Origin of the sequence: Bacillus sp. FSL K6-2865 (assembly GCF_040311405.1) — a bacterium.
Taxonomy (GTDB): Bacteria; Bacillota; Bacilli; order Bacillales; family Bacillaceae; genus Bacillus; species Bacillus velezensis.
The window spans coordinates 1,063,244-1,120,322 of sequence record NZ_CP152036.1; the positions used below are offsets into that span (position 1 = coordinate 1,063,244).

General features: G+C 48.9%; 59 protein-coding genes, 2 pseudogenes and 1 riboswitch (2 of these 62 cut by a window edge). Of the genes and pseudogenes, 31 read left to right on the forward strand and 30 right to left on the reverse strand.

Features of this window, described 5'->3' with window-relative positions; genetic code table 11:
- From NYE42_RS05310 to NYE42_RS05320, 3 genes are all read right to left on the reverse strand, one after another.
- On the reverse strand, window positions 1-387 hold the start of the coding sequence (locus NYE42_RS05310; protein WP_039252077.1) for a sodium:solute symporter. Its footprint begins 1,083 nt before the window's first position; the window shows 387 of its 1,470 coding nt (coding positions 1-387); its start codon is at window positions 385-387; its stop codon lies beyond the left edge, outside the window.
- Window positions 384-584, reverse strand: coding sequence for a DUF3311 domain-containing protein (locus NYE42_RS05315; protein WP_007409181.1), 201 nt, complete (start codon window positions 582-584; stop codon window positions 384-386). The genes NYE42_RS05310 and NYE42_RS05315 overlap by 4 nt, the downstream gene beginning before the upstream one ends.
- 120 nt (window positions 585-704) lie before the next feature.
- Window positions 705-1,064, reverse strand: a complete 360-nt coding sequence (locus NYE42_RS05320; protein WP_012117241.1) for a hypothetical protein — start codon at window positions 1,062-1,064, stop codon at window positions 705-707.
- Between the two features lie 152 nt (window positions 1,065-1,216).
- Between NYE42_RS05320 and NYE42_RS05325 the strand changes: the two genes are divergently transcribed.
- From NYE42_RS05325 to NYE42_RS05340, 4 genes are all read left to right on the forward strand, one after another.
- On the forward strand, window positions 1,217-1,843 hold the full coding sequence (locus NYE42_RS05325) for a TVP38/TMEM64 family protein (protein WP_039252073.1): 627 nt from the start codon (window positions 1,217-1,219) through the stop codon (window positions 1,841-1,843).
- Complete coding sequence (gene lepB / locus NYE42_RS05330; RefSeq protein WP_003155158.1) at window positions 1,840-2,355, forward strand: signal peptidase I; 516 nt, start codon at window positions 1,840-1,842, stop codon at window positions 2,353-2,355. The genes NYE42_RS05325 and lepB overlap by 4 nt, the downstream gene beginning before the upstream one ends.
- A gap of 147 nt (window positions 2,356-2,502) precedes the next feature.
- On the forward strand, window positions 2,503-3,981 hold the full coding sequence (locus NYE42_RS05335) for a monooxygenase (protein ID WP_352426811.1): 1,479 nt from the start codon (window positions 2,503-2,505) through the stop codon (window positions 3,979-3,981).
- Window positions 3,982-4,069: 88 nt separating this feature from the next.
- On the forward strand, window positions 4,070-4,591 hold the full coding sequence (locus tag NYE42_RS05340) for a MarR family transcriptional regulator (RefSeq protein WP_012117244.1): 522 nt from the start codon (window positions 4,070-4,072) through the stop codon (window positions 4,589-4,591).
- Between the two features lie 36 nt (window positions 4,592-4,627).
- On the opposite strand, the gene NYE42_RS05345 is transcribed toward NYE42_RS05340, so the two are convergent.
- The 5 genes from NYE42_RS05345 to NYE42_RS05365 form a co-directional block, all read right to left on the reverse strand.
- Window positions 4,628-5,785: an AbrB family transcriptional regulator gene (locus NYE42_RS05345; RefSeq protein ID WP_033574498.1), complete on the reverse strand. Its 1,158-nt coding sequence runs from the start codon at window positions 5,783-5,785 to the stop codon at window positions 4,628-4,630.
- Window positions 5,786-5,952: 167 nt separating this feature from the next.
- Window positions 5,953-7,149: an MFS transporter gene (locus NYE42_RS05350; protein WP_007409175.1), complete on the reverse strand. Its 1,197-nt coding sequence runs from the start codon at window positions 7,147-7,149 to the stop codon at window positions 5,953-5,955.
- Between the two features lie 15 nt (window positions 7,150-7,164).
- Complete coding sequence (locus NYE42_RS05355) at window positions 7,165-7,785, reverse strand: TetR/AcrR family transcriptional regulator (RefSeq protein WP_031378468.1); 621 nt, start codon at window positions 7,783-7,785, stop codon at window positions 7,165-7,167.
- Window positions 7,786-8,034: 249 nt separating this feature from the next.
- Window positions 8,035-8,544: a ferritin-like domain-containing protein gene (locus tag NYE42_RS05360; RefSeq protein WP_015417176.1), complete on the reverse strand. Its 510-nt coding sequence runs from the start codon at window positions 8,542-8,544 to the stop codon at window positions 8,035-8,037.
- Between the two features lie 68 nt (window positions 8,545-8,612).
- Complete coding sequence (locus NYE42_RS05365) at window positions 8,613-9,326, reverse strand: DUF421 domain-containing protein (RefSeq protein ID WP_199022641.1); 714 nt, start codon at window positions 9,324-9,326, stop codon at window positions 8,613-8,615.
- 139 nt (window positions 9,327-9,465) lie between these two features.
- Here NYE42_RS05365 and addB point away from each other — a divergent pair, with 139 nt between their 5' ends.
- From addB to NYE42_RS05390, 5 genes are all read left to right on the forward strand, one after another.
- Window positions 9,466-12,966, forward strand: coding sequence for a helicase-exonuclease AddAB subunit AddB (gene addB, locus NYE42_RS05370; RefSeq protein ID WP_352426812.1), 3,501 nt, complete (start codon window positions 9,466-9,468; stop codon window positions 12,964-12,966).
- Window positions 12,953-16,657, forward strand: coding sequence for a helicase-exonuclease AddAB subunit AddA (addA, locus tag NYE42_RS05375; protein WP_251257174.1), 3,705 nt, complete (start codon window positions 12,953-12,955; stop codon window positions 16,655-16,657). Before addB ends, addA begins: the two co-directional genes overlap by 14 nt.
- 64 nt (window positions 16,658-16,721) lie before the next feature.
- Window positions 16,722-17,894: an exonuclease subunit SbcD gene (gene sbcD, locus NYE42_RS05380; protein WP_007409169.1), complete on the forward strand. Its 1,173-nt coding sequence runs from the start codon at window positions 16,722-16,724 to the stop codon at window positions 17,892-17,894.
- On the forward strand, window positions 17,891-21,283 hold the full coding sequence (gene sbcC, locus NYE42_RS05385) for an exonuclease subunit SbcC (RefSeq protein WP_352426813.1): 3,393 nt from the start codon (window positions 17,891-17,893) through the stop codon (window positions 21,281-21,283). The genes sbcD and sbcC overlap by 4 nt, the downstream gene beginning before the upstream one ends.
- Before the next feature lie 15 nt (window positions 21,284-21,298).
- Window positions 21,299-21,592 carry a hypothetical protein gene (locus NYE42_RS05390; protein ID WP_007409167.1) on the forward strand — a complete coding sequence of 98 codons (294 nt, stop codon included), beginning with the start codon at window positions 21,299-21,301 and terminating at the stop codon, window positions 21,590-21,592.
- Between the two features lie 43 nt (window positions 21,593-21,635).
- Here NYE42_RS05390 and NYE42_RS05395 read toward each other — a convergent pair whose 3' ends face one another.
- The 7 genes from NYE42_RS05395 to NYE42_RS05425 form a co-directional block, all read right to left on the reverse strand.
- Entirely contained in the window at window positions 21,636-21,854 is a 219-nt protein-coding gene (locus NYE42_RS05395) for a spore germination protein (protein WP_003155143.1), read from the reverse strand.
- Between the two features lie 39 nt (window positions 21,855-21,893).
- Window positions 21,894-22,289, reverse strand: coding sequence for a spore germination protein GerPE (locus NYE42_RS05400; RefSeq protein ID WP_007409166.1), 396 nt, complete (start codon window positions 22,287-22,289; stop codon window positions 21,894-21,896).
- Entirely contained in the window at window positions 22,289-22,465 is a 177-nt protein-coding gene (locus NYE42_RS05405; RefSeq protein WP_003155141.1) for a hypothetical protein, read from the reverse strand. Before NYE42_RS05405 ends, NYE42_RS05400 begins: the two co-directional genes overlap by 1 nt.
- Window positions 22,462-23,079 carry a spore germination protein GerPC gene (locus tag NYE42_RS05410; protein ID WP_003155139.1) on the reverse strand — a complete coding sequence of 206 codons (618 nt, stop codon included), beginning with the start codon at window positions 23,077-23,079 and terminating at the stop codon, window positions 22,462-22,464. Before NYE42_RS05410 ends, NYE42_RS05405 begins: the two co-directional genes overlap by 4 nt.
- A gap of 35 nt (window positions 23,080-23,114) precedes the next feature.
- Window positions 23,115-23,351, reverse strand: a complete 237-nt coding sequence (locus NYE42_RS05415) for a spore germination protein GerPB (protein WP_007409164.1) — start codon at window positions 23,349-23,351, stop codon at window positions 23,115-23,117.
- 12 nt (window positions 23,352-23,363) lie between these two features.
- Window positions 23,364-23,585, reverse strand: a complete 222-nt coding sequence (locus NYE42_RS05420) for a spore germination protein (protein WP_003155135.1) — start codon at window positions 23,583-23,585, stop codon at window positions 23,364-23,366.
- A gap of 189 nt (window positions 23,586-23,774) precedes the next feature.
- Window positions 23,775-23,990, reverse strand: coding sequence for an aspartyl-phosphate phosphatase Spo0E family protein (locus tag NYE42_RS05425; RefSeq protein ID WP_007409163.1), 216 nt, complete (start codon window positions 23,988-23,990; stop codon window positions 23,775-23,777).
- Window positions 23,991-24,207: 217 nt separating this feature from the next.
- On the opposite strand from NYE42_RS05425, the gene NYE42_RS05430 reads away from it, so the two are divergent.
- Window positions 24,208-25,113: a fumarylacetoacetate hydrolase family protein gene (locus tag NYE42_RS05430; RefSeq protein ID WP_031378473.1), complete on the forward strand. Its 906-nt coding sequence runs from the start codon at window positions 24,208-24,210 to the stop codon at window positions 25,111-25,113.
- Window positions 25,114-25,206: 93 nt separating this feature from the next.
- Entirely contained in the window at window positions 25,207-25,563 is a 357-nt protein-coding gene (locus NYE42_RS05435; protein ID WP_007409161.1) for a YisL family protein, read from the forward strand.
- Between the two features lie 37 nt (window positions 25,564-25,600).
- On the opposite strand, the gene NYE42_RS05440 is transcribed toward NYE42_RS05435, so the two are convergent.
- Entirely contained in the window at window positions 25,601-25,780 is a 180-nt protein-coding gene (locus tag NYE42_RS05440) for a hypothetical protein (protein WP_233162021.1), read from the reverse strand.
- A 35-nt stretch (window positions 25,781-25,815) separates the two neighbouring features.
- Window positions 25,816-26,358, reverse strand: coding sequence for a DUF2777 family protein (locus tag NYE42_RS05445; protein WP_038456447.1), 543 nt, complete (start codon window positions 26,356-26,358; stop codon window positions 25,816-25,818).
- Between the two features lie 175 nt (window positions 26,359-26,533).
- On the opposite strand from NYE42_RS05445, the gene asnB reads away from it, so the two are divergent.
- Complete coding sequence (gene asnB / locus NYE42_RS05450) at window positions 26,534-28,375, forward strand: asparagine synthase (glutamine-hydrolyzing) (RefSeq protein ID WP_025284535.1); 1,842 nt, start codon at window positions 26,534-26,536, stop codon at window positions 28,373-28,375.
- Between the two features lie 85 nt (window positions 28,376-28,460).
- The gene (locus tag NYE42_RS05455; protein WP_352426814.1) at window positions 28,461-29,201 is read left to right on the forward strand and encodes a squalene/phytoene synthase family protein; all 741 of its coding nucleotides are present in this window, start codon (window positions 28,461-28,463) and stop codon (window positions 29,199-29,201) included.
- A 35-nt stretch (window positions 29,202-29,236) separates the two neighbouring features.
- Here NYE42_RS05455 and NYE42_RS05460 read toward each other — a convergent pair whose 3' ends face one another.
- A complete protein-coding gene (locus NYE42_RS05460) occupies window positions 29,237-30,604 on the reverse strand; it encodes an MATE family efflux transporter (RefSeq protein WP_031378475.1) in 1,368 nt (455 codons plus the stop codon).
- A 122-nt stretch (window positions 30,605-30,726) separates the two neighbouring features.
- Here NYE42_RS05460 and NYE42_RS05465 point away from each other — a divergent pair, with 122 nt between their 5' ends.
- On the forward strand, window positions 30,727-31,590 hold the full coding sequence (locus tag NYE42_RS05465; RefSeq protein ID WP_007409155.1) for an AraC family transcriptional regulator: 864 nt from the start codon (window positions 30,727-30,729) through the stop codon (window positions 31,588-31,590).
- Window positions 31,591-31,733: 143 nt separating this feature from the next.
- Here the strand turns inward: NYE42_RS05465 and NYE42_RS05470 are convergent, their stop codons facing one another.
- Both NYE42_RS05470 and NYE42_RS05475 read right to left on the reverse strand, forming a co-directional pair.
- Window positions 31,734-32,228 (reverse strand): DinB family protein, encoded by a 495-nt coding sequence (locus tag NYE42_RS05470; protein ID WP_015239546.1) that lies wholly within the window; start codon window positions 32,226-32,228, stop codon window positions 31,734-31,736.
- A 54-nt stretch (window positions 32,229-32,282) separates the two neighbouring features.
- Window positions 32,283-32,890 (reverse strand): annotated as a pseudogene (locus NYE42_RS05475) (LysE family transporter).
- 125 nt (window positions 32,891-33,015) lie between these two features.
- Here NYE42_RS05475 and NYE42_RS05480 point away from each other — a divergent pair.
- The gene (locus NYE42_RS05480) at window positions 33,016-34,458 is read left to right on the forward strand and encodes an aminotransferase class I/II-fold pyridoxal phosphate-dependent enzyme (protein ID WP_020955614.1); all 1,443 of its coding nucleotides are present in this window, start codon (window positions 33,016-33,018) and stop codon (window positions 34,456-34,458) included.
- A gap of 7 nt (window positions 34,459-34,465) precedes the next feature.
- Here NYE42_RS05480 and NYE42_RS05485 read toward each other — a convergent pair whose 3' ends face one another.
- The 4 genes from NYE42_RS05485 to NYE42_RS05500 all read right to left on the reverse strand — a co-directional run bounded on the left by NYE42_RS05485 (window position 34,466) and on the right by NYE42_RS05500 (window position 38,455).
- Window positions 34,466-35,092 carry a pentapeptide repeat-containing protein gene (locus NYE42_RS05485; RefSeq protein WP_042635043.1) on the reverse strand — a complete coding sequence of 209 codons (627 nt, stop codon included), beginning with the start codon at window positions 35,090-35,092 and terminating at the stop codon, window positions 34,466-34,468.
- 195 nt (window positions 35,093-35,287) lie between these two features.
- Complete coding sequence (locus tag NYE42_RS05490) at window positions 35,288-35,728, reverse strand: GNAT family N-acetyltransferase (protein WP_007409151.1); 441 nt, start codon at window positions 35,726-35,728, stop codon at window positions 35,288-35,290.
- Window positions 35,729-35,810: 82 nt separating this feature from the next.
- Complete coding sequence (locus NYE42_RS05495) at window positions 35,811-37,652, reverse strand: bifunctional homocysteine S-methyltransferase/methylenetetrahydrofolate reductase (protein WP_352426815.1); 1,842 nt, start codon at window positions 37,650-37,652, stop codon at window positions 35,811-35,813.
- 89 nt (window positions 37,653-37,741) lie between these two features.
- Window positions 37,742-37,863, reverse strand: a riboswitch (SAM riboswitch).
- A gap of 100 nt (window positions 37,864-37,963) precedes the next feature.
- Entirely contained in the window at window positions 37,964-38,455 is a 492-nt protein-coding gene (locus NYE42_RS05500) for a YajQ family cyclic di-GMP-binding protein (RefSeq protein WP_352426816.1), read from the reverse strand.
- 99 nt (window positions 38,456-38,554) lie between these two features.
- On the opposite strand from NYE42_RS05500, the gene NYE42_RS05505 reads away from it, so the two are divergent.
- The 4 genes from NYE42_RS05505 to NYE42_RS05520 all read left to right on the forward strand — a co-directional run bounded on the left by NYE42_RS05505 (window position 38,555) and on the right by NYE42_RS05520 (window position 43,629).
- On the forward strand, window positions 38,555-39,451 hold the full coding sequence (locus NYE42_RS05505) for a S1 RNA-binding domain-containing protein (protein ID WP_170936341.1): 897 nt from the start codon (window positions 38,555-38,557) through the stop codon (window positions 39,449-39,451).
- Between the two features lie 171 nt (window positions 39,452-39,622).
- Window positions 39,623-40,600, forward strand: coding sequence for a BMP family ABC transporter substrate-binding protein (locus NYE42_RS05510; RefSeq protein WP_265451286.1), 978 nt, complete (start codon window positions 39,623-39,625; stop codon window positions 40,598-40,600).
- Window positions 40,597-42,246, forward strand: coding sequence for a methyl-accepting chemotaxis protein (locus NYE42_RS05515; protein ID WP_265451285.1), 1,650 nt, complete (start codon window positions 40,597-40,599; stop codon window positions 42,244-42,246). The genes NYE42_RS05510 and NYE42_RS05515 overlap by 4 nt, the downstream gene beginning before the upstream one ends.
- Before the next feature lie 132 nt (window positions 42,247-42,378).
- Entirely contained in the window at window positions 42,379-43,629 is a 1,251-nt protein-coding gene (locus tag NYE42_RS05520; protein WP_040238286.1) for a cytochrome P450, read from the forward strand.
- Between the two features lie 48 nt (window positions 43,630-43,677).
- On the opposite strand, the gene NYE42_RS05525 is transcribed toward NYE42_RS05520, so the two are convergent.
- A complete protein-coding gene (locus NYE42_RS05525) occupies window positions 43,678-43,800 on the reverse strand; it encodes a hypothetical protein (protein ID WP_003155105.1) in 123 nt (40 codons plus the stop codon).
- Window positions 43,801-43,848: 48 nt separating this feature from the next.
- Complete coding sequence (locus tag NYE42_RS05530; protein WP_015417195.1) at window positions 43,849-44,700, reverse strand: DegV family protein; 852 nt, start codon at window positions 44,698-44,700, stop codon at window positions 43,849-43,851.
- Window positions 44,701-44,825: 125 nt separating this feature from the next.
- On the opposite strand from NYE42_RS05530, the gene NYE42_RS05535 reads away from it, so the two are divergent.
- Window positions 44,826-45,668, forward strand: coding sequence for a YitT family protein (locus NYE42_RS05535; protein ID WP_007610547.1), 843 nt, complete (start codon window positions 44,826-44,828; stop codon window positions 45,666-45,668).
- Between the two features lie 14 nt (window positions 45,669-45,682).
- A complete protein-coding gene (locus tag NYE42_RS05540; RefSeq protein WP_352426817.1) occupies window positions 45,683-46,144 on the forward strand; it encodes a BsuPI-related putative proteinase inhibitor in 462 nt (153 codons plus the stop codon).
- A gap of 36 nt (window positions 46,145-46,180) precedes the next feature.
- Here the strand turns inward: NYE42_RS05540 and NYE42_RS05545 are convergent, their stop codons facing one another.
- From NYE42_RS05545 to NYE42_RS05555, 3 genes are all read right to left on the reverse strand, one after another.
- Entirely contained in the window at window positions 46,181-46,378 is a 198-nt protein-coding gene (locus NYE42_RS05545) for a DUF3813 domain-containing protein (RefSeq protein ID WP_003155097.1), read from the reverse strand.
- Entirely contained in the window at window positions 46,378-46,527 is a 150-nt protein-coding gene (locus NYE42_RS05550; RefSeq protein WP_003155094.1) for a hypothetical protein, read from the reverse strand. The genes NYE42_RS05545 and NYE42_RS05550 overlap by 1 nt, the downstream gene beginning before the upstream one ends.
- Window positions 46,528-46,612: 85 nt before the next feature.
- Window positions 46,613-47,425, reverse strand: a complete 813-nt coding sequence (locus NYE42_RS05555; protein ID WP_007409141.1) for a Cof-type HAD-IIB family hydrolase — start codon at window positions 47,423-47,425, stop codon at window positions 46,613-46,615.
- Between the two features lie 120 nt (window positions 47,426-47,545).
- Here NYE42_RS05555 and NYE42_RS05560 point away from each other — a divergent pair, with 120 nt between their 5' ends.
- Both NYE42_RS05560 and NYE42_RS05565 read left to right on the forward strand, forming a co-directional pair.
- Window positions 47,546-48,313, forward strand: a complete 768-nt coding sequence (locus NYE42_RS05560) for a prolyl oligopeptidase family serine peptidase (RefSeq protein ID WP_007409140.1) — start codon at window positions 47,546-47,548, stop codon at window positions 48,311-48,313.
- Window positions 48,314-48,375: 62 nt separating this feature from the next.
- Window positions 48,376-48,684 (forward strand): metal-sulfur cluster assembly factor, encoded by a 309-nt coding sequence (locus tag NYE42_RS05565; RefSeq protein WP_003155088.1) that lies wholly within the window; start codon window positions 48,376-48,378, stop codon window positions 48,682-48,684.
- Window positions 48,685-48,815: 131 nt separating this feature from the next.
- Here the strand turns inward: NYE42_RS05565 and fosB are convergent.
- Window positions 48,816-49,258, reverse strand: a pseudogene (gene fosB, locus NYE42_RS05570) (metallothiol transferase FosB).
- Between the two features lie 320 nt (window positions 49,259-49,578).
- On the opposite strand from fosB, the gene NYE42_RS05575 reads away from it, so the two are divergent.
- From NYE42_RS05575 to NYE42_RS05610, 8 genes are all read left to right on the forward strand, one after another.
- Complete coding sequence (locus NYE42_RS05575) at window positions 49,579-51,015, forward strand: FAD-binding oxidoreductase (protein WP_064107906.1); 1,437 nt, start codon at window positions 49,579-49,581, stop codon at window positions 51,013-51,015.
- Complete coding sequence (locus NYE42_RS05580; RefSeq protein ID WP_144464046.1) at window positions 51,012-51,554, forward strand: MFS transporter; 543 nt, start codon at window positions 51,012-51,014, stop codon at window positions 51,552-51,554. Before NYE42_RS05575 ends, NYE42_RS05580 begins: the two co-directional genes overlap by 4 nt.
- 164 nt (window positions 51,555-51,718) lie before the next feature.
- On the forward strand, window positions 51,719-52,756 hold the full coding sequence (argC, locus tag NYE42_RS05585) for an N-acetyl-gamma-glutamyl-phosphate reductase (protein ID WP_144664077.1): 1,038 nt from the start codon (window positions 51,719-51,721) through the stop codon (window positions 52,754-52,756).
- A gap of 22 nt (window positions 52,757-52,778) precedes the next feature.
- Entirely contained in the window at window positions 52,779-53,996 is a 1,218-nt protein-coding gene (argJ, locus tag NYE42_RS05590; RefSeq protein WP_085341879.1) for a bifunctional ornithine acetyltransferase/N-acetylglutamate synthase, read from the forward strand.
- Window positions 53,997-54,010: 14 nt separating this feature from the next.
- On the forward strand, window positions 54,011-54,787 hold the full coding sequence (gene argB, locus NYE42_RS05595; protein ID WP_007409134.1) for an acetylglutamate kinase: 777 nt from the start codon (window positions 54,011-54,013) through the stop codon (window positions 54,785-54,787).
- Window positions 54,784-55,941 (forward strand): acetylornithine transaminase, encoded by a 1,158-nt coding sequence (locus NYE42_RS05600; protein ID WP_352426818.1) that lies wholly within the window; start codon window positions 54,784-54,786, stop codon window positions 55,939-55,941. The genes argB and NYE42_RS05600 overlap by 4 nt, the downstream gene beginning before the upstream one ends.
- A 68-nt stretch (window positions 55,942-56,009) precedes the next feature.
- Window positions 56,010-57,068, forward strand: a complete 1,059-nt coding sequence (locus tag NYE42_RS05605) for a carbamoyl phosphate synthase small subunit (RefSeq protein WP_007409132.1) — start codon at window positions 56,010-56,012, stop codon at window positions 57,066-57,068.
- A protein-coding gene (locus NYE42_RS05610) for a carbamoyl phosphate synthase large subunit (RefSeq protein WP_352426819.1) crosses the window boundary here: on the forward strand, window positions 57,061-57,079 show its start. The gene runs 3,077 nt beyond the window's last position; only the first 19 of its 3,096 coding nucleotides appear in the window; the start codon lies at window positions 57,061-57,063; its stop codon lies off the right edge, out of view. Before NYE42_RS05605 ends, NYE42_RS05610 begins: the two co-directional genes overlap by 8 nt.

A 57,079-nucleotide genomic window follows, 5' to 3' on the forward strand; every position in this document is an offset into this window, starting at 1 on the left:
TGCGATGCCGACGAGCGATACGAGAATGCCGAGGAGCGGGCTGTTGTATTTTGAAATAAAAAAATCTGATTGCGACATCAGTTTGTGTTGTTTGGCGTAAGTCCACACGGCTGGCAGAAGCCAATATGACAAAATGTAGGCAAGGCAGCCGTATGCGATAATATAAAAGGCGGGGCCTCCTTTTCCGTAAGCCCATCCGCTTCCGCCGAGGAATGTAAAGGTCGTGTATATTTCTCCCGCCATTAATAAAAAGACAAACATCGTGCCGAAGCCGCGTCCGCCCACTGTCCATTGTTCAAGGTCCATATGTTTTCCTTTTCGGGCCCGGATTCCGAGATACACACAAAACAGGAGCACGGCGGCCATTACGGGAAATGCTGCGTTCATTCCGCCTCACCCGCCTTGTTTTCTTTGTCCAATTTGTAAACGGCGGCCATCAGAACGGAAGTCAGCACCGCCCAGATGACGACATACGCGAGAATGAAAGGCATTCCGAAAACATAAGGCGTCACCCGGTTGGCAAATGGAATGCCGGCGAGAATTCCGAAAAAGGGCAGGGCGGCGAGAACATGAATCAGTTTCATAACATTCCTCCTTTTCATTGAAAACAGCGTGTCCCGATTATAAAGAAAATCATGTCGAATGTATAGTGTGAATAGTCTGAAATTTATCAACTGAAAAGGAAAAGCAGTCCCGGCTGCTTTTTAAATGGTCGCAAGAGACAGGTAATATTCTAATAAGGCGGTTACCTGTTCCCGTATTCTCGGGTTGAAATAACGGTGTTTTTCTTCATAGCCGTTAATGGTGCATATATAAAGCGTAAATGCTTCGTCTCTTTCCGCTTCGTATATTTTAATTTTACGCTTTCTTAACTCTTTTCGAACATCACTCAAATCCTTTTGTGCTAATTTTAAAGAGCAGCTGATAAGCTGTTTATAGGGTTGTTTTAATTTGAACGGGCACGAATCAAGCGCTTCGAGGTCCCGGTTCAGGATGGCAGCCGCCATGGGCAGAAACAGCCCTTTTTCGATGAGATCGCGGGTGCCGCTCCGGATGTCAGGCATAAATACTCCTTCTTTCTTAAAAAAGAGAACGTTTGTTCTTATTTTATACTCGCTTACACGATATTTCAAGTCGGAAAATCTCGTAAACATTTTCGTTTTTTGGAGATAATGTGTAGAATAAGGATAGACAAACTCGTTAAGGAGTATAAACGTTGGAGCAATTTTTATCATATTTGACTGAGGAACAGCTGACGGAATGGTTCCAAAGCTATAGAGCTTTCGGCCCGGCGGCTGCGGTTGCACTGCCTTTTATTGAAGCGTTTCTTCCGTTTTTGCCGCTCGTTGTATTTGTGGTGGCGAATACGAATGCATTTGGTTTGTGGGAAGGTTTTTTTCTGTCATGGCTCGGGTCTGCGGCAGGATCGATGCTGATGTTTTATGCCGTCCGCCGTTTCGGACAGAAAAGAGCTTTCAGTTTCATCCGCAGGCATCAGACCATAAGGCGGATGATGCTCTGGGTTGAGCGGCACGGTTTCGGTCCGCTGTTTATTTTACTTTGCTTCCCCTTTACGCCGTCCGCTGCGGTTCATATCGTTGCCGGCCTGTCACGGGTCGGGGCGCTGCAGTTTATATCAGCAGCCGCTATGGGGAAAATGGTCATGATTTTTATGATCAGCTTTATCGGATATGATCTACATGCACTCATGACACAGCCTTTCAGGATGGCGGGCGCCATAATGGTGATCGCGGTGCTGTGGTATGCCGGAAAGCATATCGAACGGCGGTTACAGACGAGAATCAGTCAGCATGAGAAAGACGGAGGGAGACAGGAATCTTGAAAAAACGATTTTGGTTTATAGCCGGCGTGCTTATCGTTGTTTTGGCCATACAATTAAAGAATGCCATTTTTATTGATTATAAAGTCGAAGGAATCAGCATGAATCCGACCTTTAAACAAGGAAATGAGCTGATGGTCAACAAGTTTTCCCATCGTTACAAAACGATCCGCCGTTTCGATATTGTCCTGTTCAAAGGCCCGCACCGCAAAGTGCTGATCAAACGTGTCATCGGGCTCCCCGGCGAGTCAATCGCATACAGGGAGGATCAGCTGTATGTGAATGGAAAACGGGTGGCGGAACCGTTTTTAAAACCGTTAAAGTCATCATTGTCCGCCGGGAGCCATGTGACCGGTGATTATACGCTGAAGGAAACGACCGGGCGCAAAAGCATACCGAAGGGACAATACTTTGTTATTGGCGACAACCGCATATACAGCCTCGACAGCCGTCATTTCGGTCCGATTAAGGATAAAGACATTGTCGGAGTCATCAGTGAATCAGACGCCAAGTAAACGGCGTCTTTTTTTTCGGAAATGATTGTAAAAAAGCAGAGGGAAGACTATAATGAAAATTGTTACGCGCGAAACAAAAAGGAGGCGTTTTATTTTTTGGTGATTTTGTTACGTGTGCAACAAAAAATATGAAAGAGGGCTGATGAGATGAAAACACAGGCTGCCATTATCGGGGGAGGTCCGGTCGGACTTATGCTTGCATCAGAACTGGCGCTGGCCGGAGTGAAAACGACTGTTATTGAACGATTGAAGAAGACGGTGCCATATTCCAAAGCGCTTATCATGCATCCGCGCACACTTGAGCTTTTTGCCATGAGAGGCATATTGGAACGCTTTTTGGAAAAAGGGACGAAGGTGTCTTCCGGCCATTTTTCCATGCTGGATACACGGCTGGATTTTTCTCGGCTGGATACGAAGCAGAATTATTCGTTAATGCTGCCTCAGGCAGAAACGGAGCGGATTTTGGAGGAGTATGCATCAAGTCTCGGCGCAGACATCATCCGCGGGGCGGAAGCGGTGGCTGTCACCCAGACGGATGACGGAGTGGAGACGGTGTTCCGGGACGAAAGCGGGATCCGCACTCTTCACAGCTTATATGCCGCGGGTACAGACGGAGCGGGGAGCATTGTCAGGAAACAGGCGGGCATCGCTTTTTCGGGCACTGATGCCGACTTAACAGGAACCCTCTGTGATGCCGCTTTGAAACATCCGCCCGAATCTTCCTTTTTGTCAACGTGCCGCCTGGAGGGATCGGTTGTGATTGTCCCTCTTACGGACGGACTTTTCCGCGTCCTCATCGTTTCTCCGCACGCTCCGCAAAAGCGGAAGGAAGAGCCGGTCACCGAAAATGAGCTGAAAGAAGACCTGCGGCGGATATGCGGCACTGATTTCGGATTGGGTGATCCGGTATGGACGTCGCGGTTCGGCAATGCCGAGCGTCAGGCTGAGCAGTACCGATCAGGCCGGGTTTTTGTGGCCGGTGATGCGGCGCACATTCATTTTCCCGCAGGCGGCCAAGGGCTGAACACGGGGCTTCAGGATGCCTTCAACCTCGGCTGGAAGCTGGCGGCGCAAATGAAGGGGAAAGCGGCGCCTTATCTTCTGGACAGCTATCATCAGGAAAGGCACAGCACAGGAAAAGAAGTATTGCACAATATAAAAACCCAGATAAAGCTCATGGATTTTACCGAGTCGTGGATGGCATTAAGAGAAACGATGGCCGCTTTGCTGGATTTTCAGGAGTCCAACCGTTTATTGGCGGGAAAAGTATCCGCGCTTGATCTGCATTATGAACCGGATGCGGAGCTGCCGCCGCATATCCTGAACGGAAAACGCCTGCCGGATATCGAATTGACCCTTCATGACGGGCGGCCGGCCCGGCTGTATGATTTTCTTCATAAGGGCGCCTTTGTGCTTTTGTCATTAAGAGGGAGCATTCCCGCCGGTATTGATACGGACAGCGTGGCAGCTGTCAGGGCGGAGCTTGCTGAAACACGTGCCGATTGGGATGACGTCCACGCCGTTTTCATCCGGCCGGACGGCCACGCGGCATGGGCAGCCGGCGGCTCGGGACGTGAAGCGGAAGAAGCTGTTCTGGCCGGTTTGGAGAGATGGGGATTCATCTGATACCCTTTTATGCGCCTGTGTGATTGTTTCTTGTGTAACAAAACGTTATAGTAAAAGAAACAATCAATACGGAAGGGTGATTCAGCAGTTGGACAGAAGACAGCCAGACCATGCAAAACACATGATTCTTGAAGGGCTGACAGATATTTTTCACGAGCAGGAGAGGTGTCAGGAGGACATCAGGGCGTCGTTGGCCGGACGGATGGACGAACTCCGTGAAGAAAACGGAAAAAAATTACAGTTGACTTTGACGGAAATTCACATTTTGTCGTGTATCGGAGATCATGAACCGATCAATGTCACGTCAATAGCGGAAAAAATGAAGACGACAAAGCCGACCGTGTCGAGAAGCTGCGCGAAGTTTTTGGAAGCCGGCTTTCTGCGCAGGACCCGGCTGAGCGACAATAAAAAAGAAGTCTATTTCCGGCTGACTCCTGCCGGGAAAGAGCTGCATTCTCTTCATCATGAATATCATGAATTGATAAAAAAGCGGCTCTTGGCGTTTTTAGACCGCTATACAGATGAAGAACTGTTATTTGCTGAACGGCTGTTCCGTGATCTTTCAGCAAACTGGCGGTCTGTAAATGGCGGCGGAGAGCTGTTCAAATAAAAAACACGCATATGGATGCGTGTTTTTTTATTCGGATCATGTTCCTCTTTCTGCCCGGCCTCTTTCACCGTGTGCCCGTTTCAGCTGAGAAAGGTGGTGCAGCAGCCGATAGAAGGGCGGAAGCATGGCGATGACGAGAACGATCCGGATGACCTGAACCGCGACGACGAAAGTCGAGTCTTCGTGCAGGGTGATCGAAGTCGCCGCCATCTCGGCGATCCCGCCGGGAGAAAAGGCGAGAACAGATGTAATCATGGAGATGCCCGTTAATTTAGAAACCGCAATCGCGCTCAGAATCATGGCGGCGATTAATCCGACGGAAGAAATAAATCCGACGGTCAGCACTCTCGTCACACCGGTGAACATACTTTTGTACATTTTTGATCCGATTGTGGCGCCGAGAAAAATTTGTGACAGCTGGTTCGCTTCCGGCGGCCACCAGGCCAGCATGTCTTTGCCCGCCAAGGCGGACACGCCGATTTCCGCAGCAGCAACGCCAATCATGCTGCCGAGCAGCCAAGGGGCGGGAAATTTCAGCCGTTTTGCGCCTTTGCTTGCAAGCCAGGCAGCCAAAATAAATCCGGCCGTTAACAAGACGGGAGTAAGGCCCGGATGTGAAGCTCCTGCCGAAACGGCTCCGGCTGATGTCTGAGCTGCACCGTTTTGTTTGGTAAATAAGAAAATGACAAGAAACGGTATTGTCATGACGACCAAAAGGACGCGCGTCAGCTGAATAAGGCTTACAATCGCGGTGTTTGCGCCGACTTCCTGGGCGATACCCGGCATGGCGGATAAACCGCCCGGCGCCGTGCCTACAAAGCTTGTCATCATGTCTGTCCGGCTGAACCGAAAGAGCACATATCCGGAAACAAGCGCCATCACGATAGAAAAAATCAGCATGAAGCCTACCGGAAGCCAATGCTCCCGTAAAACCGACAGAACGGACAGGTTCAGTTTCTGGCCGAGTTCGATGCCGAGGATCATTTGTCCCGCGGCAAGCCATCTGCGGTGAATCCCTCTTCTGTCAGGCGCCATGAACAGCCAGCGGGGCCTCGTCATGGAGAGGATGCAGCCGGCGGCCAGCGTTCCGAGCATCCAGGCGATCGACATCCCTGTAAGCGAAAGAAGAAACCCCCCTGCCGCACTGATGAGAATAAACCAGATATCCGTAAGGAGATGTTTGTCTTTCTTCAATGAAAACCCTTCTTCCTGAAACATTCATATTAAATTGTTAAGCTCGTTAACCTTACTATTACTATAGTATAGATTTTGAGATAAATAAATAATGAATTATTTCTCATAATCCATTCATTTTTCTTATCGCAAACGCAAAAAAAGCTCCGGAGATGGGTGAGTGCACCCTACTCCGAAACCTCGCCCGCTTTTCCTTTCCACACAAAGGTCAATCCCAGACCGAGAAATAAAACCACACCTGCGAACAGAAACGGGAAGTGAATATTCATATCAAATAAAATACCGCCCAGAGCCGGGCCGAAAATGGTGCCCAAACTCGTGTATGTTGAGTTCATACCGGCAACAAACCCCTGCTGATTTCCTGCGATTTTCGATAAATAAGTAGTCAGTGCCGGGCGCAGTAAATCAAACGCAAGGAAAATGATGCAGGTGACAGCGAGCACGGGCAAAAATCCTGACATCACCGTAGAAACGAAAGCCAGCACAGCGCCGATGATCAGACAAAGCTGAATGACTTTTTTCTCCCCGAGGAAGTTGACAAGTCTTCCGAACGCGAGTACTTGAATGAGGACCGCCACAATGGAGCTGAACGTAATAATAATGGCGATATCCTTTGGCGTGAAGCCGAATTTATGGTTTGTAAATAAGCTGAATACCGTTTCGTAAGCCGACAGTCCGAATGCCAAAACAAAAACGATGATAAAGGCGATCAAGTAGTTTGGATGAATCGACTTTTTCAAATCTTTTAAGAAAGTTGATTCTTTGACGCTTTCCAGCTGCTTTGCGCGTTCTTCTTTAGTTAACGGCTCTTTCAGCATAAAGACAGAGGAAATCACTGCGATAAATGCAATTCCCGCCGCAAAGAAAAACGGCATTCGAACGCCGTGATCGGCAATAAATCCTCCTATGCCGGGCCCGATGATAAACCCTGTGCTGATGGCGGCAGATACATAGCCCATCGCCTTCGATCTTTCCTGCACCGTCGTAATATCTGCGACATACGCTGTAACAGCGGGCATGATAAAAGCGGCACTGATGCCCCCCAGCACCCTTGCGAAATATAAAATGGAGACATGTGTGCCCAATCCGAAGGTCAGTTCGGATAATGCGAACAAAAACAGTCCGGCGAGAATCATGATTTTTCTGCCGAAGCGGTCAACCCATCTCCCCGCAATGGGGGATGCAATTAATTGCGCAACGGCGAAGGCAGCGACAAGGTATCCCATTGTGCTGCCCGTCAAGTGCATCACATTCATAAACAGCGGCATAACGGGAATGATCAATCCGATGCCTAAAAACGCAATAAATATATTGCTTAATAAGATGATGAGTACAGCCTTTTGTTCTCTGATCGGTTTTTGCATGTTGTTTCTCCTTTGTCAGCTGTCATTCTGTTTATCAGCGCTGATCGACCCGTGAATAAACACGGAGATGGCTTCTTTTTGCAATTCGATTCTTTGCTGAATGGTATCGTTTTTATATAACACATCTAAACCGTAGAAGACGGATAGCAGGATTTTTACTTTTGATTCGACATGATGAATGGACCAGCTGCCGTCTTGATTCCCCTCTTCTAAGATCTCTCTCATCACATCGTCATATTCAATATCAATTTTGTTGAGCCGCTTTACGACCTCCTCTGACGTAAACGCACTCGCATAAAACTCTTCACTTGCTCTCATAAGCGGGTAATTGATGCTCATCCGGCTGAGCAGCTCCGCAAAGCCCGCCAGCTTTTCGGCAGCATCTTTCAGATCAGCTTCCATTTCCCTCCACGTCTCGATCATCACGCGGTGATCCTCTTCCATGATATGAAGAAACAGAAACTCTTTTCCTTTAAAATGGTGATATAGATTGCCTTTACTGATTTCGGCAGCCTCTAAAATATCCCGAATCGATGTTTCTGAATATCCTTTTTTTGCAAATAAGTCACGCGAAGCGGATACGAGCCTGTTCTTCGTCTTTTGGCTCTTTCCGGCACCGCCTTTTGTATTTGTCACTTCACACAGATCCTTTCCGCCTCATTCATATCGTTGTCCCGCAAAGCGGGGCTCGGTTCGTTTGAAACCGACCAGTTGGTTTATTTTATTATAAAGGGTTTTTGCTGATTATACAATGAAGAAGGTATCCATTGTTTAGAGGGAGTATAAAACGGCTCGAAAAGTAAACCCCATTCTCTCATGTTGAAAGAACGGGGTTTGTCAGCGGTCTGAAGACTCCCGGCGGGGGAGCGTGATCTGCCTGAACCGTTATTTGCCGTTATTTACCTCGGTGTAGCTTGTGTTCGGCGCGTTTGATACCGTTCCCCCTGTATGGTGGAAAGGAGAGTGGGCCATATCGTATAAAAACCAGACGGCATGACGCTGCTCGTCAAATGCCGTGCGGGCAAATAACCGCTTCGCTTCCGGATGCACCGCTCTATCGGATGCCTGCAAATAAAAATCATTCGTTTTCTGCTCATCATAAAACGCCGCCCTCAGTCCTTCTCTGTATGTGTGCGGACAATGCTCCGTCTGTTTCGGCGTCAACTGTTTTCCGGTAATTGACGTATACAGTGAAGAGAAAGCGTGCAGGTGGCGCACTTCTTCCTCTCTGATATGTTCGATTCGTCTTCTGATTTCTGCGGTCGGCGCTTTTTCGGCTAATATTGAGTAGCAAATCACAGCGCTGTATTCACCGTTTATGGATTTTACCAGATCCTTTATAAGCACAGAATCGTCGCTGCAGATGGCTGTATAATGAAAAAAATTCTCGTGCATTGGACTCACCCCCGAATGTTTATAGGGTATTATACGGCGGCAGCCCGTGACATGTGCGGATGTCATTTTTATTCTTGATCTAGCGGCGATGTAATATGGTCGTCGTATGTGTCGACAAAAAGCCGGCCGTTGCTTCCGCGCACAGCGTATACGACGTCTTCCGGTTTGAGGTTTCTCTTGTCCAATTCTTCTCTCAGCCATTTTTCCGATACGTGGTTTTCTTCCAGATTATTCATCACCAGCCGGCCGTCCATAATCAGCTCAACGGCAAAGTTCTTTTCATGTCCGGCAAAGATGCCGAGATCCTTTCTTATAACGGGCGCAAATTCCGGTTTGACCTCCACTGACATGCTGCCGTTTGTTTCAATGATGGCAGTCTGAACCTGAGAAATGTCAAATACGTCATTTACACGCAGCTGCTGGTTCAAGTAGTCGATGGTATAGCGCATCGTTTTCATATTATGCTCAAGTATTTTTCCGTTTTGAATGATAATGGTCGGTTTGCCCGCAAAGAAACCCCTGGCGGTTCTGTTTTTCATAGAAAGATATGCGACAAGATAAATGATGACCACGAAAATCGTGTAAGCACTGACAGTAAAATGAATCGGCAGCTTTGTATTAAACGACAGATTTGCCGTGATGGCGCCGAGTGAGATGGCCGCAATGAAATCAAAAAGCGTCATCTGTGAAATGGTTTGTTTACCGAGTATCCGGGCGCCGATAAACAGAATGCTGAACGACAGAGCCGTCCGTACAATTACTTCGGGATATTCTGACATCATCATTAGTCCTTTTTTCTTTATTTTGGTCAAAAACGATATGTTTTAAAACAGTCATCCCGTTTTTACCAGCAGATGAGATTGGTCATTTTCGTCAACTTTCGATAAAATGTAGAAAGATAAAAAGAGAGGGGTCTTCTAATTGGGTGTTGAGTTTTTAGTAGGCAGATCGGGGAGTGGGAAAACGAGGCTGATTATCGACAGCATTCAAGATGAACTGCGCCGGGAGCCGTTCGGGAAACCGATCATTTTTCTAGTCCCGGATCAAATGACGTTTTTAATGGAATATGAGCTTGCTAAAACGCCGGATATCGGCGGCATGATACGCGCTCAAGTGTTCAGTTTTTCGCGTTTGGCGTGGCGCGTGCTTCAGCATACCGGGGGCATGAACCGCCCGTTTGTGACGACGACGGGTGTGCAGATGCTTTTAAGGAAACTGATTGAAGAACATAAGCACGAGTTTAAAGTGTATCAAAAAGCGAGTGACAAAACCGGGTTCACTGAGCAGGTGGAACGGATGCTGACAGAGTTTAAGCGGTACTGTATTGAGCCTGAAGACGTCCGCCGCATGGCGGAAAGCGGAACGGCGTCAGAATATCGCGGAGAGCGGATGCTGTCTGAAAAACTTCATGATTTAGGCATTTTATATCAGCAGATGGAAAGAAGCCTCGCCGGACACTATTTGCATTCAGAGGACTATTTGACGCTGCTCGCTCAGCAGATTCCTTTGGCGGACGTTGTAAAAGGCGCCCGTGTTTACGTCGACGGATTCTATCAATTTACGCCGCAGGAATTAAGGGTGCTGGAGCAGCTGATCATGCATGCTGAACATGTCACATTCTCGCTGACGGCGGACAGCCCTTCGGCGGAACAGGCACCGGATGAGCTCGATCTGTTCAGAATGACGGGAAGCACATACTATAAGCTTTATCAGACGGCAAAGGAATTGAATGCCGATATTTCCTGCAAGGAACTGCATGGCACGAAGCGGCATCAGCATGCTCCGGAGCTTGCCTGTATAGAGTCGCAGTACGATGTGCGTCCCGCCGCGGCGTATACCGGCGGACAGGAAGCTTTTGCCGTCATGCAGGCGCAAAACAGAAGAGCTGAGCTTGAAGGTATTGCCCGGGAAATTCAATCACTTGTCCGGGACGGAGGATACCGGTACAAAGATATGGCGATTCTCGTCCGTCAGCCGGAAGATTATAAAGATTTGCTGAAGGAAGTGTTTGCCGATTACGGGCTTCCTTATTTTATTGACGGAAAAGCTTCTATGCAGCATCACCCGCTTATTGAATTCATCCGTTCAAGCCTGGATGTCGTGAAGGGGAACTGGAGATATGAAGCGGTGTTCCGCTGTGCGAAAACCGAACTGTTATTCCCGCTTGATCAGCCGGAGCAGAAAATAAGAGAGCAGGTCGATCAGCTTGAAAATTACTGTATCGCCTACGGCATTAAAGGGGAGCGCTGGACGAGCGGCGAGCGGTTTGTATACAGGCGCTTCGTATCGCTCGATGAGGATTTCGCGCAGACGGATCAGGAAATAGAGATGGAACACATCCTGAATGAGACGAAAGAGTGGATGGCCGCGCCCCTTGTCCGGCTTCAAAACCGGATGAAAAAGGCGAAAACGGTTCAAAGCATGGCGGAGGCTCTTTATCTCTTTTTGGAAGATACCGATGTTCCCCTGAAGCTGGACCGGAAAAGGCAGCAGGCCGAAGAGGCCGGAAACATGATCGAAGCGCAGCAGCACGGCCAGGCGTGGGACGCCGTTATCCAGCTTCTTGAGGAGTTTGCCGGCATGATGGGTGAAGATGAAATATCTTTGGCACTGTTCCAGCAAATGCTTGAAACGGGAACGGAATCGCTTCATTTTTCTTTAATTCCTCCTGCGCTTGACCAAGTATTTGTAGGGAATATGGATCTCTCAAGAATGTACGGCACGTCCTGCACATTCGTCATCGGGGCCAATGACGGCGTTCTTCCGGCGCGCCCGGATGAAAACGGCGTGCTGTCTGATGATGACCGGGAGTGGCTGAAAGCAGTCGGAGTGGAGCTGTCTTCCGCGGGGCGTGAGCGGCTGCTTGATGAGCATTTTCTCATCTATATGGCGCTGTCGAGTCCGTCTGACCGTCTTTATGTGTCATACCCGATTGCCGATGCGGAAGGAAAAACGCTCCTGCCGTCAATCGTTGTAAACAGGCTTGGCGAGCTGTTTCCCGATCATCAGGAAAAGCTGTCAGCGGCTGATCCCGAGCAGGTAAGCGAAGAAGAGCAGCTTCAGTATCTCGTCAATAAACAGGTGGCTCAGACATATACGGCAAGTCAGCTCAGGCTGTGGACAAGAGAGTACGAGATCAGTGACGTATGGTGGAGCGCATACAATGTGCTGATGAAAGAGCCTGATCACCGGCGTGCGAAAAAGCTGTTTTCAAGCTTGTTTTTCCGCAATGAGGCGAAGCGTCTTGAACGCCCTGTTTCGCGCCGGCTTTACGGCGAGCATATTAAAGGAAGCGTCTCCCGGATGGAGGCGTTTAATGCCTGCCAGTTCTCTCATTTTGCATCTCACGGGCTTCAATTAAAAGAGCGGCAGTTTTTCAAGCTGGACGCGCCAGATATCGGCCAGCTGTTTCACTCCAGCCTGAAGCTGATTTCAGACCGGCTTCGTGAGCAGAAGCTGGAATGGCGCGATCTGACGAAAGATCAGTGCCGGAATTTCTCCTATGAAGCGGTGGAACGGCTTGCGCCAAAGCTGCAAAAAGAGATTCTGCTCAGCTCAAACAGACACTTTTATGTGAAGGAAAAACTGCAGAAGATCGTCACGCGTGTTTCTGGCATATTAAGCGAGCATGCGAAGGCGAGCGGTTTCGTCCCGGTCGGTCTTGAACTCGGTTTCGGCGGAAGCGGGCCGCTGCCCCCGCTCACTTTCACGCTGAAAAACGGCTGTACGATGGAACTCGTCGGACGGATCGACCGCGTGGATAAAGCGGAAAGTTCAAAAGGCCTGCTGCTGAGAATCGTTGATTATAAATCAAGCGACAGGGGGCTTGATCTGGCTGAGGTGTATTACGGGCTCGCTCTGCAAATGCTCACATATCTTGACTTATCGATTACACATTCCGCGGATTGGCTCGGCATGAAAGCGACCCCGGCAGGCGTTTTGTATTTCCATATTCATGATCCGATGATTCAGGCCAGTCTGCCGATGGGGCTTGATGAAATCGAGCAGGAAATTTTTAAGAAATTTAAAATGAAAGGCCTTCTCCTCGGTGACCGGGAGGCGATCAGCCTGATGGACACGACTTTGGAGGAAGGGCGTTCAAATATCGTCAATGCTGGTTTGAAAAAGGACGGTTCTTTAAGATCCGACTCAGCCGCGGTCAGCGAACGGGACTTTCATCTGCTGACAGACCATGTGCGGCGGACATTTGAACAGGCGGGCGAAGCGATAACGGACGGACTTGTGTCCATTACCCCGTATAAGCTGAAAGATAAGACGCCTTGTACGTACTGTGCGTTTCAATCGGTGTGCCAGTTTGATGAGTCGCTTAAGGAAAATGAATACCGCAGCCTGAAAGCGGAAAAAGACGGCACCATACTGGATTGGCTGAAGAAGGAGGCGGATGATGATGCAAATTCCTAAACCGAAAGACAGCATATGGACGGATGACCAATGGAGCGCCATCGTTTCTTCCGGCCGCGATATTCTGGTCGCTGCCGCAGCCGGATCAGGTAAAACGGCCGTGCTCGTGGAACGGATGATCAGAAAGATAACCGCGGAGGAAGATCCGGTTGATGTTGACCGGCTCCTTGTGGTGACCTTTACAAACGCCTCAGCAGCGGAGATGAAGCATCGGATCGCGGAAGCATTAGAAAAAGAGCTCGCCAAAAATCCGGGATCTCTGCATATCAGACGGCAGCTCTCTCTATTAAATCGGGCGAGCATTTCGACGCTTCACTCTTTCTGTCTGCAAGTGCTTAAAAAATATTATTATATGATTGATCTTGACCCCGGTTTTCGGATGGCTGACCAGACGGAAGGCGAATTGCTCGGAGACGAAGTGCTTGATGAGCTGTTTGAAGATGAATACGCAAAAGGGAATCAGGCGTTTTTTGAGCTTGCAGACAGATACACGACAGACAGGCATGATCTGGATCTTCAAGACCTTGTCAAACGGGTGTACGAGTATTCCCGGTCGCATCCTGACCCGGAAGCGTGGCTGCAAAGCTTTGTCCGCCTGTATGACGTGACGGAAGAAAGCAAAATGGAAGAGCTTCCGTTTTACCAATATGTGAGAGAAGATGCTGAAATGGCGCTCTACGGGGCAAAACAAAAGCTTGAGAAGGCGCTTGAACTGACAAAAGCGCCCGGCGGGCCGGCCCCGCGCGCTGATAATTTTCTGGATGACCTTCAGCAGATAGAAGAGCTGATCAGCTGCCGGCATGACTTCGATGCGCTGTATGAACGGGTTCCCGCAGTCTCCTTTAAGCGGGCGAAGGCGGTAAAGGGCGATGAATTTGACAAAGCGCTTTTGAACGAAGCGACCGATTTGCGAAACGGCGCGAAGAAACTGATCGAAAAGGTAAAGACCGATTACTTTACAAGAAGTCCGCAAGATCACTTAAAGAGTTTAACAGATATGAAGCCTGTCATCGAAACGCTCGTTCAGCTCGTGATATCGTACGGAAAACGATTTGAAGCGGCGAAACAAGAAAAATCAATTATTGATTTCTCAGATTTGGAACATTACTGCCTGGCGATTTTAACTGCGGTTGATGAAGAAGGCCGGCGAGTGCCGAGCGAAGCGGCCGTTTATTATCAAGACCAGTTCCATGAAGTTCTGGTTGATGAATATCAAGATACGAATCTTGTGCAAGAGTCTATCCTGCAGCTTGTTAAAAGCGGGAATGAAGAGGCGGGAAATCTGTTTATGGTAGGCGACGTTAAACAATCGATCTACCGTTTCAGACTTGCTGAGCCGCTGCTGTTTCTCGGGAAATATAAAAGGTTTACAGAAAGCGGGGAAGGCGCGGGGCAGAAAATTGACCTGAACCAAAATTTCCGCAGCCGCTCCGATATTTTGGACAGTACGAATTTCTTGTTTAAGCAGCTGATGGGCGGAAAAATCGGCGAAGTGGATTACGATGAACAGGCGGCATTGAAGCTCGGCGCATCGTATCCGCCGAATGACGCGGCAAAAACGGAACTGCTGCTCATTGACAGCGCTGATGGCGCAGACAGCTCCGAGGATGCCGAAGACTTTGAAACTGTGCATTGGGAAGCGAAAGCGATAGCCGGGGAGATCCGAAAGCTTGTCTCATCTCCGTTTAAGGTATATGACGGCAAAACAAAAACACACCGGAATATCCAGTACCGGGATATCGTAATTTTGCTGCGCTCCATGCCGTGGGCGCCGCAATTAATGGAAGAGCTGAAAAACCAGGGCATTCCGGTGTACGCCAATTTGACGTCGGGTTACTTTGAAGCCGTGGAGGTAGCTGCGGCGCTTTCAGTCTTGAAGGTGATTGATAATCCGTATCAGGATATTCCGCTTGCTTCCGTGCTGCGATCGCCCATCGTCGGCTGTGACGAAAATGAACTTGCGCTGATACGCCTTGAAAAGAAAAAAGCGCCGTTTTATGAAGCGCTGAAAGCATATATAGCGAACGCTGACAGGCATGATGACCTGTATCAAAAACTGAGAACCTTTTATGACAGTCTGCAAAAGTGGCGGTCATTTTCGACGAATCATTCGGTGTCTGAGCTGATTTGGGAAGTATACCGCGATACCGGATATTTTGACTATGCAGGCGGCATGCCAGGCGGAAAGCAGCGCCAGGCCAATCTGCGCGTCTTGTATGACCGGGCGCGCTCGTACGAAGCGACGGCGTTCCGCGGGTTATTCCGCTTTTTGCGGTTCATTGAACGGATGCAGGAGCGCGGCGATGATCTGGGGACGGCCCGGGCGCTCAGCGAGCAGGAGGATGTCGTTCGGCTGATGACGATCCACAGCAGCAAAGGACTTGAATTCCCCGTCGTTTTCACCGCCGGACTCGGCAGAAGTTTTAATATGATGGATCTCAACAAATCATACCTGCTTGATAAAGAGCTCGGTTTCGGCACGAAGTATATTCATCCGGAACTCAGAATCAGCTATCCGACTCTTCCGCTTGTGGCGATGAAGAAAAAGATGCGCAGAGAGCTCTTATCCGAAGAATTGCGCGTATTGTATGTGGCGCTGACCAGAGCGAAGGAAAAGCTGTTTCTCGTCGGTTCCTGCAAAAACCGGGAAAAACAGCTGGCCAAATGGCAGGCGCAAGCAGACCGGGCCGATTGGCTTCTTTCTGAATTCGACCGCTATCAGGCGTCATCTTATTTGGACTTTATCGGGCCGGCGCTCATCCGCCACCGTGACATGGAGGCGCACAGGACGCCGGGACTTTCCTCATCTGAGGATATCGCGCGCGACCCGTCGCGTTTTCATATCCGGATGCTGCAGCAAAGTGAATTGCTGGAAGAGAATCCGAAAGAACGTGCTGAAGAAAAGAGCAAACGTCTCAAAGCGATTCAGCAGGGCGAGCCGATTCCTGATTCGTTTTCATTTGATGATCAGGCGCGCCGTCTGCTTGAATGGGAATATCCGTACCGAGAGCTGACGGCTATCAGAACGAAGCAGTCAGTTTCTGAGCTGAAGAGAAAGCAAGAATACGAGGATGAATACAGCGGCCGCTCTCTCATCAAACCGTCAGGAGACACGCTTTTATACAGGCGTCCCGGTTTTATGATGAAAAAAGGGCTGACAGCCGCCGAAAAAGGGACGGCGATGCATACGGTGATGCAGCACATACCGCTGACGCACGTTCCGACTGCCGAAGAAGCGGAGCGGACGGTCCGGATGCTTTACGAAAAAGAGCTGCTGACAGAAGAACAGCAGGAAGCTATTGATATAGAAGAAATTGTCCAGTTTTTCGGAACTGAAATCGGGAAAGACCTTCTCGGGGCGCTGCGGATTGACCGGGAAGTGCCGTTCAGTATGGCGCTTCCGGCCGGCGAGGTGTACAAGGATGCCGAAACGGCCGGTGAACCGCTGCTCGTGCAGGGGATTATTGACTGCCTCTACGAAACTGCGGACGGTCTCTATTTGCTGGACTATAAAACAGATCGGATAGAGGGGAAATTCCGGAACGGATTTGAAGGCGCGGCTCCGATTCTGCAAAAAAGGTATGAAACACAAATCGAATTGTATACAAAAGCGGTTGAACAAATTACAAAAACGAAAGTGAAAGGGCGTGCGCTCTATTTCTTCGATGGAGGTCACGTTCTTACACTGTAACAAGATCCGAAGCTCCTTTTTGGAGCGGATCTTTTTTTCTATCAAAAAGTGAGGTGAATGCGGTATGCGCATTTTACATACAGCTGACTGGCACCTCGGCAAAACGCTGGAAGGCAGAAGCAGGCTGAGCGAGCAGGCCGAGGTATTGGAAGAGCTGAATACCATTGTCAAGGAAGAAAATATTGATGCGGTCATTATGGCGGGGGATGTATTTGATACGGTCAACCCGCCTGCGCTCGCTGAACAATTGTATTACGAAAGTCTTTCCGCGCTTTCTGACGGCGGAAAGCGCCCGGTTGTCGTCATTGCCGGAAACCATGACAATCCCGACAGGCTGGCGGCGGCTTCTCCGTTAACAAATGAGCGCGGCATTCATTTAATCGGCTATCCGCGGACAGAACCTGTGCATATTGAAGTGCCGTCGGCGGACGAGCTGTTAGCCGTAGCTGCGCTGGCATATCCGTCAGAGGCGAGATTAAACGAAGTGCTTTCTGATACGTTTGAGGAAAAGCTTCTTCGCGATCATTACGATGTCAAAATCAGAGAGGCGTTTGCTCACATGTGCGGACTGTGCCGGGACGATGCCGTGAAAATCGCGGCGAGCCACATTTATGTCGCGGGGGGAAATCAGACCGATTCAGAGCGTCCGATTGAAGTCGGGGGCGCTTACACAGTTGCCGCTGACAGCCTGCCGGCTGATGCGGCTTACGTGGCTCTCGGCCATCTCCACCGTCCGCAAACGATCAAGCGCGCCAAGACGGCTGCCCGTTATTCAGGCTCTCCGCTCGCATACAGCTTTTCGGAAGCCGGTTATGCCAAATCGGTGACGGTGGTAGAAGCGAAGCCCGGCGGAGAAGCGAAGTGGGAAGAGATTTTCCTGTCTTCCGGTAAACCGCTCGTCAAATGGAAAGCGCAGGGGCTGAGCGAGGTTCACGGCTGGCTTGATGAAGGGCGTGACCGGAATGCCTGGATCGATCTTGATATCCATTTGACGGATCAGCTTTCTCTCGAGGAAATTCATCGGCTGAGAAAGGCGCATCCCGGCTTTATCCATATCAGGCCGGTTTTTGAAGAAAAAGAGACCGAAAATGACCGGATTGAAGTGAAACACACATCAATTGAGGATCGATTTAAGAAGTTTTATGAAAAACAAACGGGCGGCGGCGTGCCGGATGAGGAGATGGTCAAGCTGTTTTTAGAGCTTGCGTCAGCAGATGATGAGGAGGATGCGACATGAAGCCGATTCTGTTAACGATAAAAGGGCTCCACAGCTTCAGGGAGGAACAGACCATTGATTTTGCCGGACTGTCCGGAGCCGGGGTGTTCGGGATTTTCGGGCCGACCGGAAGCGGAAAATCATCAATCCTTGATGCCATGACACTCGCTTTATACGGAAAAGTGGAGCGCGCCGCAAATAATACGCACGGCATCCTGAATCATGCCGAAGATCAGCTCGCCGTCTCATTTACATTCGCGCTTCAATCCGGCCACCGGGTTTCCTACAAGGTCGAGCGCGTTTTTAAGAGAACGGATGAAACGAAAGTAAAAACCGCCCTCTGCCGCTTGATTGAAATCAAAGACGAACAAACGGTGCTGGCCGATAAAGCGAATGAAGTGAACAAAAAGGTGGAAGAGCTTCTTGGCCTGACCATTGACGACTTTACAAGAGCCGTCGTGCTGCCGCAAGGAAAGTTTGCCGAGTTTCTGTCACTTAAAGGCGCGGAAAGAAGACATATGCTCCAGCGCCTGTTTAATCTGGAACAGTACGGGGACAGGCTTGTCAAAAAATTGCGGCGGCGGGCGCAGGAAGCGGCAGCGAAAAAAAATGAAATGCTGGCCGAACAATCCGGCCTCGGAGACGCAGGAGAAGATGCGCTGAAGCAGGCTGAACAGCAGTTTCACGAAGCGAACGAACGGCTTGAAGAAGCTGAGAAGAAACGGGTCCGGGCAAAAGAGCGCTTTGAGAATCACCAGGAAATTTGGAACCTGCAGACAGAAAGAGATGAATATGAGCGCCGGGAGAAAAAGCTTGAGGAAAGACGCCCGTACATCACGGATTTGACTGAGCGTCTTAAAGAGGCGGAAACAGCTCTCGCCCTTGAGCCGTACGCAGACCGTTACACAGAAGCCGTCCGCCGGAAGCAGCGCGCCGAACAGGAACACGAACTGGCCAAACGGAAATCAGAGGCGGAAACCGTTTCATTTACCCGGCAAAATGAAGCCTATGAAGCATGGCGGGCCCATAAGGCCGAACAGGAGCCGAAGCTTGTCAAGGAAGAAGAGCTGTATCAAAGACTTTCAGCCATTGAACAAAAACTGCTTGAAGCGAAAAAAGAAGCGGAAAAAACAAATGCGGAACACAGCAAAAAAGAGGAAGAATACGAAGCCGCCTCGAAACAGCTGGCCGGAGTGAAAGACCGCCTGACCCGCGGCCAAAACAGGCAGAATGAGCTGAAAGAAGAGCTGAAAGCAGTTCAAGTGACCGCCGATGAACGGAAAAAATGCCAGACCGCCGCACAGCTGGCGGCAGGCTTTCAGCAGACACAGGAACAAATCACGAAAGAACGGGCCAATCTGACAACGCAGCTGAAAAACGTGGAGAAGCTGAACGGAGAAAGCGAGTCGCTCACAGCGAAAGCGAAAACGGAAGAGGAAGATGTTACGCACGCTTATCAAACGCTTCAAACCGTTTACCATATGGTCTGTGAAACGGAACGTTCACTGAAAGCCGCAGCCGAACGGGCTGACAAAACGCAAGCCGATCTCCGCAGGCGCTCAGAGGAAGCGAGAACGGCTGCATTAACAAAAGAATTATCGGAAAAACTAATCGAAGGAAAGCCTTGTCCTGTATGCGGCTCGACGCAGCATGACCGCCCGCGTTCCGCTCATGAAACATTCTCGCCTGATACGGCTGTACAGGAACAGTTGCAGCAGGTTGAAGCGCTGCTTTCTGAGGCGGCGGCTCTTTCTCAGGAAGTGCTGACAGCCAAGGTTGCATTAGAAGAACAGTCGGGGCGTTTTACCGAAGAATGTCCGTTTCTGCAAAGCGTCCGGGTTCCGGAGCTGGAAGCCGCTTCCTCCATCAGCGGACGCCCGCTTGATGAAGCGTTCAGCGCCGTCCGCTTGGAATGGAAACAAATGAAACAGGATATGCTGTCGGTAAAAGAGAAGGTCACAAGACTGATCAGCGCGCATCAGCAGACGGTGAAACAAGCTGAGCAGCTTGCCGAACGAATCCGCTACGAGGAAAAAGAAGCCGGCCGTCTCAGACATTCATTAGAAGAGCTTGAATCGCTGTCAGAAAGCCGATTGAATCAGTACAATGAAGTCTGCGGTGATATTCCGCCAAACCGGATTGACGCCTGGCAGGCTTCGATAGATGAGAAGGACAGGCAGGCAGAAGAATGTGAGAAGCGCATTGAAACAAGCATCGCATTCCTCAAGGAACATGAAGAGGAGAAAGAACGCCTGCAGGAGATGAAGCATCGGCTTGAACGGGAACGGCTCGAGCTTCACTATGCGTCTGAGCGCCTGCAGCAGGTGATTGACGGATATGAACAAGAGCTCGGAACAGCAGCCGAAGAAACATCAATTTCCGCAAAGCTTGAAGCGGTGCGGCAGGAATTACAGCTGTTAAAATCCAAAGAACAGTCCCTATTCGACGCGCTGAAGCAGGCGCAGCAATCACTGAATGACGCAAAAGGCCGGGAATCCGGGAGTCTCATGTCACTCAGGGATGCTGAGACCTCCCTTGAGAAAGCGCAAAACGACTGGCGCGTGAGGTCAAAAGACACCGGGTTTGCCGACCCGGACCAAGTCAAAAAAAGTCTGCTTCCGCAAGGGCGTGCAGAGGAAATGAAAAAAGAAATAGATGAGTTCTTGGACACCTCAAAACAGCTATCGGCAAATATCAGCCGTGTTACTGATAAATTAGCCGAGCGCCGGATATCGGAGGAAGAATGGACAGCATCCGTTTCTCTGCTGAAGCAGGCAGAGGCTGAGTCAGGCGCCGCCATGGAGGAAAAAGGAGCACAGGCAAAAGCCTTCGCGGTTATGCAAAAACAGCATAAGCGCTTTAAAGAGATTGAAGCCGAACTGAAAAGCTGGCAGACACAGATTGACAGGCTTGATAAGCTCCAGTCTGTATGTAAAGGCAATACATTCGTCGAATTTTTAGCGGAAGAACAGCTGGAAAGCGTGGCTCGAGACGCCTCTGCCCGTCTCGGAGCTTTGACAAGGCAGCGGTATGCCATATTAGTCGATTCAGAAGGCGGTTTCGTCATGCGTGATGACGCGAACGGAGGCGTCAAACGGCCCGTATCAAGCCTTTCCGGCGGAGAGACGTTTCTGACATCGCTGTCGCTTGCGCTTGCCTTGTCCGCCCAGATTCAGCTGCGGGGGCAATACCCGCTGCAATTCTTTTTCTTAGATGAAGGATTTGGGACTCTTGACCAAGGGCTCTTAGACACCGTTGTCACAGCGCTCGAAAAGCTGCAATCGGACAACTTATCCGTCGGAGTGATCAGCCATGTGCAGGAGCTGAGAGCGCGTCTGCCGAAAAAATTAATCGTTCATCCGTCCGAACCGGGCGGGAAAGGCACCCGGGTCACCTTGGAGATCATGTAGAAAGGAGAAGGAATCATGGCCGATTCTGCCGAGGGCACATGTGAATTATGCGGCCGCCATCATGTGCGGCTGACGGAGCACCACTTAACGCCTAAGGAAGAAGGCGGGACATTCCTTCCGACCGCAATGCTCTGCATCCCTTGTCATAAACAGGTTCACGCGCTCTATACGAATCAGGAGCTTGCGGCAAGGCTCACGGGAATAGAAGAGCTGCGTCGTGACCCGAAACTCGCGCGGTTTGTGAAATGGATCAGAAAACAGCCGCCGGAAAAGCTTGTAAAAACAAAAAAAGCAAATGAACGAAAATAACGCTGAAACAAAAGCAGCCCTCTTCTGAAAGAGCGGCTGCTTTTTAGGCGTTTCCGACCACATTTTGATCGCTGACATCGGGGTCTATATAGTTTGTCGCATTGACAACGTTGTTTAATAACAGGAAATCTCCGGTATTGCCTGCTCCCGAACCGAGCGCAGATTTAGAAGAGCTTTTTGGAGAAAGGTAAAAGGAATCACCAAAGTTTACGACTCCGCCCGATATGGAATTGATAGCTATAGGTCCGGTAATTGCTGGCATAAACGACACCCTTTATAGAAGTCTCATCGTCATTATATGTCAGGGCTGCTGTGATTGTGAGCTTGGCGTGAAGATCTGCCTAATATGTTTCAGCCGCGAATCTCCCAGAACGATCGACGTCGATCCGATTTGAACCACGGACGCTGACGATACCCCTTGAACTTTCACATTCCTTACCCGAATTGAAGGGTTTTCATGGCAGAATGCGCTTTGGACTCCCGTTTCCGGTAACGGCATGACGGCCGGCTGCCGAAAAATCTGGTATTCTTTTTTGTTAAATGAGCCTTCATCATCTCTGTATACAGCAAGACTACGCTGATCGGCCAATACTTTGATCCGCATATTGATTTCATTTGTATCGCCTGCTTGAAAGACACTCGCAATCCCGACTGAATTGATTTTGGCGTTCCGGAGGCGTGAAATGCGCTTTAACATTATTCCGGCGCCAGCGGCACATAAGGCCCGATAATAAGAGATTCCGGAGGCGTGTCAAAGATGGAAGACAGATAGACGGAATCGGTGTCGCCGATTAATAATAAGGAAGAACTGGATACACCGGTAGACCGGATGTCGCCGACTTCAATATTCCGGTTAATCACTGTAAAAATCATGACGGATCATCACCTTTCATTTCACCAGGTATGTGCTTAATAAAGTGCTCGACGGCCCTGACAATATCACGCTTCACATGTTCGGCAATCTGCTCGGCATATTGCGCGGGCGCCGTATTTTCTTCTTTCGGGACATGGGACAGATAATACTGAATCCGGCTGTCCATCTGCTTTCTGATATCTTCAATAATATGATATTTGTTCGTTTCGTCCAGCCTGCTCTCATACTGAGTTTCGAGCTGTTCTAAAAGCGCGGGGATTTCTTCATTCAGGTACATATCGACGTTTTGGCGGATTTGCTGCATTTGCTGGCCCGCCTGTTCCTGCTGCATCATTCCGACCTGCGGAGATGTCTGGCCGACTTCGAAGTTTTGCACGGCATTCGGATCAGTCGGATTCAATCCGATATTCAGCGTTCCTTCCAGCCGTTCAATTTTCAGCTGATCAAATTTATACTCGAGCCGATCGATTCTTGTAGAAGGCTGCTGCTTCAGCGTTGAAATTTCATTTTGGAATTCTTTCAGCTGCCGTTCGAGCTCCTGAATCTGCTGCGCCTGCTGCTGGACGAAAGAATTTAAATTCTGCAGGTAGGATGAAACGGATTGATCATACATGACATTCACCTCGCGTCTCGTTTCCTTCATTAAAACTACCGGCTTGGCGGCTGGAGCGGTACAAATGATGAGGTGCCGGGACCTCCCCCTGTTGTTACAGTCTGCTGCCCCGCGGTGACAGGCGGCGCCGGCTCAACATAACTCCCTGTGTTGTACAGATTGGAAAGAGATTTAATTGAACCGGCGCTTCCGATTTGCAGTATGGAGGAATTGCTGACAGATTCTACACGCATGTAATTGATATGGATCGACTGATTGACGTAAAAATTCATACGGCGCCTCCTTTATGCGTTTCCTGCCATCGGCTGATCGATTACATCATTATCGTACACATTCGTTGAATTCCTGTAATTCGTCAGTGTGAGATTGTCTCCGGTATTGAAGCTGCCCGCTCCGGCAAATGTCTTAACCTCTGCTTTTGGAGAAATGGTGATGCAGTCGCCTATATGAACGACTCCGCTCGTACCGACGGCATTAATTTTAAACGCTCCGACAATTGCGGGCATACGAGCACATCCTTTTCGTGAAGATTTTCATGACTGCACTCCAGGAGCTTATCTGGGCTGCCTGCCTAAAATAGCTTATGACAAATGCACATTTTTGTGAGCGGAAAAAACTTTAGACGTAAAAACACCGGCGCTTTACGCATGCCGGGTCTTATACATAAATGATACAGATTTATATACATATCACGTTTATGAGAAAGCCTCTTTTTTTCCTGCGGTGCGGCCGTGCTCAATCTGTGCGGCCGGGTTCAGCCCGCTGTCTTTCGTTTGTTGGATGAGCCCGCCCCGGCACCCGTTTAAAAGGCTGTCCAGCTCCTGGCTGCACCTGATGGTCTCCGTTGCATTGATTCCGAATTTTTGCGCTGTCTCGAATAAAGTTAATCTTTTTTCTTCAATTTTGTTCATCGTGTGATCTCCAATTCTCGATTATTTTGGAAAACATAGGATGATAATAGTATAACCCATTTTGGCCAAGAAGGTTTTATTTCGTCAATATGACTAAAAAAGTGACAATTTTTGATACTCTTTTACACTTATTTTCAGCCTGTTTAAAAGAGGAATTTCCCGCCCGGAGGAAGAATACATAAAGGAATGCCAGATTTAAAAATGATGGGGGATTAACATGAAATTTGCGACAGGGGAACTGAACAGCCGAACATTTGTCGGTCTGATCATTGATGATGACAAAATCTTAGATCTGCAAAAGGCTGAAAAAAAATTGTTTGAACTTGAGACGATTCCGGGTTCGCTGATCGAGTGCATTCAAAAAGGAGATAAGTTTGTCGCGCATGCCGGACAGCTTGCGGAATGGGCGAAAAAACCGAATGATGAGTCGGGTTCATTTATGTATGCGCTGTCTGACGTAAAGCTTTGCGCGCCTATTCCGAGACCTTCAAAGAACGTGATCTGCATCGGGAAAAATTATCGTGATCATGCTGTTGAAATGGGGAGTGAGGCTGATATACCGGAGCATCCCATGGTTTTTACGAAAGCCCCCGCTGCCGTTACAGGACACGGAGAAACAGTGGACAGCCACTTGGACGTAACGGAGCAGCTTGATTATGAAGGGGAGCTTGCGGTCATCATATCAAAAAGCGGATCGCACATCTCCAAAGAACATGCACTTGATCATATATTCGGCTATACAATTGTAAATGATATAACAGCGCGCGATCTGCAGAAGAAACATAAACAGTTTTTTATCGGCAAAAGCCTCGATACGACATGCCCGATGGGCCCGGTCATTGTACATAAGTCGGCCGTCAGTGATCCGCAAAGCCTGAAAGTTGAAACGCGGGTGAACGGAGAACTGCGCCAATCAGGATCAACGGGTGACATGATTTTTCCGATAGCTGAATTAATCGAAACGCTGTCAAAAGGAATGACGCTTGAAGCCGGTGACATTATAGCGACGGGGACGCCGTCCGGTGTCGGAAAAGGGTTTAAGCCGCCGAAATTTTTAAAGCCGGGGGACCGCATTGACATTACAATTGAACCGATCGGCACGCTGTCGAACCAAATCGGATAATTGTGTGTCTTTCGCACGATTGATAATGCTCCGATCGGCTTGTTGTGGTACCATAAGTGAGGCAGATTGATCTGATAGGGGGAATTGAACATAATGACACATTGGCATATTACTTCATGGGTCGTTGCGCTTATCCTGGTATTTGTCAGCTACGGGCTGTACGGTTCCGGAAAAGCGAAGGGCGCAAAAATTACGCATATGATTCTGCGCTTATTCTACATTATTATTATTCTGACCGGAGCTGAGCTTTTTGTCCGTTTTGCGAATTGGAACGGAGAGTACGCCGGAAAAATGCTGCTCGGCATCATTACCATCGGACTGATGGAAATGCTCGTCATCCGCAAGAAAAAAGGCAAATCAACCGGCGGACTGTGGATCGGTTTTATTATCGTGCTCGTCCTGACGGTGCTGCTCGGCCTACACTTGCCGATCGGCTTTCACGTATTTTAATCAATCGCTTGAAAAACCCGGATGCATCCGGGTTTTTTTAGTCGCGCAACTGTGCCGCTGAATGAGAAATGCCGTGGCAGGGGGATGTTGATGAGGCGAAGAAGATGTGCAGGATGCCAAAAGCGTCAATCACTCTCGTTACCGCAAAAGCTGCGGCTGTGAAGGGTAATAGCAAACGCCGGGCGTCAATCAGCGTGAAAAACAAAGCTGAATACATCAGGCGGCACCTATTTAAAAGGTGCCGCCTGTTTGTTACGCGGTGCCGTCTTGTCTTGCCGCTGAATACATAATGGAGCGCCGCCCGTCAGATGCCGTCCATTCAAATCTGTCGTGTTTACCCGAGCTGCCGCGGTGATGCTGCAGGGCGCATTGTGCGTCATCCGCCGAGAAGTGATAAAACGAAACGCCTTCACCGGAAAACAGCGCCTGATTGTAGGAAAATACGCAATCATATACAGACAGGCCGAACCCGTGAAGATGGCTGAGAAACAGCAGAAACGTTTCATCGTCCAGCGAATCGAGCAAGGTTAACAGCGGCCGTTTGACCGCCTTTTCATAACGGATTTCTTCCCCGCCGAGCAGGGGGATGGTGTCTGCGCCGATTTCGGCCGCACCGCCGCAAATCCGTGCCGGCTGCCATCTGCCGCCGCGTTTCATCAATACGTCTGCGTTACCTAGACTGTCTGCCAGCAGGATATCGCCTTCATCGTTTTCGACGAGGCAGATGCCGTCCTCTATCATCAGGGTGCCGCGCCCCCATTTGTTTTTTTCTGAGAAAAGCTGTTTTCGTTTCATAACCGTGCCGGTCTCCTTTGTTTGTTTCTTCTCTTCCGTTCTTTCCAAATCGGGCTTGTCTCATACAACTCTTAGTGGGACAAATCAACTATCTGCGTTTCTTTGCATAAACTGGGTAAAGTGCTGATAGAAACGAATTTGATACCGACAGAAACGGGATTGGAGCTGATATCACATGTGTGGAATTGCGGGTTGGGTCGATTTTCAAAAGCAGCTCGTCCAAGAGAAACATATTATGAACAATATGATAGACACTCTTTCAAAACGAGGGCCTGATGATTCAAACGTCTGGGGAGAGCCCCATGTTTTATTCGGACATAAAAGACTTTCGGTCGTTGACATTGAAGGCGGCCGCCAGCCGATGGCCTGCACGCATCAAGAGGAAACGTACACCATCATTTATAATGGAGAGCTGTATAACACGGAGGAATTGCGGAAGGAGCTTCAGGCGAGGGGCCACCGTTTTGAGAGGACCTCTGATACAGAAGTGCTGCTGCACAGCTATATTGAGTGGCGGGAGGAGTGCGTGGACCGCTTGAACGGTATTTTCGCTTTTGCCATCTGGGATGAGAAGCGCAAGCGGCTGTTCGGGGCAAGAGACCGGCTCGGCGTCAAACCGTTTTTTTATAAAGAACACGGCTCTTCCTTTCTGTTTGGGTCGGAATTGAAAGCCATTCTTGCTCATCCTGATGTGAAAGCCCGCACAGACAGCGGCGGACTTGCGGAAGTATTCGGACTCGGGCCGTCCAGAACTCCGGGCTGCGGGGTGTTTAAAGGAATTCACGAGGTGCGTCCCGCCCATGCGTTCACTTTCTCAAAGGACGGTTTGTCCATATGGCGTTATTGGAATGTAAAGAGCGAAAAGCATACAGACAGCTTCGATGAAACCGCGGCTCACATTCGGTACTTATTTCAGGATGCAGTGACACGCCAGCTCGTATCTGACGTGCCGGTTTGCACGTTTTTATCAGGGGGGCTTGATTCGAGCGCGATAACCGCGATAGCCGCCGCTCATTTTGAGAAACAAGGCAGAGATCCCCTTCATACTTATTCCATTGATTATGAGGAGAACAGCAAATTTTTTAAAGCGAGCGCCTTTCAGCCGAATGATGACGGCCCGTGGATCGATAAAATGACAAATGCATTCGGCACACAGCATCATAAGTGCGTGATTACGCAGGATCAGCTGGTTGAACATCTGGAGGAATCCGTTCTCGTCAGAGATCTGCCGGGCATGGCTGATGTTGATTCCTCGCTATTATGGTTCTGCCGGGAAATTAAAAAAGATTTTGTCGTGAGCCTTTCCGGAGAATGCGCGGACGAAATTTTCGGCGGATATCCGTGGTTTCACACCGCGGCAGAAGAAGACGGATTTCCTTGGATGAGGTCGACTGAGGAGAGGATCACGCTCTTGGATGAAAAGTGGCAAAAACGGCTGAATCTTAGAGAATACGTGAATGCGAGATATGAAGAAACCATTGCGGAAACGCCGCTGTTGGACGGTGAGACGGGAACAGATAAAGCGAGACGGCAGCTGTTCTACTTAAATATGCTTTGGTTTATGACAAATCTGCTCGACCGCAAAGACCGCATGAGCATGGGCGCAAGTCTTGAAGTACGGGTGCCGTTCGCCGACCACAGACTTGTGGAATACGTTTGGAATATTCCTTGGGAAATGAAAATGCATGGCAGCCGGGAAAAAGGCATCTTGCGGAAAGCGCTTGAAGGACTGCTTCCTGAAGATATTTTGTACCGCAAAAAAAGCCCTTATCCGAAAACGCATCACCCGAAATACACGCAGGGGGTCACGGAATGGCTGAAAACGATTTTACAACAGAAAGATTCCGTGCTTCACACCCTGCTTGACAGAAAGAAGCTGGAAATGCTGCTGGAGACAGAAGGTTCATCTTTTCAGGTTCCGTGGTTCGGCCAGCTGATGAAAGGCCCGCAGCTGATCGCCCATCTTGCCCAGATCCATACATGGTTTGAGGCGTACCGTATCGATATAGAAGAATAACAGTGCCGCGACCGGTTTCCGCTGAAGGATATCGGTCTTTTTATTGTGAAACATATGGTACACTAAAAAACAGAGGAGTGATACCATGACCGAATACGAAACATGCGCCCAGCTTGCCGAGGCGCACTTTCCTTTATATAAACGGACTTTCTCATCCCTGCCGCCAAAAAACAGGCGGGCCGCATGGGCGGTGCTTGCTTTGTTTCACGAAGCTGACCGGCTTGATGTGCAGGAACTTGGAGGATTTGAACAGGCGGCACAAGACTTTCTGAACGGGGCACGCGCCGACGGCTTTTTGTGGGAGGCGCTCACCGATGTGCGGCAGCAATTTGCGCTTGAAGAAGAGCCGTTACGTGAGTTTATCGCCGGCCAAATCTCTGACAGAGAAAAAGTAGCGTATCAAGAGTTTGATGACCTGCTGATGTACGCGGGCCAAACAGGCGGAGCCCTCGGCCTGCTTCTGCTGCCGGTTTGTGCGCGCCGGAACCAAGAGAAACTCCGCCATGCAGCCGTTTCATTAGGAGCAGCCATTCAGCTGACCCGGGTGCTTCTGGGGGTCCATACGGATGAGCGGGCGAAAAAGCGTCTCCCGCGCCAGGTGATGAAGCAATTCGGCTATACGGAAGAAGAGCTGGAGAGCCATACCGTCAACAAAGCTTTTATGAATGTATGGGAGTACATCGCATTCGAGGCTGAGGCGTATTTCGAGGAGGCGTCTGAAGAGCTGGAGCTGTTTCCGTTATACTCAAGGCCCGCCGTTACCGGTTTGCTGGCACATTATCGGTCAGAGCTCGGTGACATGAGACAACGGCTTTCGCAAGCATAAAAAAACGCCCGGCTTCATAACGAAGCTTCGGGCGTTTATGCAATCCCTTTTTGAATCCAAATCCGCGACCGCCATCTTCTGTACATAAGAATGCCTCTGACCCATTCATCCGCGATAAATGAAATCCAGATGCCCATAAGCCCTAATCCGAAATGGATGCCGAACAGATAAGCGAGAGGCAGTCCGATACCCCACATGGAAATCATTGCCATGTAGACGGGGAATTTTGCATCTCCGGCAGCCCGCAGCGAGTTGATGATAATGACATTAAATGAACGGCCGGGCTCAAGAATGATCGTCATCGCGATCAGCATGCTCGCCGTCGCAATAATGTCAGGACTGCTTGTGAAAATTCCGATCAGCTGCTTTGAAAACAAGGTCATGATCACGGATGTCAAAGCGGCAATGCCAAGCGCCCAGTACAGACTTTTCATGCAGCGGTCATAAGCCTCGTCAAACCGTTTGGCGCCGATATATCTGCCGATCAAAATCTGTGTGCCCTGGCTGATCGCCGTTCCGAACAGCAGGATAAACATGGTGATGTTTTGCGTATAAACCTTTGTTGTAAGTGCCTGAGCGCCCATAATAGCGATAAAATAAGTGACAACCATTTGTGAAATGTTGTAAGACAGCTGTTCGCCGGCAGACGGAATCCCGATTTTCAGGAGTTTCCGCAAGTGCTCTTTATGGACGTGAAAAATCTTTTGCCATGTCAGACCGAGTCCGATGCGTTTTTTGACGATCACAATCATCGCGATCAGCCCGATGATCCGCGCAAAGGACGTTGACATCGCAACACCGGCGACGCCTAACACCGGAAGGCCGAGCGGCCCGAAAATGACAAGAAAGTTTCCGGCAATATTTAAAATATTCATCCCGATCGTAACGAACATCGTATCCTTCGTATGACCGTAGCTTTTTAAAATGGCGCTGAACGTCATAATCAAAGCCTGAATGAAGGACAGCCCGCCGACCACCTGCAAAAAGACTTTGGCATCCGGCATCAATTCATTGGAAAGACCCATCACATGAAGCAGCGGAACGGCCGCAAAAAATATGGCGGCGCTGATGGCGAGACTGATGACAAAGTTCGCTCCTATTGATACATAAGCCACTTCCTGCGCCTCTTTTTTCTGTTTAGATCCTAAAAACTGTGAAATCACAATTGTCGTACCCGTTGCGATAAAGCTGAACATCACGATAATTAAATTTAAAATCTGATTGCTGACACCCACGGCCGCCACACTGTTGTCGGAGTATTGGCTAAGCATAAGAGTGTCGGCGTTTCCCATAAACATATATAATGAAACCTCAATAAATATCGGCCAAGTCAGCGCGTATAATGAGAGTTTGTGATCAGAGGATTGTTTGAATGCAGCCCGTTTTAAAATCGCTTGTTTCATTTCTTTTAACCCCTTTCCTGAAAAAATCAACGTTTAAAAGTGTACCTCCATTTTCTTATAATAAAAAGGGAGAGAAACGAAACTTCTTGCAAAAATCCGACTTAAAAAGGAGGGCCGAAAATATGTCCTTTCTCGAGTTCACAGTTCCTCCGTTCCCGGTCTTTATCGCTGCGGGAGAAGGAGTGTTCAAAAAAGGCGAAACCCATGTGAGACGGGTCTTTCCGGTGTTTGATCTGCTGTATGTGAAAGAAGGCGTCCTCTACATTACAGAAGACGAAAACGCCTTTTCCGTTGAAGCGGGAGAATATATTCTGCTTTCTCCCGGCCTTGAACATTACGGAACAAAAGGCAGTGAAGAAACGACATCCTATTCGTGGCTTCATTTTGAAGGAGCGGCTTATGAGGTGACGGAAACAACCGGGAACAACTGGTCGGAGCTGAGGCGAAAAAAAGGGAGCTTTGAAGAGCCGTCCCGCTACCGCCTGTCCCTGCCGCAAAAAGGGAAGGTGAGACGCCCGCAGTTTATGGCCGGGCAATTCAGTGTGCTGACCGATGACAGCGCAGAGAACTCCGATCTGCCGCTCAGAAAGCAGATTCTGTTTGAAGAGCTGCTGCTCCATCTTCAGAAAGAAGCGTTCCAAATCCCGTCCGCAAAGGAAAGAGTCGCATGGGAGGCCGCCCGGTACCTGCAGGAGCACTATCAGGAGAAAACAACCATTAAAGCGCTCTCTTCGGCTCTTCATTACAACCAAGACTACGTGACCCGCTGCATGCAGCAGGTGCTCGGCGTCACGCCCGGCCAGTATACGAACAAAGTCAGAATGACGGAGGCGAAACGTCTTTTGTCCGCAACCAATGACAAAATGGGGGCGATCGCGGACGCCATCGGTATGGAGGACCCAACCTATTTTTCCAAACTGTTTAAACAGATTGAAGGCATTTCGCCGCTTGAATACCGCAAATTCGTAAGCCGGAAAACGGACTGACCTAAAACCAGAGAACAAAAGAGGGATCAGTAAGCATGGAAATGACAATTTACGATGTGGCCGAAAAAGCGGGCGTCTCCGGCTATATCGGATTATGATAGATTCGAAGTAAAAAAGCAAAGGCCCGGGAGGCCTTTGCTTTTTTATGATTCGTATGAGAAAAAAATGTAGTCAGTCGGCACGCCTTTATAGCCCATTTGGTGAAGCATCGCGGTGATATTGCCGCGATGGTATGTGCCGTGATTCACAACATGCCGGATCACATCGGCATATGTCGTCTGAAGCGTCCCCAGGCGCGGATGAGAAATAGAGATCGGACCTTCCGGGTTCTCCATTTCTTTTAAAAATTCGCTGAATTCTTTGTCCAGTTCAGTCATTCTATGTTCAATCGCCTCAAAATCTCCGTCAAGCTTTTCAAATTGATCAAACTGCGAGACGATTTGTTCGAAAGTTTCTCCGTAAAGCACGTGAAGCCAAATGTAATCAGCCCGGTATATATGCACAAGCACGGCGTTCACAGTCGGAAAAACACTTTTCAGTTTCTGCTGTAAGCTGACCGCGGGCAGCGTCTTCAGATGCTGAATAACTTGCTCATTTGCCCATCTGTGGTAGTGATACAGCTTTAAAATGTCTGACATTCCAATTCCCCCTCTTCCTTCCGGTACATTCAACATGGCCTGGCCGAATTCCTTTTATCGAAACAAAAGCGCAGCAAAATAAAAAGCAGCACCCCACATCACCAATGCCGAGCATTTATTCAGGATGCCGAGGAGCCGGCCTCCTGTATCCGCCGTTTGGACGAGCCGTCCCGCGAATGCCAGTCCGGCGAACCATACCCAGGAAACCGCGATACAAGCACCGGCAAACAGCCATTTATCAATTCCCGGATAGGCGGCGGAGCTTGTGCCGATGACACTGACGGTATCCAAAATCGCATGCGGGTTCAAAAGGGATACCATGGCGGCCGTGACCGCCTGTTTTTTTGCCGTGAAAAACGTTTTTCTCGCCTGTTCGGCCTGCGGTTTGCTTCTCCAAGTCTGCCAGCCTAAAAACTGAGAAACAAAAAGCCGCCTATAAGCATGACGGTCTGAAAAACGGGAATCTCTGCAATAATCATTGACACGCCTGCGACCGCCGCGCTGATGAGAATCGTATCGCATACCGCGGCGGCAATCACTGCGGGAAACGCCTGCCACACATGTTTTTGCCAGGCTCCCTGCTGAAAAATAAACACGTTTTGCGCGCCCAATGGCAAAATAAGGCCGAAAGCGAGCATCACTCCGTGAAGAATGGCATTCATATCGTAAAACCCTCCAATCGTCAACTAAATCTCATTGTAGCCGCACTGTGTGCTGATGTCTCCGGCCATTTGGCTGGTACTTAAACCAGCCAAATGTATAATAAATAAAGAAGGAGGGATGACGTATGAACAGCTGGCGTCCGGATCGGGAGTCGCACATACCGCTTTATCTCCAGATCGAACAGCATATAAAAGAAAAAATACTTCATGGCGAATGGACCATTGGCACGAAAATTCCCTCACAAAGAAAGCTCGCCGAGGAGCTTCAGGTCAACCGAAGCACAGTGACGGCAGCAGTTGATGAGTTAATCGCCCAAGGTCTTCTGGAAGGAAAAAGAGGGGGAGGCACAAAGGTCGTCAACAATACGTGGAGCATCATGGCAGCGGCTAAGCCCCTTGATTGGAGCACATACGTTACATCGGGGAGTCATCAGCCGAATTCATCCTTGATTCAGGCCATTAATCAAAACGAGCCGCGTCCGGATCTGATCAGGCTGGGGACGGGTGAACTGAGTCAAGAGCTGCTGCCTGAGCAGGAGATGGCCGAACTGTTCCGTGAAGCGGGAACTAACATTTTTGCGCTCGGCTATGAAGAACCGAAGGGCAGCCTGCAGCTTCGGCAAAGCGTCGCGGAACATTTGAAAACAAAGGGGATTCACGCGTCCCCGGCATCCATCGTAATCGTCTCAGGCGCGCTGCAGGCGCTTCAGCTCATTTCAATCGGGCTGCTAAAACCAAACTCCGTCATGCTGACTGAAAACCCGTCGTATCTCCATTCCCTGCGTGTGTTTCAATCAGCGGGCGTCAGGCTTAAGGGAGTGCCGATGGATGGGAGCGGAATCAAAACGGATCATCTTCCCGCTTACCGGCGGCAATACGAAGCAGGGCTGCTGTACACCATTCCGTCATTCCATAATCCGACGGGAACGGTGATGTCACTCAAGCGGAGGAAGGAACTCATCGTCCTCACAAGAAATCACCGCCTGCCTGTCATTGAAGATGACGCATACGGTGATCTATGGATCGATAAAGAACCGCCGCCTCCGTTAAAATCCATGGACGGTGAGGGGAATGTACTGTATATCGGCACGCTGTCAAAAACCGTAAGCCCGGGTCTGCGCATCGGATGGGTCGTCGCCCCTGAGCCGGTTGCAGACAGGCTCGCCGATATTAAAATGCAGACGGATTACGGCTCCAGTGCTTTATCTCAATGGGCGGCATGTCAATGGCTGTCAAGCGGCCGCTATGAAGCGCGCCTTTTGCGTCTCAGAAAGGAACTCAAAATCAGAAGAGATGCGGCATTGCGTTTTCTTAAGAGATACGCGGGAGATATTGCGGAGTGGCGTGTGCCGGAGGGGGGCTTTTATATTTGGGTCACTTTTCATCAAGCAATCGCCGTTCAGACGCTTTTCACCCGTGCCTTGGAGGCCGGCGTGCTGATCAATCCGGGAGCTCTCTATCTTCCCGAAGACCGGCAAAGCCTGCGTCTTTCCTATTCATACGCATCCTTACCGGACTTGGAAAAAGGCATTCAAACGATAGCGGACATCGCCCGCCGTTTCGTTTAATAAAAGATCACGTCACAATGGCTCCGAGCGCTTCTGCGAATGTAACGGCATGCGCCGGAGAGATGCGGCATCCTTTCAGCTTCTCAAGTGAGACGTGCAGGTGATCAAATGTGCACGTGCTGATATCCATATTAAAAAGAGACGTGCCGATAAAATTTGAGCTGTTCAAATCACAGGCGTCAAGATCTGTGTATTCAAGAACCGCATCATTCCACTCGCTTTCTGTAAGAGCGCACGTGTCAAACCGGACATGCTTCATATTGGAATAGCTGAAGGAGCTGTAATTTGCGAGGCAGTCTTCAAACCGTACATGACGCATGGCGGAATCCGCCAGATTCAAGCCGAGAATTTTTGAATGCTGAAACGCCGTTCTATGGATGATGCTTCCGCTGAAATCAGCGTTTGAGACATCACATTTGTCAAACAGGACATCCGTACATTCCATATGTCTGAAAGAGACATCCGTAAAAACGGTGTTTCTGAAAATGACTTTTTCGGCGCGCAGGCCGTCCAGTTTGCTGTTTACCACGGCGTTTTCTATGACGACTTCTTTTATGAGGTCGTCCTGAAGCGCTTCTGTGAAAGAAAGCACCGGCAATTCTTTCGGGATTTTCGGTTTTTGGATCGTATTCATCTCATACTTCCTTTTCTGAATTAATAGCTGAAAACGGCAATTGACAGATATCGTTCTGCCTGCCATCCTTGCTGTTGTGTAATGTACAAAGGGTATTAAAAAAGCGGGAGGGCGTCAATAGTACCGCATATAAAAGCAGGCGTGACATTCAAGGTAATGCCCTTAGAGACATGTCCCCAAGGGCATTTGTCTGTTTCAGGCGAGTTCTTTATACATGATCACATGCGGGCCGATGCCGGGTATGTCAAAGGGGCTGCCCGTGCTTTTCCAGCCGAGCTTTTCGTAATATCCCTTTACGTGACATCTGGCGTTGCACCAGACAAGCGCCGCCCCCATATCTGCCAGTTTTCGTTCTGCATAGGCGATTAACGTGCTTCCCGCTTTTTGCGTCCGGTATTCCTCAAGCGTCGCCATGCCGCGCAGCTGGTAGGCGGGCGCTGCCTGTAACGCCTGCTGGTTCTGCGGGTAGAAAGAAGCGATGCTGATCAATGTCCCGTCGTAAAAACCTCCGAGATGAAAGGCTCCTTTGACGCTGTCCTGATCATATTTACAATCCTCAATCGTCTGATGGGGGCGCAGCACGCTGTGTCTGATCGCGTATGTGTCTTCTGCGGTGATGGGTTTTACTTCAACCATGAAAAAATCCTCCTTTGCTTGATTCTTTTTCTGTATCGTACCATGAAAAAGCCGCCTGTCATATCAGGCGGCCTCTTCCGCGTCAATGCAAATATACATCAGCCCGCTTTTCATCCTTTTGCTTAATATAAGCTGCAAGCTCTGACGTCAAATCAGAACGGAGAAACGGGGTGATTAAATAAATTCCGTTAAACAGTTCGCACGCCGTGTCGAGAAGCGACTTGGCGATGGCGAGGCCTTCGGCTTTCTGCTTCCGCTTGTCTTCGCCGGCGAGCGCCATTTTTTCGCGGATGCTGTCTGACAGCTTAATGCCCGGGATTTCATGATGGATGAACTCTGCGTTGCGGCTGCTCGTTAACGGCATGATTCCGATATACACCGGTGTTTTGAGATGCTTCGTTTCATGATGAATGTCAATGAGCTGCTGCTCCGAGTAGACAGGCTGGGACACGAAGTAGTCAGCTCCGCACTCGATTTTTTTCTCCAGCCGTTTTACTGCTTTATCGAGATGGCGGACATTCGGATTAAATGCTCCGGCTACGGAAAAGTTCGTTTTCTTGCCGAGCGGTTTCCCTGATAAAGAAATGCCCTCGTTGAATTGTTTAATCAGCCTGATCAAGTCAAAGGACGTTAAATCATAGACGGAGGTAGCCCCTGGAAAGTCGCCGATTTTTGAAGGATCACCCGTGATGGCTAAAATGTCGGTGAGCCCGAGCGTATCCAGCCCCATTAAATGTGACTGAAGGCCGATGATGTTGCGGTCTCTGCATGTAATGTGAACGAGAGAACGGATATCAAGGCGCTCTTTCAGCAATGAACCGCAGGCTGCATTGCTGATCCGCGGTGTCGCCAATGAATTGTCGGCGAGCGTCAGCGCTTCTATGCCGGTTTCTTTTAATTCAGCCGCCGCTTGCAGAAATTTGTCAAAATTCAATTTTTTCGGCGGATCAAGCTCTACGATAATTGACCGTTTTTGAGCGGCGATTTCGTTTAAACCCGGTTCGATTCGTTCGTTGCTGACTGAGATGACTTCTTCTTCCCGTCTGATTTTCACTTCTTTCTCAGTGACGGGGGAAAGGCCGCGGACCGCTTCAGCCATGGCTCTGATATGGTTTGGCGTCGTACCGCAGCAGCCGCCGATAATGCGCGCGCCCTGAGTGCGGAACTGTACGGCGCTCTCCCGGAAATAGGCATCGTCCGTATCATAAACAAGCCGGCCTTCTTCTAAAGACGGAAGGCTGCTGTTCGGATAGACCGATAAATAAGCGTCACTGAAAATCGGCACTTCGGTGAGCGCTTCAATCATGTGGTACGGGCCGAGCCGGCAATTGATTCCCGTTATGTCAGCGCCGAGATCGGCAATGGACCTGAGGGCTTCCCGAAGCGGCGTTCCGTCCTGCAGCACGCCCTGTTCGTGCATGGATACGTTCAGCATAATCGGAAGTTCCGTTTCTTTTCTCGCGATCTTCAGCACTTCGCGCGCCTCTTCTAAATCATAGTATGTTTCCAGAAGCAGACCGTCCGGCTCTTCGTGCAGCAATAAATAAAGCTGCTCCCGAAAGCTGCGTTTAATCTCCTCCAGGCTGTAGGCGTTTTTGTTAAAGGTGCGGATGCCGCCCATCGTTCCCAATACATAAGCGCCGTCTGAGGAAGCGCGCGCGATTCTGACCGCCTCCTGATTGATTTTTTTCGTTTCATCCTCAAGTCCGTATCTTGAGAGCTTAATAAAATTCGCGCCGTACGTATTTGTCTGGATGATATCTGCCCCGGCTTCCACGTAAGCCTTATGTATCCGCTTGATTTCTTCGGGCTTTGATACGTTCAGTTCTTCAAAACATCTGTCAATGCCGTAGGAATAGAGGAGAGTGCCCATCGCGCCGTCTCCGATTAAAACCCGTTCTTTTAAGTCTTGTAATAGTCCCATTGTTTGCCTCCTTCGTCACATTCAGCAAGGAAAAAAGAGAAATAAAAAAAGTCTTCTTAAGAAGAAGACTTTGTAATCATTTGTCTCTCTTCTTATCTTCCAAGCTGTTTTTAGCTTGCTGGATTTAGCACCTTGGTCATGGTTTGGGTAAACCACTACACCGGTTGCTGAAGCGTCGTCGGGCCAGTCCCTCGGCTTCTCTTGATAAGAACGTTCATGTAATTGTCATGGGTTTCCAAAACTTAACTGTGAAAATCCCTTTCTCCAAATTTACCGAAAATAGAGACAATAATCAATAGGAATCACATAATTTATCTAAAATTAATAAATTGAACGTCAATCGGCAGGTCTGCTCCGCGGACGGCTGCAATAATCTGCTGCAGATCATCTTTATTTTTTCCGGTGACGCGCACTTGGTCGTCCTGAATCTGCGACTTGACCTTCAAGCCGGAGTTTTTAATCACCGCGTTGATTTTTTTGGCGTTGTCTTTATCAATGCCCTGTACAAGCTTCGCGCGCTGGCGCACCGTGCCTCCCGATGCATTTTCGATTTTGCCGTATTCAATGTTTTTCGTCGGCACGTCTCGTTTGATCAGCTTGCCGCTCAGCACATCTTTGAGCTGATTCAGTTTAAACTCGTCATCAGAAATCAGGACGAGTTCTTCCTTTTCTAAAGTTACATCGCTTTTCGATCCTTTAAAGTCATAGCGCGTGCCGATTTCTTTCAGCGTCATCTGAATCGCATTCTGCACTTCGGGAGATTCAACTTTGGATACAATATCAAAAGAACTTTCTTTTGCCATGAGAAAACCTCCTATAACATTTCACTTATGAGTTGATTATAGTAGAATAAAGAGAAATGTCCAACAGCATAAAGCATGAATTTATGCATGTTGGAAAAAATGAGAAAAACATCAGCCTCATACGGGCGAATCAGGAAGGACGATAACATGAGACCAGGGCAGCAGCTCACGCTTAGTATAGATCACCAAACCGATTTCGGTTATTTTTTAACCGACGGCGAGGATACGGTTCTTTTACATAACAGTGAAATCACAGAGGATATCGAAGACAGAGATGAAGTGGACGTATTTATTTACGTCGATCATCAGGAAAGACTCGCGGCGACGATGAAAAAGCCGCTCATCAGCTTTTATGACTACGGATGGGTGGAAGTGACGGACGCTGTGGAAGATATGGGCGTATTCGTCGACGTCGGTCTGTCAAAAGACGCGCTCGTCGCAACGGAGCACCTGCCTCCGTACAAATCCGTCTGGCCGCAAAAAGGAGACAGACTGTATTGCATGCTGAAGGTGACAAGCCGCGGGCGCATGTTTGCCAAGCCGGCGCCCGAGGATATCATCAGTGAATTATTTACGGATGCAGAGGAAGACGTCATGAATAAAGACCTGACGGGTACGGTGTACAGACTGATTGCATCAGGCTCTTTTCTGATTACCGATGAAGGCATCCGCGCGTTTATTCACCCTTCAGAAAGAAAAGAAGAGCCGAGACTCGGCAGCCGCGTGACAGGGCGTGTCATCGAGGTGAAGGAAGACGGCTCCGTCAACATGTCCCTGCTGCCGAGAAAGCAGGATGCGCTTTCGGTTGACGCGGAAGAAATTCTGACCTATCTGAGATCAAGAAACGGCGCGATGCCTTACGGAGACAAAAGCCATCCTGACGATATCCGCGAACGGTTTCATTTAAGCAAAGCCGCCTTTAAGCGGGCGCTCGGGCATCTGATGAAAAACGGCAAGGTCTATCAGGAAGACGGCTGGACATACGAAAAACAATAAATTTTCTGCAAAAACATCGGTGAACCAAAACCGATGTTTTTTATTTTCTCAAAAGCTCCTATGACCCTCATTTGTTTAACACCATGCCGAACATACATATTTTATTGAAATAAAATATTCTGACATCCGAACCGATATATAACTATAGAAAAAAATAAAAGGAGAGTTTCAATGAGAAAAATGGCGATATTTGCGGCTGTACTGCTGATTGCGCTCAGCACGGCGGGATGTGCTGGCAGATCTGAGGAAACAGCGGCCGAAAAAACGAAAACAATCGGTATCATGCTGACAGACAACGGCCTCGGCGACCAATCATTTAATGATTCAGGCTTTCAAGGTTTGATGAAAGCAAGAGACGAGCTCGGCATCACATTTGACTATCGGGAAATAAAAGATACCGGTACATACGAAAAAGGACTGACCCAGCTTGTCCGGGAAGGCAATGATCTTGTGGTGGGGCTCGGTTACAGCATGCAGGCGGATTTAGAAAAGGTCGCCAAAAAATATCCGAAGCAGCGGTTTGTGCTGATTGATTCCGTATCAGACCTGGATAATGTCACCTCCGTCACGTTTAAAGAAGATGAAGGAAGCTGCTTAGCCGGAGCGCTGGCGGCTATGACGAGCAAAACCGGCACGATCGGATTTATCGGCGGTTCAGATGCCGACGTCATTAAACGGTTTAAGAAAGGCTATCTGAAAGGCGCGGAATCAGTCAAACCGAAAATCCGCGTGCTGTCGGACATCAGCGGTACGTTTGACGATGATAAGCTCGGGAAGCGCATCGCCCAAAACATGATCCGAAAAAAAGCCGATGTCCTGTTTACGGCGGCCGGCTTCACGGGTGTCGGCGCACTGAAAGAAGCGGAGGCGCAAAAAGTATACGCCATCGGTGTTGACAGCGATCAATATTACACCGCCGAGCACGCCGTTATCTCTTCTTTAGTGAAAAACGTCGACCATGTCATCTATGAATTGGCGAAAGATTTAAAAGACAACAAGGAGATCAAAAGCGGTGAGATCGTTTACGGACTGAAGGAAAACGGCATGGACTTAGCCAAGATCAGAGTTGTCAAAAACGCAGGCGGGCTGACGAAAAAGATCACGGATATGAAAAACAGTCTGATTGAAAAAGGAGGCGATCTGAAGTGACATTACGGACAAGGCTGCTCGTTAACGCAGCCGTTACGATGATTTGCTTCGCCGCCGTCATCGGCTTTACCATCGTAAACATGATGAAGATTCAGGCTTCAAATGAAGATGAAGTGGACGCGCTGTTAAACGTCCAGGAAGCAAAAGCTGACCTTAATACGTTAAAAGAAAGCATCACCGGCTATTCCAATACGCTCGCAGACGCCCAGAAAGAAGATGTGCGAAGCTATATGAAAAGCAGCTCGGACAAACTGGCGGCGCTCAAAAAAACGATGACGGACGGTGCAGACAAAGCCGCTTATGACAAACTCGCCAAAAAATACAAATCATGGCAGGCGGAGGCGGACGCTGCTCTTGATTCGAAAAGCCCGGCTGAAGCGACAAGGACGGCGGCCCGCATCAACGGTCTTCTGAATGATATTTATATGCTGAATCTGAAAAGCCGGGATCACTATGAAGACATGCAGAAGCAGACGGCTGACCAGATTCAGTTTATCGTTTACAGCGCAGCCGTGCTGACCATCGTGATACTTGCCGTCACCGTCATATCTTCCATCAGGCTGACGAAGAGAATTGCAGGGCCGATCCGCCGCATGGCTGAAAATGCCCGTCGTATTGCAGGAGGAAACCTTGCTGTTGAAATGCTTGATTATAAAGGGAAGGACGAACTGAAAGAGCTGAATGACTCATTCGGAATGATGGCTGAACAGCTCCGCACCTTAATTCAGGCGATCGGAGAGGTCGGCCGTGAAGTCGAGACTTTCGCGGAAGGTTTGACGAAGGAAAACCAGACGCTGAAGGACATGACCGAGCAGGTGTCCGTGTCGACGGAAGAAATGGCGAAAGGCTCCCAAACCATTTCAGAAGATCTGCAGCATGCGGTGCAATTCATTGAACAAATGGATGAACATTCAAAGGCGAACGCCGAACGTTCAAAACAAACGACGAGAAGCAGCGAAGAGACGATTGCGGCGGTGGCTGCGGGGCGCGGTGCTTTAGCCGAGACCAAGCAAGCCATTGATAAAAGCAATGAGACATCAAAAGAGATTTCCGAAGCCGCCGATCTCTTCATAGAGCATGCGGCAGGCATCAGTATGATGGCGCAGACCGTTTCTGACATTGCGGGCCAGACCAATCTGCTGTCATTAAACGCCGCAATCGAGGCGGCCAGAGCAGGCGAGGCCGGAAAAGGATTTGCCGTCGTTGCCGAGGAGATACGGAAGCTCGCAGACGGATCAGCCAAAGCGACCGCGCAGATTTTCGATATGGTAAAGCAAATTGAAGACGGCATCACGTCTATTACCGGAGCTGTCACGACCGGCGTCGCTTTAGCGGACAGACAGCAGGAGCTGATGGAGAAAACGTCAGAATCATTCGTCCATATTGAACAAAAAGCCGCCCATATTAAAGCGGAGCTTACTCAATTGGACGGACGGATCATCGAATCGAAACAGCTTGGTGAGCAAGTGCTGCATCATGCCGAAAGCATCAGCGCCGTCGTTCAGGAAACGGCTGCGGGAAGCGAAGAGATTTCTGCCTCCGCGCTTGAGCAGCTGTCTTCTTTTCATAAAATGGCGGAAAGCGTAAATAATCTGGTGAGCCTGACAGAGCGGTTAAACGATCAGGTCCGCCGGTTTACTTTGTAACGGGCTTATGCCCGCCCCCTGATTTTTGCAGCCTGACATGAGTAACTTCTGAATGAAACACAAATACTGAATATACTTGTGTTTATATTTATTCTTTTTCGTGAAAGGTGAAAAAAGATGGGAGGAATCGGGATGAATGAACAAATTCCGCATGATAAGGGTCTTGATAATAGTCTGGCTTTATTACGCGATGGTTATGTATTTGTGAAAAACCGAGCGGAGAATTATCGCTCGGATGTGTTTCGCGCCCGTTTATTAGGGAAGACATTCATTTGTATGAGCGGAGCGGAAGCCGCAAAGCTTTTTTATGACACAGAACGATTTCAGCGGGAGCATGCCCTCCCCAAACGGGTGCAGAAAACGTTATTCGGAACAGGGGCAATCCAGTCAATGGACGGTGAACGGCATAAGCACAGGAAGCTTCTATTTATGTCGCTGTTGACGCCGCCCCGGCAAAAACGGCTTGCGGAAGCGGTGGCAAAACAGTGGAAAGCATCTGCGGAAAAGTGGGAGGGTTCAAACCGAATTGTCCTTTTTGATGAAGCGAAGAAAGTGCTGTGCCGGGCTGCCTGTGAGTGGGCCGGCGTCCCGCTGAAAGACTCAGAAGTGAAAGAGCGGGCGGAGGATTTCACCGATATGGTAGACGCATTCGGCGCTGTCGGACCGCGTCATTGGAAAGGCAGAAGGGCGAGGCTGAAAACGGAGAAATGGATAGAGGAGGTCATTGAGGATGTGCGGTCCGGCAAGCTGCAAACACCGGAGGGCTCAGCCTTGTATGAAATGGCTTTTCATACAGAACTTGACGGGAACAGACTTGATTCTCACATGGCTGCTGTTGAGCTTATTAATGTTCTGCGCCCGATTGCCGCCATTTCTTACTTCATTACGTTTTCAGCTCTTGCATTGCATGATTACCCTGAATATCGGGGCAAACTGAGATCGAGAGATGATCAGGAGGCCGAAAGATTTGCACATGAAGTTCGGCGGTATTACCCGTTTGCCCCGTTTTTAGGAGCCGTTGTGAAAAAAGATTTCGTATGGAAGAACTGTGAGTTTAAAAAGGGTGCATCCGTCATGCTTGACCTATATGGGACAAACCATGATTCCCGGCTTTGGGAGAATCCCAATGAATTTCGCCCGGAACGTTTTCAGGGGCGGGAGGAAAATAAATTTGATTTCATTCCCCAGGGCGGAGGTGATCCGGCTAACGGCCACCGCTGTCCGGGTGAGGGAATGACCGTGGAAGTCATGAAAACTTCACTTGCGTTTCTTGCCAATGAAATAGAGTACGATGTTCCGTCCCAAGATTTGAGCTTCAGCCTGTCCAGAATGCCGGCATTGCCTGAAAGCGGATTCGTGATAAGTGATGTTAGACGCATATAGAACAAAAAACAGCCCTCTATCTTCATACACAAGAGGGCTGTTTTGCTTTTACAGATGGTCCGGTTTTTTGGAATTCTGGTTTTTTCCCGCCTGCCGGTTTTTTTCGGCAAGCCGGTTCTTTTTCTGATTTACGGCGTTATTGTCCAACGGTTTTTTGTCATCATCTTTCATGCGGCAAAGCCTCCCTTCTGTCCGTTAGGATGCCCGCCCGCATTGAAATTATGGCTTCAGGAAAAAAATCGCGAGCGTGCCCGGCCCGGAGTGCGCGCCGATCGCAGAGCCGATTGAATGAAGAATGATCTCTTTCGGATGGAACGCTTCTTCAATCATTTCCTTCATCCGAAGCGCCGTCTCCTCGTTATCTGCATAGCTGATCCCCACGGTTTGATCCGCCCAATCGCCGCCTTCTTCCTTCATCATGTCTATAATCCGTTTAAACAGTTTCTTTTGTCCGCGTAATTTTTCGAGCGGCACGAGCCTGCCGTCATCCACATGCAGAATCGGTTTAATGTTCAAAAGCCCCCCGACAAAAGCGGACGTTTTTGAAATTCTGCCGCCCCGCGCGAGATAAGCGACATCATCGACCGTAAATATATGTTTCATCCGTGCGCAAAAGCTCTTTACAGACGTTTCGATTTCTTGTATTGTATTCCCGTTAACACAGAGTGTTTGCGCGTGCATCACTGCGAGTCCGCAGCCCAATGAAGCGCATTTGGAATCTACAATCCGTAAATCAAAATCGGGAAATTCCTCTTTTACTTCATTGGCGATCATTACGGCCGTCTGATAGGTGCCGGAAAGACCTGAGGAAAAGGCGATGTATATCGCCGGTTCTCCCAGTTCCGCGTATTGTAAAAATACTTTTTTTATCGTATCCGGTGATGCCTGTGATGTTTTCGGAACTTTCCCGTCCCGCATCGCTTGAAATATATGATCCGCCTGAATGGTGACCGCGTCCTCATATTCGTTTCCGTCAAGTGTTACGTGCAGCGGAATGAACCCGATCCGATTTTCTTCAATATAAGATTTCGGCAGATCAGAGGCGCTGTCAGCAATAAGGTGAACTGTCATCATAATTCCCTTCTTTCCGAATGGTGAGAGTGATGCCAACTATATCATATAAATGTGGCAAAATAGTGTTCAAAACTTTATTTTAAGGGAAAAGCTAATAATGAAAATGAGCGGAGGAGCAAGCCATGGTACTAGAACAAGCAAAAAAATTAGCAATCGTCGTCATCGGCGCGTTTCTGTATGCGGCGGGACTGAATTTATTCCTGATACCGGCGAATGTATATGCCAGCGGTTTTACCGGTGTCGCCCAGCTGCTGTCAAGCGTCGTTGATCAATACGCCCCCTTTTATATTTCGACAGGAGTTCTCATGTTCCTCTTAAATATTCCCATCGGTGTGTTAGGGTGGCTGAAAGTCGGCAGATCATTCACCGTATACAGCATATTAAGCGTAGCGATGACGTCCGTCTTTATGGGAATTCTCCCTGAAATGAGACTGTCACACGATATTCTTCTGAATACCGTATTCGGAGGAGTCATCTCAGCTATCGGCATCGGTTTAACGCTGAAATTCGGCGCTTCGACAGGCGGCCTTGATATCGTGTCGATGGTGCTGGCCAAATGGAAGGATAAGCCGGTCGGCACATATTTCTTCATTTTGAACGGGATTATCATTTTGACGGCAGGATTATTGCAAGGATGGGAGAAAGCATTATATACCCTTGTCGCTCTGTATGTCACAACAAGGGTGATTGACGCCATTCACACCCGCCACATGAAACTGACCGCCATGATCGTTACAAAAAAAGCCGATGAAATCAAAGAAGCGATTTACGGGAAAATGGTCCGCGGCATTACGACGGTGCCGGCAAAAGGCGCTTACACAAACGAACAGAAAGAAATGATGATCATCGTCATCACGCGGTACGAATTGTATGACCTTGAGAAAATCGTGAAAGAAGTCGACCCGAAAGCCTTCACAAACATCGTGCAAACGACGGGGATCTTTGGTTTCTTCAGAAAAGACTGATAGGAGCGGATAGAATGAAGTGGCTGTTTGGCCTGTTATTACCGGTCATTTTACTGATCGGATGCAGCAGTCAATCCGGGCAGAAGGAGCCCGCTGAGGAGGTATCCGGAGAGATGAATGAACAGCAAGCGGAATTAGCCGTAAACCCTGTGCAGACGGATCAGCAGATCGAATTTCAAATGTCTTTAAAAAATAAGAGCGGCAGCCCGATCGATTTCACATTCAGCTCAGGGCAGAAATTCGAATTGACCGTACATGACCAACATCACAAAGAACTGTACCGCTATTCAAAAGACAAAATGTTTACTCAGGCGTTTCAGACTGTGACCTTAATGCCGAATGAAACGTATGACTTATCAGATGTGTGGAAGAACGTGCCCGGTCCGGGAACATACACGGTGACGGTGACGTTTTTAGGGAAGTCCGATCAGATCGGAAAAAGACTGAAAACGGTAAAAACATTTGAAGTGAAATAAAAAAGCGGCGCCCTCGTCTAAACGGGGCGCCTTTTTTTATTGCAATTTCTCCAGCTGATCCTGAAATTGGTGCAGCTGCTGACGTTCTGCATCCGTCGAATTGGCGTACGCGGAAGACACGGCGTTTTTGGCGCGTGAGACAGCTTTTTCCTGATCGCCGTCCTCGAAACCGTTAGCAATCATGACGGCCTGCTGGACAAATGACTTGGCTTGAGAAAACAGTTCGTTTCTCATTAAAAGTCAACCTGCCTTTCAGCCGAATCTTTTGCTGCATCATGCTGTGCTTCCTCTAATGTAGACCGATATGGAAATCTTGCGTCATGAAGACTGACAGAGTCCTTGCCTTGCTGAATAAACCGTTTTGATTTGTTTCGTTTACCCATTGCAATGTCCCCCTTCCATATTTAGACGAGATGAGTCGTCTGTTTTAGTATGGGCGGAAGGCTTTGTGTTATGAGCGGCAAAACCTCACAGGGAGAAATAGGATTTTAAAAATTCGGCGATTCCGTCCGCTTCATTTGATCCCGTGACGCGGTCGGCGGCCTGTTTGACTTCATCCGTGCCGTTTCCCATCGCTACGCCGCACCCGGCAAACCGGAGCATTTCAAGATCGTTGTCTTCGTCGCCGAACGCGATGATCCGTTCTCTCGGCACTTGGTAATAGTCGCTGATTTTCTTCAGGCCGACCGCTTTATTCATCCCGTGTTTAATGATTTCAATCACATGCCACGGAGCCGCCCATCTTCTGTGGTCAATGACCTCGGCGTGCACATCGGATAAATGCGCGCGTATATCCGCGACGTCCTCTTCCTTTGCATGAATCAATACGGACGTTACATCCTCCTTGACCGTTTCACGCAGATCGCCGAATGTGACATTCGCCGTATTCATATGAAACGCCTCAATTAAATGCTCATCATGATAATGGAAGTACACATCATCAATGACCTCAGCGAGCACATTATGTATTTGATAGGTCTCTGTAAGTTCGGCAAGCTGTCTGACCACATCGACCGATAAAGACGTGTGGTAGCGTCCCCATGATTCGTCTTTCGGGTGGTGGACAAATGCCCCGTTAAAATTGACAATCGGCGTTGTCAGCCCAAGCTCGTCATAATACATCGAACTGGAACGGAACGGGCGCCCGGTTGAGATGCAGACATGATGGCCCGCTTCTTTCAGCTTCTGAATCGTCCGTGCCGTTTCAGGGGAAATGGTTTTATCGTCTTTTAATAAAGTTCCATCCAGATCTAAGGCGATGAGATAAGGTTTTGTCTCCATAAATAACTCCTTTTGTCATATAATTTGCTGTTTTTCACTTATGTACAGTGTAGCTTTTTACCATCTTTATTGTCTACATGTTACACTTATGATTATGGTTATCCTAAGGAGGGAGTCAACGTGATTCTTATTGATCATCAAACCGTATCAGGCATTCCGTTTTTACATATTGTAAAAGAAGAAAATCGGGACCGTCCCGCTCCCCTTGTTTTCTTTATTCACGGTTTTACAAGCGCGAAGGAGCATAATCTTCATTTCGCTTACCTGCTTGCTGAAAAGGGCTTCAGGGCGGTGCTGCCGGAAGCTCTTTACCACGGTGAACGCGCTGAACAGCTGTCAGCAGAAGAGCTCGCCGTCCATTTTTGGGACATTGTATTAAATGAAATCGAGGAGCTTGACGTGCTGAAAAAGGATTTTGAAGCGCGCGGTCTGATTGAAGACGGGCGGATCGGTCTTGCGGGCACGTCAATGGGCGGAATTACGACATTCGGCGCGATGGCCGCGTATGATTGGGTCAAAGCCGGCGTCAGTCTGATGGGAAGCCCGAACTATACGGCATTTTTTCAGCAGCAGATTGACCACATTCAAAAGCAGGACATCGACATTGACGTCACAAAAGAACAGGTCGATGAACTGTTTGCACGGCTCAAACCGTTCGATCTCAGTCTGGAACCGGAAAAACTCCGCAGCCGCCCGCTGCTGTTCTGGCACGGCGTTCAAGACAAAGTCGTTCCGTATGCACCGACCCGCGGTTTTTATGAAACGATTAAACCTCATTACAGCAGCCGGCCTGACCATCTTCAGTTTCTGAAAGACGAACGGGCTGACCATAAAGTCCCGAGATACGCCGTTTTAGAAACCGTCGCCTGGTTCGATAAGCATTTATAAAGCACAAAGGTGTTAACAAAACCCGCTTTTACGTTATACTGAGGAAAAAGGAGTGATGGAACGTGGAAGAAGCATTAAAAGAAAACATCATGGGCGCCTTGGAGCAGGTTGTTGACCCTGAGCTCGGCGTCGATATCGTCAATCTCGGCCTTGTATACGACGTTGATATGGATGACGACGGCCTGACGCACGTTACGATGACACTGACATCAATGGGGTGCCCGCTCGCTCCGATCATCGTCGACGAGGTGAAAAAAGCGCTCGCCGACATTCCGGATGTAAAAGAGACGGAGGTCCACATCGTCTGGAATCCGCCTTGGACAAGAGACAAAATGTCACGCTACGCAAAAATCGCATTAGGGATTCAGTAATAAGAAAATGCACCTCGGATTTTAGGTACATCCTAAAGTTTGGAGGTGCTTTTCTTTTGTCTGCATTTACAAGGAAAAAATCAACGCGGATAAGCGACAGTGAGGGTTTGTTTTGGATCGCAAACAAACCTTTAAATATAAAATTTCATATGAGGTTTATCTTTTTTGTAATAGGACAGTCTGTCTTGGAGTGTACCTGTGTGGAATTCAAATTTATGTCCATCGGGATCAGTAAAATAAATTGACTTATGATCTTGCTTATCCCTAGGACGCCCATTTAATATATTTACATTTAGATTTTTTAGCCTTTGATGTATTGCATCAAAATCTTTTGGGTCAATTGTAAAGGCCATATGCGTATAAGATTTATGTATTTCATTTCTTGGTATATCCGCCTCTAAGTTAAGTGCAAGCCAAAGCCCGTTCAGATCAAAATAGCTGTTTTTTGCCCTTTAACCAGGAGTTGTGCATGAAATACTTTTTCATAAAATTCTATGGATTTTTCCAAATTTGAAACAGAAAAAAGAAGATGATTGATTCCTTTTATATTTATTTTCCCCACCTCGTTTAACATGTTTGTTTGAAACAATCCCTTTGGTAATACATCTGCATATATATCGATTATATACTGACTAAAAAATCATTTTAAGGATTCTTGCGGATTTTTATGCCCGGTGTTTTCCGGCTGACCGTTTCGAGCTGTACTAAACATGATTCTGTCGGGCGCCGTTCTGTCTGCTTTGCCGCTAGAGACCGGCGTGCGGAAAGAAGGGCAAGTCACTAAAAAAACCCGAGTTTCCCACTATTCGGGGTTTTTGCGGTATCGGGTTAAAAAGGAAAAAAACGGACGTGAGGCATGATATAATAGACCGGCTGCATGCGAGGGAGGAATCCATGAAGAAAAAATTACTTCTCATTATCCTTAGCATTCTTGTTTATACGGCGCTGTTCGCTGTTTCCGCTTTTCACAAAGAGCCGGAGCAGCAGGCAGGGACAATGACGGATGTCAGCCGTCTCATGCCCGTGAAAATTAAGCAGACGGTCAAAGGAAAAGAGAAAGAAACATTGGTCGAAACGATTAAGGAAGCAAAGAGAAAGCATCTGAAGATCTCAATCGCAGGCGCCCAGCACTCAATGGGCGGCCAGACGTATTATGAAGACGGTATCGTTCTCGACATGACGGGCTACAACAAAATACTCGGTCTCGACCGAAAGAAAAAAATCATCAGAGTGCAGGCGGGAGCGACGTGGAATGATATTCAGCGCTATGTCAATCCGTACGGGCTCGCGGTAAAAGTCATGCAATCGCAAAACATTTTTACGATCGGCGGCTCACTGAGCGCCAACGCCCACGGCCGGGATATCCGGTACGGTTCGCTGATTGATACGGTCAAATCGTTTCATCTTTTAAAGGCGGACGGCAAAGTCATCACCGTTACTCCGAAAGATGACCTGTTTTCAGCCGTCATCGGCGGCTACGGCCTGTTCGGCGTCATCCTGGACGCGGATATTGAGCTGACGGATGATGAGCTTTATGAAATGAAAACGAAACGCATGAACGCTGATACATACAGTCAATATTTTACGCAGCATGTTCAGCGTAACCCCGCCGTGCGCATGCATCTCGCGCGGATCGCAACAGGGGATAAAGGCTTTTTGCACGATATGTATGTGACTGATTACACACTCTCAGACAACCAGAAAGAATTAAAGCGGCACAATGAACTGAAAGAAGATGAGCATCCGGCGCTGACGAAATTCGCGCTCGGCCTCTCCCGCCGGTATGACTGGGGAAGAAATTGGTTCTGGTCAACCCAGCAGTCTTATTTTCTCAGCCAAAACGGCGTGAAAGTCTCCAGGAACAATGTCATGCGGTCAGAATCGAAATTTTTGGAATATGAAAACACGGACAACACCGACGTGCTACAAGAATACTTCGTGCCCGTCGGCGAATTTGCGCCGTACATTCATGATTTACGCAAGACGCTGTCACATGAAGATCTCAATCTCGTAAATATTACGATCCGCTACGTGCAAAAAAATGAAAAAGCCGATCTGTCATACGCAAAGGAAGACATGTTTTCACTCGTTCTTTTAATCAATGAAGGGTTTTCAACAGACAGCCAGGCGAGTGCTGCGCGGATTGTCAGAAAAATGACGGATACGGCATTGCGCCACCGCGGCAGTTATTATCTCCCGTATATGCTGTATCAAACGAAAGAGCAGATGCGCGAGGCATATCCGAAAAGCGATATGTTCTTTCAGAAAAAACACAAATATGATCCGGATGACTTGTTTATGAATTATTTTTATCAGAGGTACAAATCATGAAACACAACCATTTAAAATGGCTGATCCTGTCTCAGAGCAGTGTCTTTTTTGCCGGCAGCCTGATCTTTCCGTTTTATATTTTATTTATTAAAAACATCGGTTCCAGCTACACGCAATTCGGTCTCTCATACGGCTTGTTCGGCCTGAGCGGCGCATTGATTCATCCGCTGCTCGGCCGGCTGTCGGCAAGACTGGATTCCCGCTGGTTCCTTATGGCAAATTCGTGGGGGATGGCGGTGCTTCTTCTGACGCTCCCGCACATTACCAGCGTGCACCAGGTTTATGTTGTGCAGGTGCTTCTGGGCCTGTTCGGCGCGATGCAAAAACACGGCGAGAAAATCATGATCGCCGATTACACCGACGGCGGGGAGCGGGGGAAAAAAGTCGGCAGCTATCATTTCTGGACGGCTGTATTTTCAGCTGCCGCCATTATTCTCGGCGGGTTTCTCGCTGATTTCTTTACGGTTTATATTATTTTTTACGCCAGCTCCGTGCTGTTTTTTATAAGCGGGCTGATGATGCTGAAAAAAACAGGCTGATCCGATCAGCCTGTTTTTCTTATGCCCCCCTCGATCGAGAGGGGGTTTTTTGTCAGCGAAAACAGATGGAAAATGAATGAAAAAATATTAAATATACAATTGAATTAATTTTTATTCATGTTATAATGTTAAATAATTTCACAAAAACCAAGAAGGTGAACCCGTTGAAAATAGGTATTATAGGCGCGACTGGTTATGGAGGCGCCGAACTTGTCAGGATTCTTAACCATCACCCTTATGCAGGATATTGTATATTATATTCATCGAGCGACGAAGGAAAAGAATATGCCGCTTCATATCCGCATTTGAGGAGTATAGCGTCACAATCACTTCGGCCGCTTCATATAGAAACGATCCGAAACGAAATTGATGTCATGTTCATAGCCGCGCCGCCCGGCGTTTCCGGAGAGTGGTCGCCCAAGCTGGCGGAGGCGGGCATTCCGGTCATTGATCTATCCGGTGATCTGCGGATTCAAAACCCGGCCGTGTATGAAAAGTGGTATAAGCGGAAGGCCGCTCCGAAAGGAACGATTCAAAGCGCGGTTTACGGTTTAGCTGAACTGCAAAAAGAAGAGATTCAGACTGCAAAGCTGATTGCCAATCCGGGATGTTTTCCGACGGCTGTGCTGCTCGGGCTCGCCCCGCTGGCGAAGAATAAGCTTTTACAAGATTCATTTCTGATTGTTGATGCGAAAACGGGCGTATCCGGCGCCGGCCGAAAAGCATCCATGGGCACTCATTATTCTGAGCTGAATGATAATTTCAAAATTTATAAGGTTAATGAGCATCAGCATACTCCGGAAATTGAACAGCAATTAGCGGCTTGGCAGCCCGGCACAGGCCCGATCACGTTTTCCGCTCATTTGGCGCCGATGACAAGGGGCATTATGGCGACGATGTATACGGAGGCTCCCCCGGGTATGTCTGCTGCACAGGTAAGAGAATTGTATTCCGAATTCTACAAAGATTCATATTTTGTCAGAATCAGGCCGGAAGGTGAATTTCCGGCGACGAAAGAGGTATACGGCAGCAATTTTTGTGATATCAGTGTCACCGTGGATGAAAGAACAAACCGTGCCACCATCGTTTCTGTCATAGATAATCTGATGAAAGGCGCCGCAGGGCAGGCGGTTCAAAATTTAAATATCATGAATGGCTGGCAGGAAGAAACGGGACTTACGATGACGCCAGTCTATCCATAGAACGAAAGAGGGATTCAAAAATATGATTCAGCTGAGTGAGGAAATCACGAAAATAAAAGGCGGCGTATCCTCGCCGAAAGGGTTTGAGGCAAAGGGCGTGCATTGCGGTCTGCGCTATTCAAAAAAAGATCTCGGAGCGATTATCAGCGAAGCGCCTGCAGTCAGTGCAGCCGTATATACGCAGAGCCATTTTCAGGCAGCGCCGCTGAAAGTGACGCAAGCCAGCCTGAAAAAAGAGGGTGTGCTTCAGGCGGTTATTGTCAACAGCGCGATTGCCAACGCCTGTACGGGAGACCAAGGATTAAAGGACGCCTATAAAATGCGGGACGGCTTCGCGAGCCAGCTCGGCATTGAGCCGGAGCTTGTTGCGGTTTCGTCAACCGGGGTGATCGGCGAGCTTTTAGATATGAAAAAAATTCAAGCGGGCATTGAACAGCTCGGTCAAGCGCCGTCCGTGTCCGGAGCATTTGAAGAAGCCATACTGACGACGGATACAGTGACGAAACAGACGTGTTATGAACTGGTGATCGGCGGAGACATCATCACGATCGGCGGAGCGGCGAAAGGCTCCGGCATGATCCACCCCAACATGGCGACAATGCTCGGCTTTGTCACAACGGACGCGGCCGTGGAAGAACAGGCGCTCAAAAACGCGCTCAGAGAGATTACGGATGTTTCATTTAACCAAATCACCGTTGACGGAGAAACATCGACGAATGACATGGTGCTTGTGATGGCAAACGGCTGCGCGGGGAATGATTGCCTGACGGAGCAGCACCCTGACTGGCCGGCTTTTAAAAAGGGATTAAAGCTTGTATGCGAAGACCTTGCCAAAGATATAGCCAGAGACGGTGAAGGAGCGACGAAATTAATTGAAGCCAGAGTCGAAGGCGCGAAAAACAACCTTGAGGCGAATATTATCGCCAAAAAAATCGTCGGCTCAAGCCTTGTGAAGACCGCCGTTTACGGCACAGACGCCAACTGGGGGCGCATCATCGGCGCAATCGGGCACAGTGCGGCAAGCGTAACGGCCGAACAAGTGGAAGTTTTCCTCGGCGGCCAGTGTCTGTTTAAACACAACGAACCTCAGCCGTTTTCGGAAACTGATGCCAAGGAGTACTTATCAGGTGATGAAATTACGATTGCAGTCCGCCTGCAGGAAGGATCCGGCAGCGGCCGGGCATGGGGCTGTGACTTAACCTATGATTATATCAAAATCAATGCGAGCTATCGCACATAACAAAGGGGAGCGGCATGAAGAAAACGATCGTTTTTAAGTGCGGCGGAAGCGTAATCCGCGAGTTATCCGCCGATTTTTTTCAAAATGTAAAAGAGCTTATGCAATCGGGCTGGAACATTGCCGTCGTCCATGGAGGCGGCCCGGACATTTCAAAAATGCTGAAAACATTGCAGATTGAAACGGAATTTGTCGATGGACAGCGGAAAACGACCAAACCGGTGCTGGAAACAGCGGAAATGGTCTTGTCAGGGACGATCAATAAATTTTTCGTAACCGAACTCGCGAAAAACGGGCTGAAAGCCGCGGGAATATCAGGAAAGGACGGCGGTCTCCTTCAAGCATCCTATCTTAATCAAGACAAATACGGAGAAGTCGGCGAAATACAAAAAACCGATCCGTCAATCATTCACGCATTAATGAAAGAAGGCATCATTCCCGTTATCGCTCCGCTTTCCATGACAAGTGATTTCGAAACGCTGAACGTCAACGCAGACGCCGCGGCATCGGCCGTCGCTTCAGCCTTACACGCCGACAAACTTTTATTTGTCACGGATGTCGAAGGAATTATGGACGGAGAGAGCAGGCTGGATACTTTGACGCCGCAAGAGATTCAGGCCCTCATAGATGACGGCGTGATTTCAGGAGGGATGATTCCGAAGGTAAACTCGGCATTATCGGCACTGAGTGAAGATGTCGAGGAAGTGATGATCGTAAACGGAAAAGGAGCGTTTTTCACCGATCAAGCCTTCCAAGGAACAAAAATCGTCAAAGAAAAGGAGAGCGTGTCATGAGCAGTCTATTTAAAACCTACAGCCGCTGGCCCATCGATATCAAAAAAGCGAAAGGGACAATTGCAGAGGATGAAAACGGAAAAACGTATCTCGATTTTATTCAGGGCATCGCCGTTTCCAATCTCGGCCATTGTCATGATGAGGTCACAGAAGCGGTGAAAGAACAGCTTGACAGCGTATGGCACGTTTCCAATCTGTTTGAAAATGATCTTCAGGAAAAAGCCGCGGCAAAGCTTGCCGAACATAGCGCGGGGGATCTCGTTTTCTTCTGCAACAGCGGGGCCGAAGCGAATGAAGGCGCCATTAAGCTTGCCCGTAAAGCAACGGGAAAGACAAAAATCGTAACGTTCCATCAATCCTTTCACGGACGGACCTATGCGGGGATGGCCGCCACCGGACAAGACAAAATCAAGACCGGTTTCGGACCGATGCTTCAAGGCTTTCACTATCTTTCGTTCAATGATCCGTCGGTATTCAGCACGCTTTCAAAAGAGGATGATATCGCCGCCGTCATGCTTGAGACGGTGCAGGGAGAAGGGGGAGTCAATCCCGCCGATCCGGAATTCATCGAAGCCTTACAGACATTTTGCAAAGACAAACAGGCGCTGCTTATCACAGACGAGATTCAAACCGGAATCGGCCGGACGGGCAAGGCATTCGGCTATGAGCATTTCGGCATCTCGCCGGACATCATCACTGCTGCGAAAGGGCTTGGAAACGGTTTTCCCGTCGGAGCCGTGATCGGCAAAAAGAAGCTTGGCGACGCCTTTACGCCGGGTACGCATGGTACGACTTTCGGCGGCAATAAGCTTGCCATGGCAGCTGTGAAAGCAACCTTGGATATTGTGTTTCAGCCGGACTTTCTCCAGGCGGCGGCAGACAAAGGATCATTTTTAAAAGCGCAGCTGAACCGTGAACTGACAGGGCCTTTTGTAAAAGAAATCCGCGGAAAAGGGTTATTAATCGGCATTGAATGCGCAGGTCCCGTGTCCGGCATCATCGGAGATCTGCAGGAACGCGGGCTTCTCGTGCTTCCGGCCGGACCGAATGTCATCAGGCTGCTCCCGCCGCTTACGGTTTCTGAAGAAGAAATGCTGTCGGCCGTCAGTATGCTGAAAGCAGCGATCGAAGCGCATTCGGCAGTGAAACGGTAATTTTTTTCGATATAAAAGTATAAAAATTCATATTTTTAATTAATTATTCATCAAGAGGTGGGCTTTAGATGAAAGGCTATTTAGTATTGGAAGACGGAACATCATTCGGCGGTGAACTTGAAAAAGAGGCCCGCTGTGTTGGCGAAGCTGTTTTTTTCACCGGAATGACGGGCTATCAGGAAGTGCTTACAGACCCGTCATATAAGGGCCAGATCGTCGTCTTTACGTATCCGCTGATCGGAAACTACGGAATTAATGAAAAAGACCTTGAAAGTAAGATTCCTCAAGTCAAGGCTGTTGCCGTCTATGAAGCGTGTGAACATTTTTCTCACCATGAAGCAGTCTCAAGCTTGAGAGAGTATTTAAATAAATGGAACATCCCGCTCTTAACCGAAGTGGACACACGGGCCGTCGTCAAAACCATCCGCTCCGGCGGCACGATGAACGCTGCCGTGTCAACAACAGGAGAAATTCCGGCAGCATCCGGAACAGAAAACCCGGCGGAGCTGGCGCAGTCTGAAGACATCACGTCAATGGGGAACGGAGACCGGCATATTGCGCTGATTGATTTCGGTTATAAAAAATCAATCGCCTCGTCACTTGTAAAGCGCGGCTGTAAAGTAACGGTCATTCCGTATCAGCAGATGAACGCTGTTTACGACATTCAGCCTGACGGAATCGTGCTCTCAAACGGCCCGGGCGACCCGAAAGCGATTGCGCCGTACATGAACCGGATTACATCATTACTCAGTGATTTCCCCGCACTCGGTATTTGCCTCGGGCATCAGCTGATTGCCCTGGCTTTCGGAGGAAATACGTATAAGCTGCCGTTCGGCCACAGGGGTGCCAACCATCCCGTCATTGACCGGAAAACGAAACGGGTGTTTATGACAAGCCAGAACCACAGCTATGTCGTTGATGAAGCATCAATTGACGAAAACGAGCTGTCGATCAGATTTCATCATGTCAATGACACATCGGTGGAAGGGCTCATTCATAAGCGCCTTCCCGTATTAAGCGTCCAGTTCCACCCTGAAGCTCATCCCGGACCGGCTGAGAGCGAGTGGATATTTGATGAATTTCTAGAGAAAGTGATACCAGCAAGGAGAGAAATCGCTCATGCCTAAAGATACAACCA

Coding starts and splice junctions, on each gene's coding strand:
- NYE42_RS05440 (WP_233162021.1), bottom strand. CDS start 25,780: ATGTATTCAGCTTTGTTTTTCACGCTGATTGACGCCCGGCGTTTGCTA.
- NYE42_RS05465 (WP_007409155.1), top strand. CDS start 30,727: ATGTCCTTTCTCGAGTTCACAGTTCCTCCGTTCCCGGTCTTTATCGCT.
- NYE42_RS05315 (WP_007409181.1), bottom strand. CDS start 584: ATGAAACTGATTCATGTTCTCGCCGCCCTGCCCTTTTTCGGAATTCTC.
- NYE42_RS05415 (WP_007409164.1), bottom strand. CDS start 23,351: ATGAATTTTTACGTCAATCAGTCGATCCATATCAATTACATGCGTGTA.
- NYE42_RS05350 (WP_007409175.1), bottom strand. CDS start 7,149: ATGCAAAAACCGATCAGAGAACAAAAGGCTGTACTCATCATCTTATTA.
- NYE42_RS05460 (WP_031378475.1), bottom strand. CDS start 30,604: ATGAAACAAGCGATTTTAAAACGGGCTGCATTCAAACAATCCTCTGAT.
- NYE42_RS05335 (WP_352426811.1), top strand. CDS start 2,503: ATGAAAACACAGGCTGCCATTATCGGGGGAGGTCCGGTCGGACTTATG.
- NYE42_RS05605 (WP_007409132.1), top strand. CDS start 56,010: ATGAAAGGCTATTTAGTATTGGAAGACGGAACATCATTCGGCGGTGAA.
- NYE42_RS05400 (WP_007409166.1), bottom strand. CDS start 22,289: ATGTTAAAGCGCATTTCACGCCTCCGGAACGCCAAAATCAATTCAGTC.
- addA (WP_251257174.1), top strand. CDS start 12,953: ATGCAAATTCCTAAACCGAAAGACAGCATATGGACGGATGACCAATGG.
- NYE42_RS05600 (WP_352426818.1), top strand. CDS start 54,784: ATGAGCAGTCTATTTAAAACCTACAGCCGCTGGCCCATCGATATCAAA.
- NYE42_RS05530 (WP_015417195.1), bottom strand. CDS start 44,700: ATGACAGTTCACCTTATTGCTGACAGCGCCTCTGATCTGCCGAAATCT.
- asnB (WP_025284535.1), top strand. CDS start 26,534: ATGTGTGGAATTGCGGGTTGGGTCGATTTTCAAAAGCAGCTCGTCCAA.
- NYE42_RS05525 (WP_003155105.1), bottom strand. CDS start 43,800: ATGAAAGATGATGACAAAAAACCGTTGGACAATAACGCCGTAAATCAG.
- NYE42_RS05435 (WP_007409161.1), top strand. CDS start 25,207: ATGACACATTGGCATATTACTTCATGGGTCGTTGCGCTTATCCTGGTA.
- NYE42_RS05420 (WP_003155135.1), bottom strand. CDS start 23,585: ATGCCCGCAATTGTCGGAGCGTTTAAAATTAATGCCGTCGGTACGAGC.
- NYE42_RS05485 (WP_042635043.1), bottom strand. CDS start 35,092: ATGAATACGATCCAAAAACCGAAAATCCCGAAAGAATTGCCGGTGCTT.
- NYE42_RS05320 (WP_012117241.1), bottom strand. CDS start 1,064: ATGCCTGACATCCGGAGCGGCACCCGCGATCTCATCGAAAAAGGGCTG.
- sbcC (WP_352426813.1), top strand. CDS start 17,891: ATGAAGCCGATTCTGTTAACGATAAAAGGGCTCCACAGCTTCAGGGAG.
- NYE42_RS05395 (WP_003155143.1), bottom strand. CDS start 21,854: ATGCCAGCAATTACCGGACCTATAGCTATCAATTCCATATCGGGCGGA.
- sbcD (WP_007409169.1), top strand. CDS start 16,722: ATGCGCATTTTACATACAGCTGACTGGCACCTCGGCAAAACGCTGGAA.
- NYE42_RS05505 (WP_170936341.1), top strand. CDS start 38,555: ATGAGAAAAACATCAGCCTCATACGGGCGAATCAGGAAGGACGATAAC.
- NYE42_RS05480 (WP_020955614.1), top strand. CDS start 33,016: ATGAACAGCTGGCGTCCGGATCGGGAGTCGCACATACCGCTTTATCTC.
- NYE42_RS05550 (WP_003155094.1), bottom strand. CDS start 46,527: ATGGGTAAACGAAACAAATCAAAACGGTTTATTCAGCAAGGCAAGGAC.
- NYE42_RS05495 (WP_352426815.1), bottom strand. CDS start 37,652: ATGGGACTATTACAAGACTTAAAAGAACGGGTTTTAATCGGAGACGGC.
- NYE42_RS05545 (WP_003155097.1), bottom strand. CDS start 46,378: ATGAGAAACGAACTGTTTTCTCAAGCCAAGTCATTTGTCCAGCAGGCC.
- NYE42_RS05510 (WP_265451286.1), top strand. CDS start 39,623: ATGAGAAAAATGGCGATATTTGCGGCTGTACTGCTGATTGCGCTCAGC.
- NYE42_RS05555 (WP_007409141.1), bottom strand. CDS start 47,425: ATGGAGACAAAACCTTATCTCATCGCCTTAGATCTGGATGGAACTTTA.
- NYE42_RS05470 (WP_015239546.1), bottom strand. CDS start 32,228: ATGTCAGACATTTTAAAGCTGTATCACTACCACAGATGGGCAAATGAG.
- NYE42_RS05500 (WP_352426816.1), bottom strand. CDS start 38,455: ATGGCAAAAGAAAGTTCTTTTGATATTGTATCCAAAGTTGAATCTCCC.
- argB (WP_007409134.1), top strand. CDS start 54,011: ATGAAGAAAACGATCGTTTTTAAGTGCGGCGGAAGCGTAATCCGCGAG.
- NYE42_RS05490 (WP_007409151.1), bottom strand. CDS start 35,728: ATGGTTGAAGTAAAACCCATCACCGCAGAAGACACATACGCGATCAGA.
- NYE42_RS05575 (WP_064107906.1), top strand. CDS start 49,579: ATGAAGAAAAAATTACTTCTCATTATCCTTAGCATTCTTGTTTATACG.
- NYE42_RS05360 (WP_015417176.1), bottom strand. CDS start 8,544: ATGCACGAGAATTTTTTTCATTATACAGCCATCTGCAGCGACGATTCT.
- NYE42_RS05540 (WP_352426817.1), top strand. CDS start 45,683: ATGAAGTGGCTGTTTGGCCTGTTATTACCGGTCATTTTACTGATCGGA.
- NYE42_RS05445 (WP_038456447.1), bottom strand. CDS start 26,358: ATGAAACGAAAACAGCTTTTCTCAGAAAAAAACAAATGGGGGCGCGGC.
- NYE42_RS05580 (WP_144464046.1), top strand. CDS start 51,012: ATGAAACACAACCATTTAAAATGGCTGATCCTGTCTCAGAGCAGTGTC.
- NYE42_RS05455 (WP_352426814.1), top strand. CDS start 28,461: ATGACCGAATACGAAACATGCGCCCAGCTTGCCGAGGCGCACTTTCCT.
- NYE42_RS05410 (WP_003155139.1), bottom strand. CDS start 23,079: ATGTATGATCAATCCGTTTCATCCTACCTGCAGAATTTAAATTCTTTC.
- NYE42_RS05365 (WP_199022641.1), bottom strand. CDS start 9,326: ATGATGTCAGAATATCCCGAAGTAATTGTACGGACGGCTCTGTCGTTC.
- NYE42_RS05425 (WP_007409163.1), bottom strand. CDS start 23,990: ATGAACAAAATTGAAGAAAAAAGATTAACTTTATTCGAGACAGCGCAA.
- argJ (WP_085341879.1), top strand. CDS start 52,779: ATGATTCAGCTGAGTGAGGAAATCACGAAAATAAAAGGCGGCGTATCC.
- NYE42_RS05390 (WP_007409167.1), top strand. CDS start 21,299: ATGGCCGATTCTGCCGAGGGCACATGTGAATTATGCGGCCGCCATCAT.
- NYE42_RS05430 (WP_031378473.1), top strand. CDS start 24,208: ATGAAATTTGCGACAGGGGAACTGAACAGCCGAACATTTGTCGGTCTG.
- NYE42_RS05535 (WP_007610547.1), top strand. CDS start 44,826: ATGGTACTAGAACAAGCAAAAAAATTAGCAATCGTCGTCATCGGCGCG.
- NYE42_RS05405 (WP_003155141.1), bottom strand. CDS start 22,465: ATGATTTTTACAGTGATTAACCGGAATATTGAAGTCGGCGACATCCGG.
- NYE42_RS05520 (WP_040238286.1), top strand. CDS start 42,379: ATGAATGAACAAATTCCGCATGATAAGGGTCTTGATAATAGTCTGGCT.